Source organism: Sporosarcina sp. P20a, from assembly GCF_002743175.1.
Classification (GTDB): Bacteria; Bacillota; Bacilli; order Bacillales_A; family Planococcaceae; genus Sporosarcina.
The window spans coordinates 1-57671 of the sequence record NZ_PDYT01000009.1 but is presented as its reverse complement, the minus strand read 5'-3'; the positions used below and the strand labels follow the sequence as shown (position 1 = coordinate 57671).

The 57671-nt window shown below is 41.4% G+C and carries 57 protein-coding genes (1 of these 57 running past the window's edge); 26 read left to right on the top strand and 31 right to left on the bottom strand.

The window, feature by feature from the left end; genetic code table 11:
* The 3 genes from selD to CSV72_RS09605 form a co-directional block, all read right to left on the bottom strand.
* On the bottom strand, positions 1 to 283 hold the beginning of the coding sequence (gene selD / locus CSV72_RS09615) for a selenide, water dikinase SelD (RefSeq protein WP_099678158.1). Its footprint begins 764 nt before the window's first position; only the first 283 of its 1047 coding nucleotides appear in the window; its start codon is at positions 281 to 283; the stop codon falls past the left edge of the window.
* A 141-nt stretch (positions 284 to 424) separates the two neighbouring features.
* Complete coding sequence (locus tag CSV72_RS09610) at positions 425 to 1081, bottom strand: GNAT family protein (RefSeq protein ID WP_099678157.1); 657 nt, start codon at positions 1079 to 1081, stop codon at positions 425 to 427.
* Positions 1078 to 2190, bottom strand: coding sequence for a mandelate racemase/muconate lactonizing enzyme family protein (locus tag CSV72_RS09605; RefSeq protein WP_099678156.1), 1113 nt, complete (start codon positions 2188 to 2190; stop codon positions 1078 to 1080). The genes CSV72_RS09610 and CSV72_RS09605 overlap by 4 nt, the downstream gene beginning before the upstream one ends.
* 88 nt (positions 2191 to 2278) lie before the next feature.
* Between CSV72_RS09605 and CSV72_RS09600 the strand changes: the two genes are divergently transcribed.
* Positions 2279 to 3529 (top strand): HTH domain-containing protein, encoded by a 1251-nt coding sequence (locus CSV72_RS09600; protein WP_099678155.1) that lies wholly within the window; start codon positions 2279 to 2281, stop codon positions 3527 to 3529.
* Between the two features lie 41 nt (positions 3530 to 3570).
* Here CSV72_RS09600 and nhaC (CSV72_RS09595) read toward each other — a convergent pair whose 3' ends face one another.
* Positions 3571 to 5016, bottom strand: coding sequence for a Na+/H+ antiporter NhaC (gene nhaC, locus CSV72_RS09595; RefSeq protein WP_255407594.1), 1446 nt, complete (start codon positions 5014 to 5016; stop codon positions 3571 to 3573).
* Positions 5017 to 5303: 287 nt separating this feature from the next.
* Here nhaC (CSV72_RS09595) and CSV72_RS09590 point away from each other — a divergent pair, with 287 nt between their 5' ends.
* Complete coding sequence (locus CSV72_RS09590) at positions 5304 to 6155, top strand: dimethylarginine dimethylaminohydrolase family protein (protein ID WP_369802896.1); 852 nt, start codon at positions 5304 to 5306, stop codon at positions 6153 to 6155.
* Between the two features lie 59 nt (positions 6156 to 6214).
* On the opposite strand, the gene CSV72_RS09585 is transcribed toward CSV72_RS09590, so the two are convergent.
* The 4 genes from CSV72_RS09585 to CSV72_RS09570 all read right to left on the bottom strand — a co-directional run bounded on the left by CSV72_RS09585 (position 6215) and on the right by CSV72_RS09570 (position 8916).
* Positions 6215 to 6790 (bottom strand): hypothetical protein, encoded by a 576-nt coding sequence (locus tag CSV72_RS09585; RefSeq protein WP_143561165.1) that lies wholly within the window; start codon positions 6788 to 6790, stop codon positions 6215 to 6217.
* A gap of 131 nt (positions 6791 to 6921) precedes the next feature.
* Positions 6922 to 7653, bottom strand: coding sequence for a hypothetical protein (locus CSV72_RS09580; RefSeq protein WP_233191215.1), 732 nt, complete (start codon positions 7651 to 7653; stop codon positions 6922 to 6924).
* A complete protein-coding gene (locus CSV72_RS09575; protein WP_199170081.1) occupies positions 7646 to 8554 on the bottom strand; it encodes an ATP-binding cassette domain-containing protein in 909 nt (302 codons plus the stop codon). The genes CSV72_RS09580 and CSV72_RS09575 overlap by 8 nt, the downstream gene beginning before the upstream one ends.
* Entirely contained in the window at positions 8554 to 8916 is a 363-nt protein-coding gene (locus CSV72_RS09570; protein WP_199170085.1) for a GntR family transcriptional regulator, read from the bottom strand. The genes CSV72_RS09575 and CSV72_RS09570 overlap by 1 nt, the downstream gene beginning before the upstream one ends.
* A 174-nt stretch (positions 8917 to 9090) precedes the next feature.
* Between CSV72_RS09570 and CSV72_RS09565 the strand changes: the two genes are divergently transcribed.
* Together CSV72_RS09565 and CSV72_RS09560 are read left to right on the top strand one after the other, a co-directional pair.
* Positions 9091 to 9423: a DUF5658 family protein gene (locus tag CSV72_RS09565; RefSeq protein WP_099678149.1), complete on the top strand. Its 333-nt coding sequence runs from the start codon at positions 9091 to 9093 to the stop codon at positions 9421 to 9423.
* Between the two features lie 119 nt (positions 9424 to 9542).
* On the top strand, positions 9543 to 10163 hold the full coding sequence (locus CSV72_RS09560) for an MOSC domain-containing protein (protein WP_099678197.1): 621 nt from the start codon (positions 9543 to 9545) through the stop codon (positions 10161 to 10163).
* A 49-nt stretch (positions 10164 to 10212) separates the two neighbouring features.
* Here the strand turns inward: CSV72_RS09560 and CSV72_RS09555 are convergent, their stop codons facing one another.
* Complete coding sequence (locus tag CSV72_RS09555) at positions 10213 to 11259, bottom strand: NAD(P)/FAD-dependent oxidoreductase (RefSeq protein ID WP_099678148.1); 1047 nt, start codon at positions 11257 to 11259, stop codon at positions 10213 to 10215.
* A gap of 122 nt (positions 11260 to 11381) precedes the next feature.
* On the opposite strand from CSV72_RS09555, the gene CSV72_RS09550 reads away from it, so the two are divergent.
* From CSV72_RS09550 to CSV72_RS09535, 4 genes are all read left to right on the top strand, one after another.
* The gene (locus tag CSV72_RS09550; protein WP_099678147.1) at positions 11382 to 12176 is read left to right on the top strand and encodes an ABC transporter ATP-binding protein; all 795 of its coding nucleotides are present in this window, start codon (positions 11382 to 11384) and stop codon (positions 12174 to 12176) included.
* A 3-nt stretch (positions 12177 to 12179) separates the two neighbouring features.
* Positions 12180 to 13112: an iron-hydroxamate ABC transporter substrate-binding protein gene (locus CSV72_RS09545; RefSeq protein WP_099678146.1), complete on the top strand. Its 933-nt coding sequence runs from the start codon at positions 12180 to 12182 to the stop codon at positions 13110 to 13112.
* A 71-nt stretch (positions 13113 to 13183) separates the two neighbouring features.
* Positions 13184 to 14191 carry a FecCD family ABC transporter permease gene (locus CSV72_RS09540; RefSeq protein WP_099678145.1) on the top strand — a complete coding sequence of 336 codons (1008 nt, stop codon included), beginning with the start codon at positions 13184 to 13186 and terminating at the stop codon, positions 14189 to 14191.
* A complete protein-coding gene (locus CSV72_RS09535) occupies positions 14188 to 15195 on the top strand; it encodes a FecCD family ABC transporter permease (protein ID WP_099678144.1) in 1008 nt (335 codons plus the stop codon). The genes CSV72_RS09540 and CSV72_RS09535 overlap by 4 nt, the downstream gene beginning before the upstream one ends.
* Positions 15196 to 15247: 52 nt before the next feature.
* Here the strand turns inward: CSV72_RS09535 and CSV72_RS09530 are convergent, their stop codons facing one another.
* Together CSV72_RS09530 and CSV72_RS09525 are read right to left on the bottom strand one after the other, a co-directional pair.
* Positions 15248 to 15898 (bottom strand): 3-oxoacid CoA-transferase subunit B, encoded by a 651-nt coding sequence (locus tag CSV72_RS09530; protein WP_099678143.1) that lies wholly within the window; start codon positions 15896 to 15898, stop codon positions 15248 to 15250.
* A 15-nt stretch (positions 15899 to 15913) separates the two neighbouring features.
* Positions 15914 to 16609 carry a CoA transferase subunit A gene (locus tag CSV72_RS09525; RefSeq protein ID WP_099678142.1) on the bottom strand — a complete coding sequence of 232 codons (696 nt, stop codon included), beginning with the start codon at positions 16607 to 16609 and terminating at the stop codon, positions 15914 to 15916.
* Between the two features lie 115 nt (positions 16610 to 16724).
* On the opposite strand from CSV72_RS09525, the gene CSV72_RS09520 reads away from it, so the two are divergent.
* Positions 16725 to 17591: a LysR family transcriptional regulator gene (locus CSV72_RS09520; protein ID WP_099678196.1), complete on the top strand. Its 867-nt coding sequence runs from the start codon at positions 16725 to 16727 to the stop codon at positions 17589 to 17591.
* 120 nt (positions 17592 to 17711) lie between these two features.
* On the opposite strand, the gene CSV72_RS09515 is transcribed toward CSV72_RS09520, so the two are convergent.
* Both CSV72_RS09515 and CSV72_RS09510 read right to left on the bottom strand, forming a co-directional pair.
* The gene (locus CSV72_RS09515) at positions 17712 to 19268 is read right to left on the bottom strand and encodes an ABC-F family ATP-binding cassette domain-containing protein (RefSeq protein ID WP_099678141.1); all 1557 of its coding nucleotides are present in this window, start codon (positions 19266 to 19268) and stop codon (positions 17712 to 17714) included.
* Between the two features lie 277 nt (positions 19269 to 19545).
* Complete coding sequence (locus CSV72_RS09510; RefSeq protein ID WP_099678140.1) at positions 19546 to 21027, bottom strand: BCCT family transporter; 1482 nt, start codon at positions 21025 to 21027, stop codon at positions 19546 to 19548.
* 599 nt (positions 21028 to 21626) lie between these two features.
* On the opposite strand from CSV72_RS09510, the gene CSV72_RS09505 reads away from it, so the two are divergent.
* Together CSV72_RS09505 and pgeF are read left to right on the top strand one after the other, a co-directional pair.
* Complete coding sequence (locus tag CSV72_RS09505; protein WP_099678139.1) at positions 21627 to 22760, top strand: amidohydrolase; 1134 nt, start codon at positions 21627 to 21629, stop codon at positions 22758 to 22760.
* The gene (pgeF, locus tag CSV72_RS09500) at positions 22757 to 23518 is read left to right on the top strand and encodes a peptidoglycan editing factor PgeF (RefSeq protein ID WP_099678138.1); all 762 of its coding nucleotides are present in this window, start codon (positions 22757 to 22759) and stop codon (positions 23516 to 23518) included. The genes CSV72_RS09505 and pgeF overlap by 4 nt, the downstream gene beginning before the upstream one ends.
* Before the next feature lie 33 nt (positions 23519 to 23551).
* On the opposite strand, the gene CSV72_RS09495 is transcribed toward pgeF, so the two are convergent.
* The 7 genes from CSV72_RS09495 to CSV72_RS09465 all read right to left on the bottom strand — a co-directional run bounded on the left by CSV72_RS09495 (position 23552) and on the right by CSV72_RS09465 (position 29480).
* A complete protein-coding gene (locus CSV72_RS09495; RefSeq protein WP_099678137.1) occupies positions 23552 to 24868 on the bottom strand; it encodes a DUF4179 domain-containing protein in 1317 nt (438 codons plus the stop codon).
* Complete coding sequence (locus tag CSV72_RS09490) at positions 24861 to 25385, bottom strand: RNA polymerase sigma factor (protein WP_233191213.1); 525 nt, start codon at positions 25383 to 25385, stop codon at positions 24861 to 24863. Before CSV72_RS09490 ends, CSV72_RS09495 begins: the two co-directional genes overlap by 8 nt.
* Before the next feature lie 128 nt (positions 25386 to 25513).
* Entirely contained in the window at positions 25514 to 26149 is a 636-nt protein-coding gene (locus CSV72_RS09485) for a class F sortase (RefSeq protein ID WP_099678136.1), read from the bottom strand.
* A 40-nt stretch (positions 26150 to 26189) separates the two neighbouring features.
* Entirely contained in the window at positions 26190 to 27551 is a 1362-nt protein-coding gene (locus CSV72_RS16740; RefSeq protein ID WP_099678135.1) for a copper amine oxidase, read from the bottom strand.
* A gap of 170 nt (positions 27552 to 27721) precedes the next feature.
* Complete coding sequence (locus CSV72_RS09475) at positions 27722 to 28438, bottom strand: anti-sigma factor (protein ID WP_099678134.1); 717 nt, start codon at positions 28436 to 28438, stop codon at positions 27722 to 27724.
* The gene (locus CSV72_RS09470) at positions 28431 to 28994 is read right to left on the bottom strand and encodes an RNA polymerase sigma factor (protein ID WP_099678133.1); all 564 of its coding nucleotides are present in this window, start codon (positions 28992 to 28994) and stop codon (positions 28431 to 28433) included. The genes CSV72_RS09475 and CSV72_RS09470 overlap by 8 nt, the downstream gene beginning before the upstream one ends.
* Before the next feature lie 138 nt (positions 28995 to 29132).
* Positions 29133 to 29480: a DUF378 domain-containing protein gene (locus CSV72_RS09465; protein ID WP_099678132.1), complete on the bottom strand. Its 348-nt coding sequence runs from the start codon at positions 29478 to 29480 to the stop codon at positions 29133 to 29135.
* A 170-nt stretch (positions 29481 to 29650) separates the two neighbouring features.
* Here CSV72_RS09465 and CSV72_RS09460 point away from each other — a divergent pair, with 170 nt between their 5' ends.
* On the top strand, positions 29651 to 30568 hold the full coding sequence (locus CSV72_RS09460; RefSeq protein WP_099678131.1) for a patatin-like phospholipase family protein: 918 nt from the start codon (positions 29651 to 29653) through the stop codon (positions 30566 to 30568).
* 75 nt (positions 30569 to 30643) lie between these two features.
* Complete coding sequence (locus CSV72_RS16735) at positions 30644 to 30799, top strand: hypothetical protein (protein ID WP_158232186.1); 156 nt, start codon at positions 30644 to 30646, stop codon at positions 30797 to 30799.
* A 35-nt stretch (positions 30800 to 30834) separates the two neighbouring features.
* Here CSV72_RS16735 and CSV72_RS09455 read toward each other — a convergent pair whose 3' ends face one another.
* Positions 30835 to 31062 carry a group-specific protein gene (locus CSV72_RS09455; protein WP_099678130.1) on the bottom strand — a complete coding sequence of 76 codons (228 nt, stop codon included), beginning with the start codon at positions 31060 to 31062 and terminating at the stop codon, positions 30835 to 30837.
* A 165-nt stretch (positions 31063 to 31227) separates the two neighbouring features.
* On the opposite strand from CSV72_RS09455, the gene CSV72_RS09450 reads away from it, so the two are divergent.
* The 6 genes from CSV72_RS09450 to CSV72_RS09425 all read left to right on the top strand — a co-directional run bounded on the left by CSV72_RS09450 (position 31228) and on the right by CSV72_RS09425 (position 36510).
* The gene (locus CSV72_RS09450; protein WP_099678129.1) at positions 31228 to 32556 is read left to right on the top strand and encodes a TrkH family potassium uptake protein; all 1329 of its coding nucleotides are present in this window, start codon (positions 31228 to 31230) and stop codon (positions 32554 to 32556) included.
* Positions 32557 to 32680: 124 nt separating this feature from the next.
* On the top strand, positions 32681 to 33052 hold the full coding sequence (locus CSV72_RS09445) for a GntR family transcriptional regulator (RefSeq protein WP_099678128.1): 372 nt from the start codon (positions 32681 to 32683) through the stop codon (positions 33050 to 33052).
* A gap of 6 nt (positions 33053 to 33058) precedes the next feature.
* Complete coding sequence (locus CSV72_RS09440; protein ID WP_099678127.1) at positions 33059 to 33919, top strand: ABC transporter ATP-binding protein; 861 nt, start codon at positions 33059 to 33061, stop codon at positions 33917 to 33919.
* Positions 33916 to 34587 (top strand): ABC-2 transporter permease, encoded by a 672-nt coding sequence (locus CSV72_RS09435; protein ID WP_099678126.1) that lies wholly within the window; start codon positions 33916 to 33918, stop codon positions 34585 to 34587. The genes CSV72_RS09440 and CSV72_RS09435 overlap by 4 nt, the downstream gene beginning before the upstream one ends.
* An 83-nt stretch (positions 34588 to 34670) precedes the next feature.
* Positions 34671 to 35594: an ABC transporter ATP-binding protein gene (locus CSV72_RS09430; protein ID WP_099678125.1), complete on the top strand. Its 924-nt coding sequence runs from the start codon at positions 34671 to 34673 to the stop codon at positions 35592 to 35594.
* A complete protein-coding gene (locus tag CSV72_RS09425; RefSeq protein ID WP_099678124.1) occupies positions 35572 to 36510 on the top strand; it encodes an ABC transporter permease in 939 nt (312 codons plus the stop codon). Before CSV72_RS09430 ends, CSV72_RS09425 begins: the two co-directional genes overlap by 23 nt.
* Before the next feature lie 84 nt (positions 36511 to 36594).
* Here the strand turns inward: CSV72_RS09425 and CSV72_RS09420 are convergent, their stop codons facing one another.
* Positions 36595 to 38049 carry a protein adenylyltransferase SelO gene (locus CSV72_RS09420; RefSeq protein ID WP_099678123.1) on the bottom strand — a complete coding sequence of 485 codons (1455 nt, stop codon included), beginning with the start codon at positions 38047 to 38049 and terminating at the stop codon, positions 36595 to 36597.
* Between the two features lie 251 nt (positions 38050 to 38300).
* Positions 38301 to 39158, bottom strand: a complete 858-nt coding sequence (locus tag CSV72_RS09415) for a YitT family protein (RefSeq protein ID WP_099633692.1) — start codon at positions 39156 to 39158, stop codon at positions 38301 to 38303.
* Between the two features lie 158 nt (positions 39159 to 39316).
* Here CSV72_RS09415 and CSV72_RS09410 point away from each other — a divergent pair, with 158 nt between their 5' ends.
* Positions 39317 to 41086 (top strand): multicopper oxidase family protein, encoded by a 1770-nt coding sequence (locus CSV72_RS09410; protein ID WP_099678122.1) that lies wholly within the window; start codon positions 39317 to 39319, stop codon positions 41084 to 41086.
* Positions 41087 to 41127: 41 nt separating this feature from the next.
* Here CSV72_RS09410 and CSV72_RS09405 read toward each other — a convergent pair whose 3' ends face one another.
* The gene (locus CSV72_RS09405) at positions 41128 to 44031 is read right to left on the bottom strand and encodes a DEAD/DEAH box helicase (protein WP_099678121.1); all 2904 of its coding nucleotides are present in this window, start codon (positions 44029 to 44031) and stop codon (positions 41128 to 41130) included.
* 24 nt (positions 44032 to 44055) lie between these two features.
* Positions 44056 to 44448, bottom strand: a complete 393-nt coding sequence (locus CSV72_RS09400; protein ID WP_099678120.1) for a (deoxy)nucleoside triphosphate pyrophosphohydrolase — start codon at positions 44446 to 44448, stop codon at positions 44056 to 44058.
* 155 nt (positions 44449 to 44603) lie between these two features.
* On the opposite strand from CSV72_RS09400, the gene CSV72_RS09395 reads away from it, so the two are divergent.
* Positions 44604 to 45389: a TspO/MBR family protein gene (locus CSV72_RS09395; RefSeq protein ID WP_099678119.1), complete on the top strand. Its 786-nt coding sequence runs from the start codon at positions 44604 to 44606 to the stop codon at positions 45387 to 45389.
* 545 nt (positions 45390 to 45934) lie between these two features.
* On the top strand, positions 45935 to 46471 hold the full coding sequence (locus tag CSV72_RS09390; protein ID WP_099633703.1) for an ECF transporter S component: 537 nt from the start codon (positions 45935 to 45937) through the stop codon (positions 46469 to 46471).
* Between the two features lie 182 nt (positions 46472 to 46653).
* On the opposite strand, the gene CSV72_RS09385 is transcribed toward CSV72_RS09390, so the two are convergent.
* Genes CSV72_RS09385 through CSV72_RS09360 form a run of 6 tightly spaced genes read right to left on the bottom strand, consistent with a single transcriptional unit; the run spans position 46654 to position 53632 of the window.
* Positions 46654 to 48144 (bottom strand): aldehyde dehydrogenase family protein, encoded by a 1491-nt coding sequence (locus tag CSV72_RS09385; protein ID WP_099678118.1) that lies wholly within the window; start codon positions 48142 to 48144, stop codon positions 46654 to 46656.
* Complete coding sequence (gene dapA, locus CSV72_RS09380) at positions 48125 to 49054, bottom strand: 4-hydroxy-tetrahydrodipicolinate synthase (protein WP_099678194.1); 930 nt, start codon at positions 49052 to 49054, stop codon at positions 48125 to 48127. The genes CSV72_RS09385 and dapA overlap by 20 nt, the downstream gene beginning before the upstream one ends.
* Before the next feature lie 23 nt (positions 49055 to 49077).
* Positions 49078 to 50523: a Na+/H+ antiporter NhaC gene (nhaC, locus tag CSV72_RS09375; RefSeq protein WP_099678117.1), complete on the bottom strand. Its 1446-nt coding sequence runs from the start codon at positions 50521 to 50523 to the stop codon at positions 49078 to 49080.
* A gap of 35 nt (positions 50524 to 50558) precedes the next feature.
* Positions 50559 to 51464, bottom strand: coding sequence for a proline racemase family protein (locus CSV72_RS09370; RefSeq protein WP_099678116.1), 906 nt, complete (start codon positions 51462 to 51464; stop codon positions 50559 to 50561).
* 15 nt (positions 51465 to 51479) lie between these two features.
* Entirely contained in the window at positions 51480 to 52499 is a 1020-nt protein-coding gene (locus tag CSV72_RS09365; RefSeq protein ID WP_099678115.1) for a proline racemase family protein, read from the bottom strand.
* Positions 52496 to 53632 carry an NAD(P)/FAD-dependent oxidoreductase gene (locus tag CSV72_RS09360; protein ID WP_369802898.1) on the bottom strand — a complete coding sequence of 379 codons (1137 nt, stop codon included), beginning with the start codon at positions 53630 to 53632 and terminating at the stop codon, positions 52496 to 52498. Before CSV72_RS09360 ends, CSV72_RS09365 begins: the two co-directional genes overlap by 4 nt.
* 296 nt (positions 53633 to 53928) lie before the next feature.
* Here CSV72_RS09360 and CSV72_RS09355 point away from each other — a divergent pair, with 296 nt between their 5' ends.
* The 4 genes from CSV72_RS09355 (at position 53929) to CSV72_RS09340 (ending at position 57531) form a co-directional block, all read left to right on the top strand.
* Positions 53929 to 55650 (top strand): sigma-54 interaction domain-containing protein, encoded by a 1722-nt coding sequence (locus CSV72_RS09355; protein ID WP_233191211.1) that lies wholly within the window; start codon positions 53929 to 53931, stop codon positions 55648 to 55650.
* A 66-nt stretch (positions 55651 to 55716) separates the two neighbouring features.
* The gene (locus CSV72_RS09350) at positions 55717 to 55986 is read left to right on the top strand and encodes a (2Fe-2S)-binding protein (RefSeq protein ID WP_099678114.1); all 270 of its coding nucleotides are present in this window, start codon (positions 55717 to 55719) and stop codon (positions 55984 to 55986) included.
* Entirely contained in the window at positions 55983 to 56324 is a 342-nt protein-coding gene (locus CSV72_RS09345) for a (2Fe-2S)-binding protein (protein WP_099678113.1), read from the top strand. The genes CSV72_RS09350 and CSV72_RS09345 overlap by 4 nt, the downstream gene beginning before the upstream one ends.
* Positions 56314 to 57531, top strand: coding sequence for an NAD(P)/FAD-dependent oxidoreductase (locus CSV72_RS09340; RefSeq protein ID WP_099678112.1), 1218 nt, complete (start codon positions 56314 to 56316; stop codon positions 57529 to 57531). Before CSV72_RS09345 ends, CSV72_RS09340 begins: the two co-directional genes overlap by 11 nt.
* The last annotated feature ends 140 nt before the right edge of the window (positions 57532 to 57671 follow it).

The following is a 57671-nucleotide window of genomic DNA, read 5'->3' as shown; positions in this document are numbered from 1 at the left end:
TTGCATAGACATCACTGATCGCATTCGCCGCTGCCACTTGTCCAAAATCATATGGATCATTGACAATGGGTGTGAAGAAATCTAGTGTCTGCACGATAGCAGTCGTATCATTTATCTTATATACGCCTGCGTCGTCGCCTGTATCTAATCCGACAAGTAAATTAGGGTCTGCGAGGCCAGGAGGCAATGTTCGTAGAACTTCAGCTAAATCAGCGGGTCCTATTTTACAACCGCAGCCTCCTTTTGATGATAATGAAGTAAGTTTTACAGAAGAATTTCGCATTACGGATATCAACCTTTCAAATTGTAGTCCCTCAATTTTACCATAGAGTTTGCATTCTAGATCTGTTGGGCACTTGAGATTCTTATGGCCAATGAAAAACAGACTACGCTTTAAGGCGTAGTCTTACATGATGCAAATGCATTATTTTACGTACTTTACAAACCAAAGATCGTCTTTTTTCTCGATATATTCCCCGTTCCAACCTTCTTTCAGCAACTTTTTCTGCTGTTCGGTATTCTCCATTAGAACAAATTGCTGTTCTGATGTCGTTCCACGGGAAGGCTCTTGGAGATCCTTGAATAAAATATAGCGCAGTTTATTGCCATATTTCACTTTGAGTTCTTTGATTCGTAAACCTAGTGCAAATTTATCTTTCAAGCTTGGAATATTAAAGGGTGCAACGGTTGTACAAATATAGCGATAGCGATCTCTCTCCACATGTTCCATTAGCCATTTACCAAGTGTCGTTTGGAGTCCATGTCCTCTATAGTCCGGATCCACACCCGAAATCTCTGAGTACAGCACGCTAGATAATTCGTTTAGTGATACTCCAGCGTCAATTCCTAAATGCTCTTCATCTTCACCAGGATCCAACATAGCACGGAACGCGATAAGGTGATTATCGACAAAAGCCCCTGCCATCATGCCATTGCCGCGTAGAATATACACAAATTCTTCTTCCGTTAACGGTTGAAGAAAATCAGGTTCCTCAAGAACAGCAATGATCCGTTGTTGTAAAGCTAGAACTTCCGGCAGCTGATCTTCCGTTAAAAGTGAAAGTGATGCTTGCAACGTCATAATGTCACCTTTTCTTTACGCACCGTCAATTCTTCTAGCGCTTGCTCATCTACGTCAATACCAAGTCCAGGCTTTTCATTGAGTTCAATAAACGGTACATCATAGTGCAGATTGCCGACGTCTTTACTGAATTTCAATGGGCCCGTCAATTCTACACTTGTCATCGCTTTTTGTGAGAATGCTACATGGAAGCCTGCTGCAGATCCAATAGACGACTCCACCATGGATCCAACCTGACATTCGATACCTGCCATCTCCGCCATATGCGCAAGCTTCATCGCAGGATACATGCCTCCGCATTTCATAAGCTTGATGTTTACTTTATCCGCTGCACGCTTTGCGATAATTTCACGCATCTCGCGTACTCCACGCAATCCTTCATCTGCCATTAGAGGCGTCGCGATTTTCGATTTGATTTCTACCATCGCATCGATATCATCCGCTTTAACTGGTTGCTCGAGCCAATCTAGTTCACAACTCTCCAATTTTTTCATTGCCTGCAATGTCGTCGCACTGTTGACCCAACCTTGGTTAACATCCACTCGGATTGCGATATCTTTGCCAACACGCTCGCGCACGGCCTGAATCCGCTTGACGTCTTCGTCTACGTTAGTACCGACTTTCATCTTTAATGAACGATAGCCAGCTGCCACACGATCAGCAGCCTCCTGTGCCATATGTTCAGGTGAAGCGATACTTAGCACATGTGTAATCGGAAATTTCTCATGATAACGTCCACCAAGTAAATTATAAGCAGGAATACCATAGGCTTTCCCTACTGCGTCAAAGCAAGCCATGTCTAGCGCCGCTTTCGCTGTAGGTACACCGTAAATTGCTTGATCCATCACTTCATGAATTTTCCCAAAGCGACTTGGGTTTTCTCCAAGTAAAGCAGGTGCAAGTGTATGATGAAGTACAGCAAATGTACCTTCCCAACTTTCCCCTGTGACATGGTCGTCTGCAACTGCTTCACCGTAACCCACATAACCTGTGTCTGTTGTTAGTTTTACAATAATAGAAGGCATATCATCATAGGATGCATAGCTGATTACAAATGGTTCATAAAGTGGTAATCTAATCGCAAAAATTTCTATTTCAGTTATTTTCATTATTTTTCTTCCTTTCCTATTGGCAGCTTTTCATTGGTATTGTATGATTGTCGTTAAATAGTCGCTAATGAAAAGAGGAGATCCCATTATGAAGGTTACCATTGCATTGGTCGGCTCACAAGAGTTTTGTCGGCAAGCAGAGAATATAGTGTTACCCCACAATATGTGCATTGATTATTATCGATATGACAGCCCGTCCGAAGCCCCTCGTCTACTAGAGGTACTGAAACCCTGTCACGTCATATTATTCTCTGGGTCCTTACCTTACGAAGCGTCCGAGAAAATTCTTCAAACGATCTCGATTCCGGCATTTTATATTCAGCAAAACGAACATACAATAGCGATCACTTTATTATACCTTGCTTCAGAAAAGAATATGGCAATTCATGATATTTCTATAGATATAAAAGAAAGAACACATATCGAACAAATCCTGCAAGATCTTGATCCTCTCTCTTCCGTGCAGAAGCCTGCTATACATGAACTGCAATCCAACAGTGATTTGCAAGCTGTTGTAAACTTTCATTTAGAACATTTCAGAAACGGGAAGTCTAAAATGGCATTGACCAGTGTGCATGCTGTATACGATCAATTACAAGCGGCGGGGATTCCATCATTCCGGATGCTGGATCCTGCAAGCAATATTTTACGCGCGATGGAACACGCCGTTCAACAAGCAGATTTTGCAAGGAGTGAAGCGACTAAAATTGCTGTAGGCGTACTGCAAGTTCATCAACCTGAGGAACTTCCACAGAGAACCATAGAAATACTAGCGAACTACTTGCAGGCTCAATGGAAAGAAAAAGAGGACAACTTCTTTTTCTACACTACTCTAGGCACTATCGAATTTGTTTTAGCCTTAAAGGCCTTCGTCCAGTTCTGTGAATCGCTTCACCCTGTATCCACTTTATCTTTTGGATTAGGACAAACAATGATAGAAGCTACTGACAATGCGATGAGTGCACTGCAACTCGGCAAGCAAGAGATTAACAAAGGAGTCTTTATGCTGGATGAACATAAGAAGCTGCACGGTCCTTTGCCAGCTACAAAACCGTCAATTGCGATGAGGTTGGACGACCCTGATTTGCTTAAGATCAGCGAAAGGACGACATTGAGCCCGGCGGTCATTTCCAAACTTAGGCAGTTTGATCAATTCAGGCAATCTACGCCGTTCACCGCTAATGATTTAGCAGGATATTTAGCCGTTTCCAGAAGAACTGCTGAACGTACAATTAAAAAGCTTATGGATCAACAATATATCGATACGGTTGGCGAAGAAATGACCTACAGCCAAGGCAGACCACGCGCATTATACAAATTGAAGATTGCTATCAACTAAAAAGGCAAAGCCGTTACATATCACGGCTTTGCCTTTTAAATTTATTCGAGTTGTGCCTCGAGGTCCAACTTCGCTTCCTGCTCATTCATTTCCACAATTTCTTCAGACGTCATTTTAACAATAGAAAATCCGGTTAGGGCATAGATAATTGAGATGAGAGGAACAGCGAAATTCAGAATAGCGTATGGGCCGTATTCTACTACACTGACACCGAGCGTACCGAATATAAATACACCACATGTATTCCAAGGAATAAATACCGATGTAAGTGTTCCACCATCTTCTAGTGCACGCGAAAGGTTCTTCGAGCTCAATCCCATATCTTTATAAGTTTTGCTAAACATTCTGGAAGGTACAACAATGGAAACGTATTGTTCAGAACAAGTTGCATTGGTCATGAAACACGCACCAATCGTTGAAATAATTAATGTAGACGTGGACTTTACTACTTTCAGCAATTGCTTCATAATTGCCCGCAACATACCTGAATACTCAAGAATACCACCGAAGGTCATGGCCACAATAGTCATAGAGACGGTATACATCATACTGTCTAGGCCGCCGCCATTAAATAGTTTATCAACTAGCTGGTTACCTGTTTCAATCGCAAAACCACTCTGCAGAGCGCCTAGCGCACCCGCAAATGTCCCCGACTGAAGCGTTACATGAGATAAGAAACCTAGAACAATTCCGATAATCAGTGCCGGCACCGCAGGAATCTTCATTGCGACCATCACGATGACGGCCAAAGGAACAAGCAATAGCCAGGGTGATATAACGAAGCTATCTTGCATGACCTGAGATGTGTTTGCAATTGATGTTAATTCTGCTTCACCTGAACCAAATCTTCTTCCAAGGAATGTAAAAACACTAAGAGCAATTAGTAATCCAGGAATCGTCGTATACAACATATGCTTAATATGATCGAATAAATCTGTTCCAGTAAGTCCCGCAGCTAAATTGGTTGTATCCGATAACGGTGACATCTTATCTCCAAAGTATGCGCCAGAAATGACAGCCCCTGCTACCATACCAGCAGGGATTCCCATACTGAGTCCAATACCCATCCCGGCTACACCAATCGTAGCCATTGTCGACCATGAGCTACCTATTGCCAATGAAACAATTGCACAAATTAGTGTAATGGCTACCAGGAACCAAGAAGGTGTAATGATCTTCAATCCGTAGAAAATCATTGTCGCAACTATTCCCCCACCCATCCACGAGCCAATTACCAAGCCGACAAGCATAATAATAATGACCGCTGGAAGAGCCAAACGAATTCCTTTGTACATCATTTCCTCAATTTCTTTCCAAGAGAATCCATGGCGCCAGGCTACGAGTGAAGCAATGGCAGTTCCTACGATTAGCGGCATGTGCGGTCCCTCTTTAAGCTTTACTACAGTTATAATCATAACTAGAATCATTAATACTAACGGCAGGATCGACCACCAGAACCCTATTTCTCTTTTTTGCCTTTGATCCACTACGCAACCCCCATTCAAATTCAGCCTATTAAAACACGTCGTTATATAGTCGTTTAATCTATTTTAAACGTTTTCTAAATTGTTTGTCAATGAAAATATGAAAGCGTTTACTATGTCTGTTTTTATATTTGGAAGTCAGCCGCTATCAGAAAGCTTTTCTGTAAATACTTACATTTTCTATCACAATGGAAGACAAGATTCTGAAACAGTAGAATCAAATGAGTTTATAAAAGTGTGAAACGGGAATAATACAAAGTACTTTCATGAAATGGGAGGCGTACTATCCATTGATAGCTAACAGCCAAAATACAAATACGATAAAATGTGTAACAGAATATGATACCCTGCGCCGAGTCATACTATGCCAACCGGAATTTATGGCAATTGACGAAGTCATTAATGAAGTGCAAAAAAAGTATGAAGATGAAAACATCGATAGACAACGTGCGATGAGTCAGCACGCAGAATTCGAAAAACTTTTGAAGGAAAACGGAGTGGAAGTGATCACGCTTCCTACTTCCGAAAAATATCCTGAACAAGTTTTCACACGGGATATCGGCTTTACGATTGGCAATGAAATATTTATCGCCGACTTGGCTGCAAATATACGAAAAGGTGAAGAAATTACGCTAAAAGAATGGCTAATTGCGCAAGACATTCCCTATCAGTCCGCCACAGATCGAATGGAAGGCGGCGACATTATTGTCGACCGTGATACTATCTACATCGGCATCAGTAGCCGTACATCCGAGGAAGCAGTTAACAAGCTGGAAGAAAAGCTTCCTGATCATCAACTCAAACGGATTCCATTTGATGGACGGTACTTGCATCTAGACTGCGTTTTCAATATCCTTTCTCCCGAAAAAGCGCTAGTTTTTTCAGCTGCGTTTGATCAGGAAACACTCCATCAACTGGCTGATTCATATCAATTGATTGAAGTGGCGGAAGATGAACAATTTTCTCTAGGGACTAATGTTCTCTCAATTGGTAACAATAAAGTATTCAGTCTTCCACAAAACGAACAAGTGAATGCAAACTTACGCGCAAATGGATTTGAGGTCATAGAAGTCGACTTTTCTGAAATCATTAAATCAGGCGGTTCTTTCAGATGTTGTTCGATGCCTGTAGAACGCGGTTAAAGTGAAAGACCGAAGCCAATCCCACACGTTTTATTGTGGTGATTCCGCTTCGGTCTTTTTTATTCGAGTATATCTATATAGTAATTTTGCTCATGATCCAGCTCGGGTATATCGAGCTCAATTGCTTCAGGAATCAACAAGTGTATCGTCATGACTCCTGATACACTCCCAGAGGAATTCCCGTACGTCTTTTCACCGGTAAACTGATTCAATATGTTTGAATCATGGTAAAACGTATACTCTAGACGGTTTTCTGGTTGCCTTGGAACAGACATGGACTTGCTATTCCAAACAGGCAGGTTGATTTTGAGTTGATCGGATAAATCGTAATACATACTGTCTTCACCATTAAACATCGTCATCAATTCAGGGGAATAGACCGTTTCTTCTATTGTCCGACTAATTTCGGGTGTGCGCTTTATCAGAATATATGCACCTGGGAAAGAAGAGATAGAGAACTTCCCTTCTACTTCATGTGACCGTTTTACCAATACTAGGTTTTCAGGAATTGGTAACTCTTCTACAATTGCATTATATAAATCAAATCCAACTTCATTCGCCACTACTTCAGGGGGATTTACTCCCTCTACTTGCCGCTCCATTGTTTCCGCTACGACAAGTCCAATTATCAACAACACTAGGTATCCAATAATCAGCTTCCAATGAAATGATCTTTTTATCCGTACGCGTCCCATATTCCTTGTTACCAGTATAATCGTCAATACTCCAAGGAGAAGGACTACAGGTACTAGTATAGTAAGAAGCATCAAGGGTTCCTCACCTCCAAGCGATTTGTGACAAAGAAGCTGAAAGCAAACAGAACTGCAATTGTCCCTACTATCTTCAATGTGAATAATAGAATCGACGTTTCCCCATAGAAGAAATACAGCAATCCACTATTCTCATTGTCTGCTACAGCGAATGTGCTTTGTGTGAATGCATACCACATCACTCCAAACAGCGCGATAAACAGTTTGCTCCATTGGATGAGCGATCCGAGCGTGTATCCAACCAGCATAAGCAACAGTGTATAAGCCGTCATAACAAAAATACGCGAAAAGAAATCGAGTGGTGAAGATAGTAATCCCGACGTTTCAATAATCATATTATCTCTAAACATCGCGACAATTTTCATTACCGAACCAAGTAAAACAGTCGTCACGCCACCGAGCAATGCAGCAGTACAGAAGAAGTAGAAATTAGCCAGTTGAAACGTCAGACGATTTGTGACGAACGAAAAGGATTCATTTCGTTGCGCAGCAGACGTCAACAGGAAACCGACTATGAATGCCCAAAACATTGTCAACCCAAGCTGTGCGTCGTTCGATATGGAAGTGAAATTGAAGGAAATAGGCTCTCCCCATTCATTCATGGTGGTAGTTGTAACTGCACCGCTTATAAATACAGTTGCGATAATCTGCAGTACAATTAACATGGTGAAAATAGACACATTGGCGTTCAATTTAAACAAAAACTGTCGTTTTGCGAGTTCACTCACGCTCCATTGCGTCGAAAACATCATCTACCCTTCCTTTCGTCTGACCAGTCATTGCCAGATATGCCTCACTTGCTGAAACGGCTGACACGCGTATTCCTGCTTGCTTTAATTCAGTTAGTTCTGATGTTGTATGATCATTATCGACAATCCATTCTGTTAACGGACCAGCAGAAGACTTATGAATGACGGCATATCGATTGGCGTATTGTTTCAATACATTTTCTTTACCTTGTAACGAAATAAATTTCTCTTGAAGTTCGGTTATTGAACCATGAAATGCAATATCTTTTCCGTCGATCAATAAGATATCCTCCAGCAAGTCCTCCATCTCTTCCATATGGTGACTCGATAAAAGGATAGTTCGTGGATGTGCAAGATAATCTTTCAGCAGCGCCCTGTAAAAATCCCTACGCGCTCCAGCATCCATTCCCGTAATCGGCTCATCAAACATTGTTAGTGGACAACGTGTGGCTATACCGACAACGGCATTGAATGTACTGCGTTTGCCTTTTGACAGGATACGATGGTTCAGCGACAGCGGTAATTTGAAGTACTCGAGCAGACGCATAGCTAGGTCCTGATCCCAATTTTCATAGAAGCGCTCACATTCCTTCAGTAAATCACCCAATGTTAGTGCATCCGGAAAGCCCATCATATCGTCTATGAAAATTATGTTGGCAGAAACTTTAAGACTGTTGAAGGGACGCTCACCAAACACACGAAGCTCTCCACCTGACTCTTTTATGAATCCTGCAACCATCTTCATAAGTGTCGTTTTCCCCACACCATTACGTCCTACCAATCCCGTAATGACATTCTCACGGATTTCTAAATTTAACTGATTCAGTACTGTAATTGAACGATAGCTTTTCGTCACGTTTTTCAAAGTAATTGCTGGCATTATGACCTCTCCTTTCGCTCTGCTCGAATTAATTCAATGAGCTGTTCCTCTTGAAGGCCCAGCAATGCAGCTTCATTAAGTAGCTCCTGCACGAGACGACTTAACCTACCGCCTTTACGTTTCGTCAGTAATTTCTCACGTGCATCGGCAGATACAAACGTGCCAAGGCCTCGCTTCTTGTAAATAAGTTCCGCATCCAGCAAAATCGTCAGCCCTTTCCCCGCAGTCGCAGGATTGATGTTGAAAAGATCTGCCAGTTGATACTGTGAGTACACTTTATCGTCCGCTTGTAACGTACCGTCAATAATTTCCGTCTCTAACCATTCTGCAATTTGAATATAAATTGGCTTTTCTCCATCCATCTCAAGCAAAAACTTCACCACCTCGAGGTAAACTAGTGCATTACTGTTGTAATGTACAATACATGTTTTTATATTATACCGCAAGTGCAGAAAAAATATGTTGTAAAGCGATGAATAAAATGATCACTTACTACTCATCCTAGGTATTTACACTGTATGTAAGGAGCGGATGAAATGAATACAGTAAAGGACTTTCCCATTCAGCAAAATAGATTAATCAATGCGGGCTTTCTATTAGTTTGCTTATGTTTATTAGATGCCGTTTTCACAGATTATGGTTTACGGTTTGGTCTTATAGAAGAAGCCAATCTGCTCGTGTCGTTTTTATATGAACAAAGTATTCCTTTGTTCTATGTAGTGAAACTCGGATTACCTTTGATACTTTTATATATCGTGACGGTTAGTTCTTCGGGGATTTTCGTACGTATCTCTTTGACTACTGCATTATTTGTTTATATCACAGTATTGTTTATGCATATCTTTTGGTTGATCATGGTCGCAATTTAATATGTACTTTAATTATCTCTTCTATATCCCGTGTTTATCGTATACTAAATGTATGATTACATGGAAAGAAGGGGTTATTATTGAACATTGAACCATCACTGCGAACGCTTTCTATTGGAATGCCACGCATATTACAAACTGCTAATGGCAGCGAATTTTCCAGTGCTATTTGTAAACAGACTGCAAAAGAAACATTTCTTTCTGTAGATGGTTTTCAAGGGGACGGAATTGCAGACACGAAGCATCATGGCGGTCCTGATCGAGCGGTTTGTATCTATCCGGGAGAGCACTATGCTTTCTGGGAAAAAGAGTTCTCCTGCACGTTGCCCACTTCCACATTCGGAGAAAATCTGACAGTAGACGGAATGCTCGAGACAGATATATGTATTGGAGATATGTTTACAGTAGGAGAAGCAGTGATCCAAGTCACGCAAGGTCGAGTACCTTGTAGCACTATTAGTAAGCGCACTGGCTTGCCTAGTCTGATGAAAGGAATGGTCAACACCGGATTCACAGGTTATTTATGCCGTGTTATTAAAGAAGGAATTGTTCGTTCAGATTCTCCGATTACTTTGCTGCAACAGGATCCAAAGCAAGTTTCCATTCTATATGCAAATGAAGTGTATTTTCAGCGTCCTAAAGATCTGAAAGGATTGAAACGAATATTGGAAGTCGAAGCACTAGCTGAAGAATGGCGGGATATGCTGAGGAAACGACTAGATAAGCTCGAGAATATCTAAAAAAAGAACTAACCTACGATAATAAAAATCGTCGGTCAGTTCTTTTTGTTCATATGAGCTGTTTCACTAATTCCCGATTTCGTTCCTTGAAGAGTTCATTATGGGAAGATACCATGCCATTTTCATTTGCTTCGGGATCAATATAGATTTTGGCGCAGTTTACTGCATTTGCCGCATCCTGAAATGCACCTGCAATTAAATGGAGCTTGCCTTTGTGGCTCAGTACATCGCCTGCCGCATACATCCCCTCTACGGACGTAGCACTCGTACAAGTACCAGCAATCTGTTTATGTTCCGTTAGTTCAACACCAAGTTGCTGATCGCCAATTAACGAAGTGTCACGCTCGTAACCGTGATTAATGATCACTTCATCCACAGCTATCGTAGTAACCGTTTCTTCTTCATTGTGTCGTAGCTCCACACTCTCAATTGAGCTATGATCCTCAGACGCAATGAATCGGGATATATTCGTATTAAAGTGACAGACTACACCACTCTCCAGGAGTTGTCGCACTTGCGCTTCATGGCCATTCAAATTTTCTTTACGATACGTTAGGTATACTTTCTTAGCAATCGGTTGCAGTTCATTCGCCCAGTCAATCGCTGCGTTGCCACCGCCTGAAATCAGGACAGTCTTCTCTTTGAAGCGCCCTAAAGATTTTACCGTATAGTTCAAATTCGACACTTCAAATCGTTCTGCGCCTTCCACCTCAATCTTCTGTGGATTCAAAATACCTGTACCTGTCGCTATTATCACGGTTTTACTATAATGAACAGTACCCGAGGAGCCATGTAATGCAAAATGCTTGTCTTCTGTCTTTTCGATCTTCACAATTTTTTCATTGAGTACGACTTCTGGGTCAAATGTTAATCCCTGAGCCACAAGCCGTTCAATTACCTGAGCTCCTGGTGCTGGGGTCATGCCGCCAATATCCCAAATCATTTTCTCCGGGTAGACATGGATCTTTCCACCAAGCTGCTGCTGATATTCAATGATTTTTGTCTTCATTTCACGCAATCCACTATAAAAAGCAGCATATAACCCAGCAGGTCCGCCGCCGATAATCGTTACGTCCAGTAGCTCATCTTGTCTCATTCCATCTTCTCCCTTTAAAATAATTATTGACATCGCTTGCATTTCAATTTATAGTTCTCATTGTAACGATATTGATAATCATTATCAATGATTACTTAGTAGGAAAGGTTTGATTTCACAAAATGGTTCGCTTGTATACAGAAAATCTACAAGTTTCATACGATGATCACCTTATTGTTAAAGGGTTATCGGTTCAAATACCTGACAAGAAAGTGACTGCCATTATTGGAGCAAACGGATGTGGCAAATCGACCTTTCTAAAAGCTGTCACACGCTTAATTCCTCATCAATCAGGAGAAGTCATATTAGATGGTGGAAATATCGTTAAACAAAGGACGAAACAGCTCGCGCAAAAGATGGCTATTCTTCCTCAGACACAAGAAGCCGCCAGTGGTTTAACAGTTGGTGAATTGGTATCCTACGGTAGATTCCCTTACCAGAATGCATTGGGACGTTTGACACCGCATGATATGGATGTGATCAACTGGGCGCTCGAAGTCACCAACACGACTGATTTCAAATTTCGTCAAGTCGATGCATTATCCGGCGGTCAACGCCAGCGTGTTTGGATTGCGATGGCACTTGCCCAGGAAACAGATATTATCTTCCTAGATGAGCCGACTACTTATTTGGATATGGCACACCAGTTGGAAGTACTAGAGCTGTTGCAAAGGCTCAACGAAGAACAGCAACGCACTATCGTCATGGTGCTTCATGACCTGAATCAGGCAGCACGTTTTGCCGATTTCATCATTGCGATGAAAGATGGAGAAATTGTACGTGCGGGTATGTCCGGGGAAGTAATACAACCAGACATACTGCGCGAAGTATTTCGAATCGATGCGGAAATTGGAACGGATCCAAGAACGGGCAAACCGTTATGCATCACATATGATCTACTAAAAGGAGACGAATAACTGTTGAAGAAAATTCTATTACCTGCCCTTTTGCTTATCGTACTTGCGTTAGCAGCTTGCGGCAATAAACAGGAAGAACCTGTGAAAGAAGATACACCGGCAAAAGAACAAGGAGCAAGCGGCACGATTACTTATGAATCCGAAGAAGGTCCAGTGGAGGTTCCTGCAGATCCGCAGCGTGTTGTGGTGTTATCAAGTTTTGCTGGTACTGTACATGAATTTGGCGTGAATTTAGTAGGAGCAGAATCTTGGTCAAAAGATAATCCAAGCTTTGATTCATTTCTGAAAGATGTAGAAGAAGTTTCAGACGAAAATATTGAAAAAATCATTGAACTGGAGCCCGATTTAATTATTGGACTGAACACAATTAAGAACATTGATAAATTAAAAGAAATTGCACCTACTGTTACGTATACATACGGAAAAGTGGATTATTTAACACAGCAAATCGAAATTGGTAAGTTACTGAATAAGGAAAAAGAAGCAACAGAATGGGTAGATGCATTTAAGGCACGTGCGAAGCAGGCAGGAGAAGATATTAAAGCTAAAATCGGAGAAGATACGACAGTTTCCGTCATCGAAGAGTTTGACAAACAAATTTACGTCTTCGGCGATAACTGGGGTAGAGGAACTGAAATCCTATACCAGGAAATGAAATTGGCTATGCCTGAAAAGGTAAAGGAAATGACCGAGAAAGACGGATATTACGCTCTATCTGCAGAAGTTTTGCCGGATTTTGCCGGGGATTATGTCATCTTGAGTAAAAGTGATACCGGAGATAATTCATTCCTGGAAACAGAAACATACAAGAATATTCCTGCTGTCAAAAATGATCAAGTTTATCAGGTAAACACAGCAGAGTTCTCATTCAACGATGCCTATACACTTGATAACCAGCTTGATTTCTTCATCAAAAGCTTTTTAGGAACTAAGTAATAAAACAGGATGGGGCTCTTCTTCATTGAAGAACCCCTTTTTTTATGACAAGAAAGGAGCGGATGAATAGAATGGAAAAACCCGTTGGAAAAGCTATACCCTTTAGTCTTAAATTATTTGCTAGCATGATTCTTTTAATCATCAGTTTCCTATTTGCTATGAAGCTTGGTGCCGCTCACACTTCATGGCAAGACGTCTTGCTTTCATTCACGTCAAACCAAAAGGAAAATATTTTGATCCTGAAAGAAATACGCTTTCCGCGTGAAGTTGGTGCCGTGTTTGTGGGTGCCGCTTTGGCCGTTTCAGGGGCTATCATGCAGGGCATGACGCGAAACCCATTGGCTGATCCAGGGTTGCTTGGATTGACTGCCGGGGCGAATGCTGCGTTAGCTATCGCGCTTGCATTCATTCCAACTATTAATTATTTCGGTATCATGACGGCGTGCTTCATTGGATCAGCTGTTGGTGCGCTGATCGTCTTCGGAATTGCTTCCGCTAAGCGAGGCGGCTTTGCACCCATTCGACTGGTATTGGCAGGTGCAGCCGTCTCTACATTTTTATTCGCCATTGCACAGGGTGTTGGTTTGTATTTTAAGATTTCAAAGGACGTGGCAATGTGGACGGCCGGCGGATTAATCGGCACCTCATGGGGACAGTTGCAGACCATTGCGCCAGTCATCATCATAGGTATTGTCGTCGCACTCGTACTTTCACGCCAGTTGACATTATTAAGTTTGAATGAAGAAGTTGCGATTGGACTTGGACAAAATACATTGAAAATAAAAGTCATGTTGTTTATTGTTATTATTTTATTAGCAGGAGCCGCTGTGGCATTAGCGGGTAACCTAGCATTTGTCGGATTAATGATTCCACATATTGTTCGTGCAATCGTGGGAACAGATTACCGATTCATCATCCCCATTTCCGCTATTTTAGGTGCAACTTTTATGTTGTTAGCGGATACGGTTGGACGAATGCTGCAAGCACCATTTGAAACGCCTGTTGCTGCATTGATTGCGATCATTGGCTTACCATTCTTTCTTTTGATCGTACGCAAAGGAGGTCGTGCTTTCTCATGATACATCCACGTATACGAAGAAAACAAAGAATTCTAGGAGTATGTTTAGTTGTTTTAATTCTCTTGTTGGCTATTCTTGCACTTGGTTTAGGATCTGCTTCTATCGAGTGGAGTCGGCTAGTCCCTACTTTCCTAGGCCAAGGCACTTTTAAAGAAGAGTTTGTACTGTTTTCTATCCGCCTTCCAAGAATCATTATTACGTTGCTGGCTGGCGCTGCGCTTGCCTTATCCGGTGCTATTTTACAAGGTATCACGCGTAACGATCTTGCAGATCCAGGTATCATCGGTATTAATTCCGGCGCTGGAGTCGCTATTGCGGTATTTTTCTTGTTTGTACCGATTGAGGCTAGCGCATTTGCTTACTTATTGCCGTTAGTAGGATTTTTGGGAGCCATCATTACCTCCGTTTTAATTTATCTATTTGCTTACAGTAGAAAAAACGGACTGCAGCCTATGCGTCTTGTACTAGTGGGTATTGGATTCTCTATGGCTCTTTCAGGTGTAATGGTCGTATTAATCTCTTCCGCCAAGCAAGAGAAAGTCGATTTTATTTCAAGATGGATCGCCGGGAATATTTGGGGAACTGATTGGCCTTATATTTGGGCACTCGCCCCTTGGTTGCTCATATTAATCCCTTTCGCGTTATTTAAAGCACACCGACTGGACATGCTCGGTTTGAATGAAACAGTGGCGACGGGTATCGGTGTGTCAATCGAACGAGAGCGAGTAATATTATTGCTGATGGCCGTGGCTCTAGCTGCTTCCGCTGTGTCAGTCACAGGTGGCATCGCGTTCATCGGGCTGATGGCACCTCATATCGCTAAGTCCCTAATCGGCCCACGCCATCGAATGAATTTACCTATTGCCATTCTGCTCGGCAGCTTTCTTCTATTACTAGCGGATACAATTGGGCGAAATATTTTGGAACCAAGTGGTATTCCAGCAGGTATTATCGTTTCATTAATAGGCGCACCGTACTTTTGCTATTTACTAATAAAAAAATAAACATGCCAGAACTACCCGCTTTTGGGTGTTCTGCCATGTTTCATATAAAGTATTATTTATTTTTGAAGTCCCGTGAAACCGTGAACGTTGCTTCTGTCTTGTCTTTTACTTCATCTACTGTAATACCAGCAGAAGTTTCAACAAGCACCATACCGTCCTTCGTAAAATCAAATACAGCCAAGTCCGTGATGAGTCGATCTACAACGCCAAGTCCCGTTAACGGCAAGGAGCAGGTTTGCTTAACTTTCGATTCCCCGTGTTTATTGACATGATCCATGATCACTACGACACGTTTTGCACCGACAACTAAGTCCATTGCACCACCCATTCCTTTGACGACTTTTCCTGGAATCATCCAGTTAGCTAAGTCTCCGTTCTCCGAAACTTCCATGCCGCCAAGGATCGCCAAGTCGATATGTCCACCGCGGATCATCGCAAACGATTCCGCGCTATCAAAAAAGGATGAACCGGGGACTGTGGTAATAGTTTCTTTTCCAGCATTAATCAGATCTGCATCCTCTTGCCCCTCTACTGGGTAAGGGCCAATACCAAGCAAGCCGTTCTCCGACTGCAATAACACCGTCATCCCATCTGGAATTTCATTTGCGACAAGTGTTGGCATACCGATACCGAGGTTAACATTCATACCGTCTTGAATTTCTTCTACCGCACGCTTTACAATTGTATTCCGTGTTTCTGTCATGTTCATCTCTCCTTTTTACGCTTTTCTCACTGTTAAGCGCTCAATACGTTTTTCATAATCCGTGCCAAGCAAAACTCGCTGTACATAAATACCCGGTGTATCAATCTCTTCAGGAGCAAGCTCACCCGCTTCGACGATTTCCTCTACTTCCGCAATTGTTATTTTTCCCGCCATCGCAGCAAGTGGATTAAAGTTCATTGCCGTCTTACGGTACACTAAATTTCCCAGGGTATCGGCCTTCCAAGCTTTCACAAGCGCAAAGTCTCCGACGATTCCTTCTTCAAGTAAATACGTCTTCCCTTTAAACTCTTTTGTTTCTTTACCTTCTGCAATGGGTGTACCGACTCCAGTTGCTGTGTAGAATCCAGGAATTCCTGCACCACCCGCTCTAATCCTCTCGGCAAGCGTTCCCTGCGGACTCAGTTCTACTTCTAACTCACCATTTAGGAACTGCTTTTCAAAAGTCTTGTTTTCTCCAACATACGAAGCAATCATCTTTTTAATCTGTTTATTTACTAGCAACTTCCCAAGGCCTGCATCATCTACTCCACAGTTATTGCTAGCTACTGTTAAATCCTTCACTCCTCTATCTTTTAATGCCTCGATAGACTTTTCCGGAATACCGCATAATCCGAAGCCTCCTACAATTAACGTAGCACCGTCTTGAATATCTGAAACCGCTTCCATAAATGAATTCATTACTTTACTCATACCGTAACCTCCTCCAACTCTTTAGTAATAGTGTACAGATTTCTGACTTATATGTAAAATGAATATATTGAATAAAATTTATTCTTAATCCGAATAAATGAAAGGTTGGATTATCATCGAACTCAAAGACTTTCAAGCTTTTATACACGTAGCAGATCATTTAAGCTTTACAAAAGCCGCCGAACAATCGTATATATCACAGCCCTCTTTAAGTAAATCGGTGAAAAGACTTGAAGAAGAACTGAATGTCATACTTTTCAACCGCTCTACACGCAGCCTTCGATTGACGGATGCGGGTGACATTGTATATGAACAGGGACAGCAAATCCTTCAATTACTTGGAGAGCTTCCTGTATTACTTGAAGATCTTGCGGAGGGAGTGTCAGGAGAAATTAAAATTGGTATGCCACCTTTGATTGGGACGCTGTTCTTTCCACAGATCGCTAAAAGTCTTTCAAAGAATTATCCCCATATTAAAATCGAGTTGCACGAAATCGGTGCTAAAGTAGTAGAAGAGCTTGTAGATAAAGGTCAGATTGACGCCGGCATTATTGTGTTGCCAACCGATCGAGACGTATTCCAAGTTCAACCTTTCATTTCAGATAAATTCTATCTGTTCGTCCATTCTGATCATCCATTTGCAAAACGAGATGCTGTTGCATTATCCGAGTTAAAAGACGAACAACTTATCTTGTTCTCTAAAAGCTTTGCCTTACACCGCTATATTATAGGTGCCTGTAAAGAGGTAGGGTTCAATCCAACTATATCGTATGAAAGTTCACAATGGGATTTGATCATTGAACTGGTGGCAGCAAAACTGGGTATTACACTTCTTCCCCAATCCATATCAACGAAATTTACAAATGAAAATATTAAAATGATACCCCTTCAGGAGCCACCTCTACTATGGAAGCTCGGCATTGTCACTAAGAAGAACAGTTACCATTCATTTGCTTTAAAAAAGTTTATGCAGATGTTTTAAGGTCAATTGAATTAATCTCTACAAAACAAGATGGTTTGCGCCAACGATCATAAGTAATGAATAAAAAAACCCAACCGGTATCGGTTGGATTTTTGTTTCACGTGGAACAGTATCGTTTGTTTAGAACATTTTCGTAGTCCATGACTCACCATTCCATATAGTAGATACTACATCTTCATAAAAATCAGGTTCGTGTGATATGAGTAAGATACTTCCTTTATACTCTTTTAATGCACGTTTTAGTTCTTCTTTTGCATCGTAATCCAAGTGGTTGGTCGGTTCATCCAAAACTAATAAATTCGTTTCACTATTTACTAGTTTACAAAGACGCACCTTTGCACGTTCTCCCCCGCTCAGTACTTTCACTTTACTCTCAATATGCTTTGTCGTTAATCCAACGCGTGCTAAAGCCGAACGCACTTCATATTGAGCAAGATGTGGGAACTCACTCCAAATCTCTTCTAGACAGGTATTATCCGTATCGGCTTTCATTTCTTGTTCGAAGTATCCGATCGAGAGATGCTCGCCCTGCTCTACTTTACCTGATAGAGCTTTTATTTCCCCGAGAATACTTTTTAGCAATGTGGTTTTACCAATACCATTAGCGCCTGCCAAAGCAATTTTCTGTCCACGTTCCATAGAAAGATTCAAAGGCTTCGATAGCGGTTCATCGTATCCAATCACTAAATCTGTCGTTTTAAATAAATATTTCCCGGGTGTTCTTGCCGTTTTGAAATCAAAATGCGGTTTAGGTTTTTCAGAATCTAACTCTATAATGTCCATTTTATCCAACTTCTTTTGTCGGGACGTTGCCATTCGACTCGTTGCTGCATTCGCCTTATTACGTGCTACGAAGTCCTTCAAATGGGAAATCTCTTTCTGTTGCTTTTTAAAGGCCGCTTCGACCTGTTGCTGCCTCATTTCACGCACACGCAAAAACTCGTCATAGTCGCCGGGATAACGATTGACCTGTTGATTTTCCATATGATAGATCAAGTTAATGACACTATTCAAGAATGGAATATCATGCGAAATCAAGATGAATGCCCCTGGATATTCTTGCAAATACGTACGCAACCATTCAATATGCTCGACGTCCAAATAGTTCGTCGGCTCATCAAGCAATAAAATATCGGGCTTTTCAAGCAATAATTTAGCCAGTAATACTTTTGTACGCTGGCCCCCACTCAAATCATTTACGTCCGTGTCCAATCCAAATTCATCGAGACCAAGACCGTTTGCGACTTCTTCTACTTTTGCGTCAATCATGTAAAAATCACTCTGCTCTAGAGACTCTTGAATCTTTCCGGTTTCTTCAAGTAAACCTTCCAGTTCATCTGGCCCCACTTCACCCATCTTCGTGAAAAGACTATTCATTTCCGTTTCCATATCGTATAAATATTGAAACGCAGTGCGCAATACATCACGGATGGACATGCCCTGCTTCAAAGCTGCATGCTGATCTAAGTATCCGATACGAACACGCTTTGACCACGTAACAGTACCAGCATCTGGTTCTAGCTTATGCGTAATGATATTCATAAACGTAGATTTCCCTTCCCCGTTTGCACCTACTAATCCTATATGTTCACCTGCTAATAGACGAAATGATACATCTTCAAAAATCACACGGTCACCGAAACCGTGGCTAATATTTTTTACTGTTAATAAACTCATGTTGTACACCTATTCCTTTTCCATTGTATCGATCAAACTTATCTACGTTATTTTAACATTCTACACTTATAATTACTTAAGAAAAGAGAAAACAATATGTATTATAGAGCAACTACACTTAGTTATAGTAACTACAGAATATCAAGTTCATTTCATGATTGTATTATTTTTATAAATGTAAGAACAAAAAACAAATGTAACGATGCCTCTCTGCTTACCTGTTGCCTCAATAAAATCAAAAAGGAACATGCAGTCAAAGCCGCATGTCCCTTCATTTTTATTTCATTTTATATAACTCTTCGTTCATTGACTTGAACAACGCATACATCATCAATAAGATGACGAATGAGAATGGCAAGGCCGCTATTATAATTGTATTCTGCAAGGCAAGAAGTCCACCTGCAGAAAGCAAAATTAATGCGATTGTGGAAACAATGATACCCCAAACCACTTTGACAGAGTTCGGCGGTGTCAACGAACCATATGTTGACTGCATGCCCAACACGTAAGTCGCTGAATCAGCTGATGTGATGAAGAATGACGTCACTAGAAGAATCGCGAACAATGATAGAACTAGTGAAAGTGGCATTGAGTTAAACATCTCGAATGCAACTACTTCAATATTCAATGAAGCCAAATCTGCTACTCCGTTATTCTGCATTTCAATTGCTGTAGTACCGAATGCCGAGAACCATAAGAACCCGAAGAATGAAGGAACAAGCAAGACGCCTGCCATAAATTCGCGGATTGTACGTCCTTTAGATACTCGTGCGATGAACATACTGACGAATGGTGACCAAGAAATCCACCAAGCCCAATAAAATATAGTCCATCCATCTAACCATCCACGATTTTCACCATTGAGTGGAGCTGTTCCCATACTCATATCGATGAGATTTGTGAAATAGCCACCAACTGAATCAGTGAACATATTCAAGATCAATAATGTAGGGCCAAGAATAAGAATTAATCCTAAAAGGGCTACTGCTAATATCAAGTTGATATTGGACAAATAGCGAATCCCTCTACTTAATCCAGACCAGGCCGATCCAATAAATAGTACTGTTACGACCGTTACGATTATAATTTGTGATTGAATACCTATCGTGAAACCAAATAAGTAATCCAAACCTGCGTTAATTTGAACAGCACCTAATCCTAGTGAAGTTGCCACACCGAAAGCAGTTGCGAAAACTGCGAGGACGTCAATTACTGTTCCTAGTGGTCCTTTTACTTTTTCACCGAAAATCGGCTTCAATGTAGCTGAAATCAAGCCTGGCTCGCCTTTTCTAAACTGGAAGTACGCCAATGCCAAGGCGACCATTCCATACAAAGCCCAGATATGAAGACCGTAATGTAGAAATGTTTTCCGCATAGACTCTTTAAAAGCAGCAGGTGTTTGCGGATCCTCTGTTGCTGGTACTGCGAAATGGGATAATGGTTCTGCGGCGCCGTAGAAAACGAGTCCGATTCCCATCCCAGCGGAGAATAACATCGCAATCCACGTAATCGTAGAGAATTGCGGACGATCTGTATCTTTTCCTAAACGGATTTTACCGTATGGACTGAATATCATAAAAATACTGAGCAACAGTAGCGCTGTCATAATTAGCATGTAGTACCAACCGAATGTAGATGCTACAAAAGCTTTACCAGCTGAAGTGATTTCCTCGAAATGTACTGGATTTATTACTCCATATCCTACTGCAATTATTATTAAGACAATGGTAATATAAAAAACCTTTGATATTTTCTTCATAGTTCCCCCTTTAGAGATGAATTACACAAGCAGGTTTACACTATACTGTAAAGAAATCTAGAAATCAAATGAATACAAACAATTTATTTGATTTAATTAGAACACGACATAGCTTAAACCCTACTGTATTAAGTTTTCTTCTACATCTTATACAATCTCATTTTATTTTTATCACTATACTTTACTAGTAGAAAAAACCTGTCGAATTATCAAAAAACTGGATATTATGAGAGAAAAGGTTGGCTGGAATTTTCCTAGCCGACTATACATCACTTATCTACATACATAAACGCAAGTTATCACTTTCCATTGGATGGGGTTCAAAACCTTTTACATAATCGGCAAATCCGATAGGTAATGTCGTGTGCGTTACTAGTATCCACAGCATACCCTCAATAATCTAAGGGGATTTTTTATTGTCATGTGTTTCATAAAGATCCTCCTTCTATTAATAGTTCGACCTATTACTTTACTATTCTCGAGTAACCGTTTAGAAAAGTCAATTAACTTTTTGTCGAATAGTCGCCATCTTTGCTGTTTACTAATCAATATGTTTTACTTTTAACATCATCTACTTCACAAAACGGAGGGAATTCATAATGACTGACCCGCTAAACTATATAGAACTTCATAAAAAGGAGATCCTACAGACCTATCAAGACCTGCATGCTATTGCTGAACCTAGTTGGCAAGAGCAGCAGACTTCACGTTATTTACAGGATCATCTTTCATCTGCCGGATTGAGTATCACTACCTACAATGGGCATCACGGATTCATTGCAGAAATTGCCGGTCATACGAAGGGCGTCATTGCGTTGCGTGCGGACATGGATGCACTAGTACAGGAAGTCGACGGGGAAGTAGTCGCTAACCACTCTTGCGGACATGACGCGCACAGCACAATGGCTTTATATACCGCACTGGCTTTGAAGAACAGCGAAACAAATTTACATCATACAATCCGATTCATTTTCCAACCTGCTGAGGAGTTAGCAGAAGGTGCATTGCAAATGATGGAAGAAGGCGTGCTTGAAGATGTTCGATTTCTAGGTGGCCTGCACGTACGTCCACATACGGAAGTACCGTTCGGTAAGTCTGCCCCTGCGATTTTACATGGATCGTCTGCCACTATTATAGGCACGATTACAGGTACACCTGCGCATGCAGCGAGACCTGAAGAAGGTAATAATCCAATTGAAGCAGCAAGTTTACTAATTCAGTCACTGCGTCAGATCCGCTTACCAGGTAATAATAAATTCTCCATTAAAATTACAGAGCTACATGGTGGTGAAACGAGTAACTCTATCCCTGCCAGTGCTCGATTCACACTAGATGTTCGCGCTGAAACGAATGATACGATGGATGCTTTGCTGGAAAAAGCCCGCCACATTATACAGCACACTGCTGCACTGACAGAGACGAAGATTACCTATGAAGAAGAGGGTTATTCACCTGCCGCTAGGGAAAACGCCACAGCAATCCAACTGGCACAACGGGCGATTGGTTCTGTATTAGGAGAAGAAAATGTAGAGGGACCATGTATTTCTCAAGGGGCAGAAGACTTTCATTTTTACACGTGGAAAACCCCAACTATTCCTGCCACGATGATTGGACTCGGTTGTGATTTGAAACCAGGCTTGCATCATCCGCAAATGTCATTCAATACCGACGCTTTAATTTACGGTGCACAAATTCTGACGCAACTATTGCTAAATGCGGATCAAGAGTTATGAAAACAACTATCTATCAAGATCATAACAATATACTAGCAGGCATGACCATGAAAGATTACAGTGAAGTCGAGTGCAATAATACTGCTTTGCATGCATGCGTTTCGCCAGTTGACGTGATAAACAATCGCCGTCAGTTGGCAGACTTCTTACAATGTGATTTGGAAGATTTCGTTTTTGCTAATCAAACACATAGCGCTAACTTTCATAAAGTGACTACACAAGATCGAGGCAAAGGTGCGTGGCGACAAGATACGGCAATTCCTGACACCGATGCACTGTATACATTTGAACCAAATATCGTGCTGTGCAGTTTAACGGCGGACTGCGTTCCTGTATTATTTCACAGTGAAGATCGTACATTGATTGGAGCTGTTCATTCGGGGTGGCAAGGCACTGTGAACGAAATCACACTCAAGCTGTTTCATCACCTACAGCAATACGAGCACTGTGATCTGAGTCATATTCACGTCCAAATCGGTGCAGCACTCAGTCAAGAAAAATTTGAAGTCGATGAAGATGTCTATAAGAAGTTCCACAATCTCGGCTATGCAGACGAATTCATATTTTATAATGCGGAAACACAAAAATATCATATCGATAACCAGCTGACCGTGAAGAAACAATGCACGCTGGCTGGAGTTCCTGAAGCCAATATTACAATAGACCGTACATGTACATTCCTAAGTAAAGAAGGCTTTTCCTATCGGCAAGATAGACAGGCGGGTCGTCATGTAAGTTTCATTAGAAGAACCGTCTAAAAAACGCAGTGAGGAGTCCCTCACTGCGTTTTTTTATTTCAATTCTATTTTGATATCGCCTTCCAAATAATTCGGATAGGCAAATATTTCGAGCTTCAATGGATTTGTATAATCGGTAGGACTAAAACTAATATCCCAATGTTTTATTGAATCACTACTATACATACCTACTGAGGGGCTGTGCATTTCTATTCCTTTCGCATCAGATATAGCGGATGCAAAATCATATTGGAAGGACGGATGATCTGCTTTTACCATAATGAATTCCGCATGGCTTTTATCCGACTTCACCAACTGTATTTTTTGATCTTCGGGTTGATTAAGCCAATCTCCTGTTTCTGTATTGATTTCTGCTATAGCCTCTTCTGCTTTTAGCGCCTGCACTTTATTGATTCGCAAATAAAGCTTCTCCGGTTTTGAAAAGTAATTGCTTTGAAGGAAAAGTGTGGATTCACCATCCTCCCCTCCAAACGCCGTCGTACCGTTTTGGATAGACCCCCAAACTTCGCCCTTCTCATCCTCCAGCCGCATATCCTCGAATTGTAGAATTTTCATCGGATTGGCAGAGTCAATAGTAATTTTCACACCAACACGCAACGGGGATACAGTTACCTTTTCAATCGTAAATTTCTGTCCTGCAATTTCCACTTCTTTTTCTATAGTATAGACTTCACTTGGTTTTACTTGCTTAGGCACAGTGAAGGGTACGGAAAACACTGTCTCTTCGCCTTTTAGCTTAGTAGCTACCTTCAAATCAAACGACTGATCTTGTGAAGTATACAATTCCCCAAACTGATAATCGATACGGTCCTTGTACGTATACACCTCTTCTTCATCCATCATATTCCCATAAGAAAAGCTGCCTTCTGGCATACCTTCCGCTTTCAAATTGATATAATCGACTCGTAAGCCGGTCAGTGGACGTTCTGAATCAATCGTATAGAATATATTCATTCCAGTTTCATCTAAAATGACGCCATCTATTGTTAACGTTTTATCTTGAATAGTTTGGGTAACCCCGATTTCTTGATAATAGTCGTTCTGGATCGCGGCATTGAGTCCTTTATCCATCGCAATCAATTCCACAAACTTCTCCATACCTGGTATGGAAGCTACCACATTAGCAAAGACGGGTGATACGCGAATGGATGTAATGAAAGTCAGAAGCAATAATGCAATGACTGCCACACTCCCTAAGATTCTCTTACGTCTTTTTCTGATTCGACGTTTTTCCTGCCGCACTCTTTCCACCCCTTGACGGATCGCCTGGTCAGCTTTAGATAAAGGCAAGGGTTGTTGATCCAAACGCTCTTTCAACTGCTTCAACCGCTCTTCTTCTGTCTCATACATGATCACTACCCCCTTTATCTTCAAAGTATGACCTTAATGTGCGCATCGTCTTGTAGAGTCTCGACTTCACAGTGCTTTCCGGTATATTTTCAGATTGTGCAATATCTTTAACTTTCGATTCCTGGAAGTACTTCAAATAGATTAATCGCTGCTCATCGTCAGACAATGTGGCCAGTGCTTCTCTTATTTCAATATATGAAATATCTTCTGATGGTACGGTTTCCAACGCGCTATTATTTGCTGAAAATCGTTTACGCAGTTTCAACTGATCTTGGCAATAATTCATCATAATGCGGATAAGCCAGGTCTTGAGGTAATTCGGTTCTTTTACTGTCCGTACCTTTTTATAGGCCCGATATGTTACTTCCTGCAGTGCTTCGATCGCATCGTCTTCGTTTTGCAGAAAAGCCAAGGCCGTCCGAAGAAGTGATTCCTTATGCAATTGCATAACAGCGAGAAATGCTTCATCATCTCCGGCTATTGCTTTTGCATGCAACTCTTTTTCTTTTATCTCCATTCGACCGTCACCCCACTCTCTGCCCTCTTATACATTAGACTCTACACTAGCTTAAAAGTTTACATCATTTTTTATTTATTTTTATGCACAAAAAAAGATGCCCGCTTTCGCAAGACATCTCACTTCACTTATTCTGCTCCTTCAATTAATTCTGTATAGACGACTAAGCGATCGTCATGCGTTTTAGCCTTTCGATTCCATGATCCGGTACATGTTATTAAATTCAATCCACTGCCATATGTGAAGCCGAAGATGGTATCGACTGGTGCATCGGTACGCGGGTATGCAACTTTTTTCACTACCGCGAATCGTACAATCTCACCGTCTTCGCCATGTACCAATACTTCATCGCCAATCTCCATCTTATCTAGCTCGTAAAATACGGCTGGACCCGTTTTGGAATCTACATGACCTGCAATGACTGCGCTTCCCCTTCCACCAGGCTTTGTCCCCGGTGAAAACCAGCCCGCCTGATTGGGATCTTGTGGAACAGCCATCTGACCGTTATCAAGACGTCCTACTTCCTCAATTGTTGCCTTGACGTCGAGCGAAGGGATTTCAATGACTTGTGGCTCGATTCCAACCCGCTGGTCTTCTAAGGAGAATTCCTCCGGCGACCGCAAAAGGACAATGGGCATGTCCTCTACCTCTACTACTTCTGCAGAGGAAGAAGCCTTTACAATTTTCTCTTGCGGCTGTGAATCGGACTGTGCACAACCAGCCAACATGATGACCCCAATGAGTACTTGTATATAGAATTTCATCGTCTACACGGCTCCCTCCCTAAAAAAGTAGTCTAGTTTTTTATTGTTGCTCTTCTGTTTTTCTACGAATCAAGACCATTGATGTGCCCACAATGAAGATCATGCTTAACGTTACCCACAAAATCGTGTAATCCGTTTGCTGACTCATACCGCCCATTCCTGTTTTCGGCATATCTGCAGGCATTGCAGAAGCAAACTTATCAGGGAACTGATCGACAATCGCACCGGATAATGCCGTTCCTACACCAAACATGTGACTGTAGGCTTCGTGAATATTGTCATATGCTGTTACATAATCCTCATCCACATAACTGTCGAACGCCATAAGTAATTGATCGACGTGCATCTTCAAGCCTTCTTCAAGATCTGCCGCTTTCAATCGACCTTCCGTTGCGGTGTCTAAAAATGCTGCTTGTGTCACACTATAAGCATCCAAATCTGCCATCGCTTTGTCTTGCCCTGCTTTATCCTCTTTCGCCGTTGCTTGTACATAATCTACGAAGTACCCAATATGGCTGCTCCAGATTTCTTTGAACTGTTTTGCTCCTTCTGCCCCGTATACTGATTCAACAGATTTCGTTAAATCTTCCGTATTCGAATTCAAAATAGCTGCAGCTGCATCAAAGTCTTTCGCGCCGTCAATACCCTTTTGCATAGCAAGTATTGCCAAAGCTGCATGTGTAGAAAATTCATTGTTTAGTGATTCGCGTAAATCTGCAGCTTTCGTATCTACGGATTGATTATCAAATTTCTCAGGGAACTGGTCAGTGATAGCCCATGATAAGCCTTTTCCTGTTCCGAACATGTGATGCATGGATTCCTTAAGGCTTTCATATGCCTTATCATAATCTGCTGCTCCGTAGTTATCGAATGCCCAGACCAACTGATCGACGTGCATTTTCAAGCCTTCTTCTAGATCTGATGCCTTTAGACGATTTTCCGTAGCGACAGCCAAGAAGTCTCCCTGAGTTACACGATATCCGTCTAGATCTTTAAGTGCTTTCTTTCTACCTTCTTCATCTTTCTCGGCTGTTGCCGTAACATAGTTGACGAAATAGCCGATATGGCTGCTCCAGATTTCTTTGAATTGCTCACCTGCTTTGTCGCCGTAAACAGAACCTACCGCTTTCGACAATTCATCCGTATTTTCTGCAAGTTGTCCAGCTGCAGCTTCGAAGTCTGCTGCTCCGTCCAAACCTTTTTGCATCGTAACAACCGCCAAGTAGGCATGCTCCGAAAGAATGCTGTCGAGTGTTGCTCGTAAATCTACCGCTTTGTTTGATACGGCTTCTGATGCTTTCCCCCCGTGTTCATGTTCTGCCGCACTTGTCAGAATCGCTCCTGTTGGAAATAGTAATGAAACACTCAATGGAATAGCCGCCCAAGATTTTTTGAATTGCATAGTTAATCGCTCCCTTTTTCGTTTTTGTTATACAGCTAACGTAACGAAAATAAGAATGGATCACTTTTTTCGAAAAGTTTTTAAAAAACTATTAAAAATATAGTATTTCTGCAATAAAAAAGGTCTGAATCCATCACATTGCGTGAGGATCCAGACTCTATTTAGATCGTTTATATTCCACCAGCCAAGATAATCTGACCTTCTGGTGCTGGAAGATTCGGTTCTTTTTCTATTGTGATGGCAACTGTGTCCCAAGTTCCGGAAAGATCCGCGAGTGGATGACTTACAGTTCCTGTACCCGTTTCATTAGGTTGAACGATTCCCGCGGGATACGGTTGGTCCCCTTCTATCACCCAGACCTGATAGAGTTCGTCTGCAGATAGTGTCGGTAAATCAGTGGCGTCAAGTAGCAGTACTTCTTGATCACCATCAGCTATCAACATGGCGACTGCAGATGCACTTGTACCCTCTTCGGGGGCTAGTATACTTTGGCCAATCAATTGGATCTCACTCTGTGCTATGTCAGGTTCCTTTTGCATTTCAGTAAATAGGAAAGCATTTGCAACAAGTGAGGCAAATAACCCTGCAGCTAGTATGGATGTCGCAACACCCAAAGGGCGACGACTTTTTTCCTTTACCGGTATCTGCATGACATTTTCGTTCTTACTTGATTCGTCAGGAAGCGAAGCAAATACCCGCGCTTTTAAATCTGTCGGTACTTCTACTGCCTCTGATTCATACGGTAAATCTTCTGTCAGCATTTCCCACTCCATTAACTCTTCTTGACAAGATGGGCATTCGATCAAATGATCTTCAAATTGTCTCATCTCGACATCAGTTAGGGAACGATTGAAATAGTCAATCAACATATGACATGATTTATTCATTCGAAACCCCTCCTTCCTGACCGATAATTCCTTTTAAATGTTTAAGTGCTAGCCGAATCCTGCCTTTGACTGTTCCGAGTGGTAACTTACAGTGTTCAGCGATTTTGCTTTGGCTGAAGCCTTTGAAGTAGAATAATTCAATAATTTCCTGTTGCTCTGCACGTAACTCTGCTATTGCCGTTCGAATCAATTTACGGCGTTCATTCCACTCCGCTTTTACTTCTGTCGATACGGTTTCTTCCGTTAGCGAATCTTTGTCCAACATCGGTTCGTACGCATGACGTTTAGATTTACGAAGTTCGTCTATCGATTTATTTCTTGTCACGGTCAGTAGCCAAGATGAAAACTTCCCTTTATCCTCAGCATATTGATTCGTTCCATTCCACAATTTTAAAAAGACATCTTGCGTCACTTCTTCCGCTATCGTTCGATTATTGGTCAATCGATAAGAAAACGAAAATACCAATTTTTCATAACGGTCATATAACTGTTCAAATGAATGCCGATTGTGTGCGACTGTTTGATAATAGAGCTGTACGTCATCCGATCCGATCATAAAATTCTCCTTTTTACAGGCTTTTTCTATTTACTTTACCACAGAAGATCGGATGATATGGTTCACTGCTCTTGTAAAACATCTTTACTATAGAAAAAGAGGGCGCCCCCGTCGTTAGATACGAGAACGCCCCACTTATTATTCTTTTGGATCTTTAGGTGAACGATCCACTTTTTTACGCTTCTCCATCATATCCAGTTCTTCCCCAAATTCGGTGTTGTAATTCACATTCCGAATTCGATCGAACTGCTTATGGGGCTCTACTTTCTCATCCACGTCATCAACGATCTCTTCATTCGATCTAACTAAAAGTCCAATCGCTGCCAATCCGCTCAGTCCGACAATGGCATAGACTATTTTCGCAAGAATCGTGTCTTGTCCACCAAATACGCTGGCAACCAAATCAAAGTTGAAAAAACCAATCAATCCCCAGTTTAGAGCACCAATAATGACTAACGTCAGTGCAATCCGCATAAATACGCTCATGTTGCACACCTCCTCCAACAATCTATAATCGAATCCTGTACATGTCTGTATAGATTCCTTATTATAGTTCACTGAAAGAGATTTTTCATACATTTTCATATGAATAATGTTCTATTTCCGTTGCTTAGACCTTACATTAATAGACCAATAAAAATGAAAGCAGGGATACAGTGCGGATAAATGGCGTGTTTTCAGGCGGCGGATTGAAAGGTTTTGCGCTAGTTGGAGCGGTGCAAGAGTTGGAAAAACAAGGTTATCGCTTTGAAAACGTAGCTGGCACAAGTGCAGGAGCTATTGTAGCAAGCTTTTTGGCGGCCGGCTATACAGCCGATGAAATTGAAGTTATGTTGGCTGAAGAGGATTTCCAAGCGCTGCTGGATCCGAGGAAGACTCTATTGCCATTTCCCTTTATGAAATGGGTCTCGCTTTATTGGAGAATGGGTTTGTATCAAGGTAAGGCGTTGGAGGATTGGTTTTTTGAAAAGCTTGCGCGTAAAGGTTGTTATGCGTTTGGTGATCTTCCGAAAGGATCTTTAAAATTGGTTGCATCAGACTTAACGAATGGCAAGATGATGGTATTACCTGATGATTTAGAGAAATACGGATATGATGCTGACCGATTTTCTATTGCGAAAGCATTGCGTATGAGTTGTGGTATTCCCTACTTTTTTGAACCTGTACGTCTGGATGCACCAAAAGGAACAATTGTCGTAGATGGTGGCGTATTGAGTAATTTCCCGATGTGGATTTTCGATGAAGTTACATCGGCGCGTAAACGACCTGTTATCGGGATCAAATTAAGTCGCAATCACGATGAAGTACCCGGCCGTACCATTCGAAATGCCTTGCAATTATTCGAAGCGTTATTTTCAACCATGAAAAATGCGCACGATGAAAAATACATTTCAAAACAACATGTGCAAAACGTAATCTTCATTCCTGTAGAAAACTATAGTGCGACACAATTTGATTTAAGTGAGGAACAAATGGATGACTTGCTGTTTATCGGACGTAGTCGTACCAAGGAATTCTTGCTAACTTGGTCACCAACGAAGCCTCAGTTAGTCAGCAACCAAAATGTAATATAATTGAAATATTTGATTTCAATGCAGTTTAAAACGCCATCTTAGGGGGTAAATTGACTTATAAGGAGGGTTGCAATCATGACCAACCAAAGTGAAAGTTCTATTTTCATCCGAGAGCTCGAACTACTCAGTGACGAGTACCATTCTGCGCCCGCCGATATCAAAACGTATATCCTACAAGATATTCAGTTACTTGAATCTGCGATTTCTCTTTTACAAAGTGACGTTCAGTAATGACTTATCATATAAGAGTAGACATACCATCTAGCTCATAAAAATAACTGTAGCAGTTCACTATCACGCTCTGCCCGTTCTTCTTCTGTTGCCAAGTCATATTTTTTCAACAAATGAAATACCACGTTCAATGTCTCTTGACTCAATGGTTTGCTTAAAAACAACTCACAACTTTTCACTAATTCTTCTGGCATGAAGGATTGCTGCTCTGCTAACTTTTCTATGACGTCTTGTTGCGTATGATCAATTGCACAATTGCTCATCTGGATTCACTCCCTTATTGACACTGTATCATAATTATCAAAAAGTTTAAAACGAAGACTTGTTGCTAATTTCGTAAGAGCTACGAGTCTTTTTGTTATTTATTTTTAAATTGAGACATACTAGCAGTTGTTATTTCATTTGATCTACCTGGAGATGAAAAGATCATGACAGCTATTAAAATACGTAAGAAAGCCATTTCTCCTCCTGCTCTTATTGCTTCCTCTTTCCTTTTCACTATAATAATGGGAACCTTACTATTAAAATTACCGATGGCTACATATAAACCAATTAGCTGGATTGATGCCCTTTTCACTGCCACTTCCGCTACAACTGTAACTGGACTAAGCGTCTTTGATATCACCGCTACACTAACCATTTTCGGAGAAGTCGTGCTGCTCATACTGATTCAAATAGGCGGAGTTGGATTAATGGCATTTGCAGTTGCCATACTCATTATTTTAGGTAGAAAAGTCGGCATGACCAACCGTATATTCATCCAGCAAACATTCAACTACCAATCCATCGGTGGAACGGTTCGCTTTGTAGGTGAAATTTTAACGTTCGTGTTCGCGATAGAAAGTATTGCCTTTATCACTTTATGCACTGTATGGGTACCTGAGTTTGGTTGGAAGCAAGGAATGTATTACAGTGTATTCCATGTAGTCTCTGCTTTTAATAACGCAGGGTTTTCATTATTTCCTGACAATTTGAGTTCTTTCGCAGGTAATCCTATAATCACAATGATCCTGTCTGGGTTATTTATTATTGGTGGAATCGGCTTTATTGTTGTGAAGGACATCCTTCAAAAGAGATCGATTCAACAATGGACACTGCACACGAAAATGATGATATTCGGTACGCTGACAGTGAACATTATTGCTACGCTCTTTTTATTTATCTTAGAGTTTCATAACGAAAAAACAATCGGTAGTTTCAGCTTTCTTGACAAGCTTTGGACTTCATACTTCCAAGCCGTGACACCACGTACTGCTGGATTCAATATGGTCGTCATGGGAGATATGGAAGAGTCTTCTCTCTTACTAACACTTCTTCTCATGTTTATTGGTGGTGGTAGCGCATCTACAGCTTCCGGCATAAAGTTAACGACCTTTATGGTTATTTTACTGGCGACGATTTCTTACTTTAGAGGAATAAAAGAACCGCATATTTTCCAGCGTACTATCAAGTCGGAAATCATATTTCGTTCTATGGCTATAGGAGCGGTTAGCTCTGTCATTATCTTTGTCGCTTTATTTTTGCTGACTGTTACTGAAAAGATGCCATTCCTACCTTTATTATTTGAGACAGTCTCTGCTTTCGCAACTGTAGGACTTTCATTAGGAATTACAGGAGACATTAGCCCTGTCGGTGAAGTAATTCTTTGTTTCGTTATGTTTCTAGGCCGCATAGGACCGTTAACTTTATTTTTCTTGCTCATTCACACCAAAAAAGAATCCTATCATTATTCATATGATCAAGTGCAAACAGGTTAATTAACAGTAACTGCTCCTATTAAAAAAACTCCAGAGATTGACTCTGGAGTTTTTTTATTGTTGACGCAATCATCATATCTGTATATACTGTGCATATACAGTATAAATGAAAAGGGGTGATGTATTGAATATTGTCATTTCCAATTCGGTGAACCAACCGATCTATCTGCAAATCAAGAATCAGTTGAAAGAGCAGATTTTATTAGGGGCACTGAAAGAGAAAGAAGCACTCCCTTCCATACGCAAATTAGCGAAGGATCTACAGATCAGTGTCATCACAACGAAAAAAGCTTATGAAGAACTAGAACGGGATGGACTTATTGAGACTTTTCCAGGCAAAGGATCATTTGTTGCTGCGCAGAATCACGAGCTATTGAAAGAAGAACAGTTAAAGAAAATTGAAGAACAGCTGATGAATGTTATTAAGGACGGGCGAGCTTTTGACGTAAAGCTTGAAGAGATTATTCATATGCTGACATTACTATATGAGGAGTGAAGAGTAATGGAGAATATAGTGGAAGTACGAGATCTAACGAAACAGTTTGAGGGCTTTGCACTGAACAATCTCAACTTCGATATTAAAAAAGGGTTCATCACTGGATTCATCGGGGCTAATGGTGCTGGGAAAACTACAACGATTCGCTGTTTGATGGATTTAATTCGGGCTGACCAAGGAGAAATACATGTGTTTGGCGAGTCGCATAAAAACCATACGGTAGAAATTAAGGAGCGCATCGGTTTCGTGTATGATGCAGATTTCTATTATGAAGACCTGACTATCGAGAAAAACAAACGGATTCTTGCCCCCTTCTATTCTAAATGGGACGATGAATTATTCTATTTCTACCTAAGAAAGTTTCAGTTGAATACAGCACAACGAATAAAGCATTTATCGAAAGGTATGCGCATGAAGTTTTCACTTGCAATGGCTCTTTCCCACCACCCAGATTTTATCGTTATGGATGAGCCAACAGCTGGTCTGGATCCAGTTGTTCGACGAGAATTGCTTGAAATGATGCAAGACCTCATACAAGATGAGGAAAAGGCGATTTTCTTTTCGACGCACATCACGACTGATTTGGAGAAAATAGCAGATTTCATTGTTTTTATTCATCAGGGAGAGATTATCTTTCAAGGTGAGAAGGACGTATTCACCGAACGTTATATATTAGTCAAAGGTACAACAGATCAGCGTACTCTGCTTGATGGACTCACTGTGATTGGTCTACGTACTACAGATGTCGGCTTTGAATGTTTGGTAGATACTGCCGAGACTCCTTTAGACCACTTGTCAAAATTGTTTATTGAAAAGCCGACACTCGAAGACATTATGTATTACACCGGAAGGAGAGGGTTCGAATGAATGCTTTGATTCGAAAAGATGTATACACACAAAAGATGAGTGCTTACCTCATTACAGCACTTTGGTTCATCATCTTTACAAACTTTTTCACAGAAGGTCAACCTGTACGTCATGTCTTACTTCTAATCTTCGCCGCTTATTACATGGCCATTTCAACGAGTAACAAGGCATTTGAGAAAGAGTCGGTCTTAATAAACAGCCTACCGGTTACAAGAAGACAATTCGTACTGGCAAAATACATGTCTGGTTTCATCTGGTTCGGTCTGTCAGCGGCTGCTATCTTAGTTTATATCTTCTTGTTCGATACATTTGCTCCATTTCCAACTCGGATGATGACCATCCCAGAATTACTCATCGCGCTTGGATGCTTTTACCTCATCATTTCCCTCTTTTATCCGCTGCAATTCAAGGCGGGCTATATACTGGCGACTTCTTTAACAATTGCCTTGCCATTTCTAAGCTTAATGGTGTTTAGAATCATATTGAATATTATGGAAAACCCTAGAATGGTGGCTGAACAAAAATTCTTTCTGCAAACTGCAGATCTTATTACCACGAATCAATGGACAATTGCACTCTTCGTTCTACTAATCAGCGCCTTACTGACATGGTTATCCATTCTGTTATCGATCCGAATTGTGCACAAAACAGATTTTGATCATGCGTAAATTTTTACAGCAACTAACTTTTGCAAATAAAATTCGTTATTATTATAGAAAGAATATTATTAAATAATGAAAAGAGAGGATGTATGAATATTAAACCTATAGTCGAGTTACAAAATCTAACGAAAGTCATCGGTAACAAGAAAATTATTGATGATCTAAGTTTATCATTATACCCCGGGCAAATTACTGGATTCCTCGGACCTAACGGAGCGGGTAAAACTACGACCATTCGTATGATGGTCGGCTTGATGAAGCGAACAAGCGGCGAGATTCTGATTGATGGGAGACCACTTTCGGAAAACTTTGAAGAGGGTCTTTCAAAAGTCGGTGTCATTGTTGAAAATCCTGAAATGTATAAGTTCTTGTCAGGCTATAAAAATCTGTTGCATTTCGCACGTATGCAGAAAAATATTAGTAAAGAACGAATCAATGAAGTCGTTAGACAAGTAGGATTAGAACAGCGTATCCATGAAAAGGTCTCCACTTACTCGCTAGGTATGCGACAACGTCTTGGCTTGGCCCAAGCTTTATTGCATCGTCCAAAATTCCTCATCTTAGATGAACCGACAAACGGACTGGATCCTGCAGGTATTCGAGAATTTCGGCAGCATTTACGGGCTATAGCTGAAACGGAAGGTGTTTCTGTCTTCGTTTCGAGCCATATGCTCTCGGAAATCGAATTAATGTGCGACCGAATTGCTGTCATTCAAAATGGTCGGCTCGTTGATATACGAGATATGTCAGAAACGGCGCAACCTCATTACTATTTCGAACTGTCACCTGCTGAAAAAGCACACGACCTGTTGTTGTCTGGAGGTTTCGCACCAGAACTATTATTGGTTGGATTGGTACTGCAGGTCGAAAAAGTTCAGATTCCATCCATCATAAAGCTACTGACAGCCAATGATATCGAAGTGTTCGCTGTGCAACCGCACCGTAAAACATTAGAGGATCAGTTCCTAGAAATGACGGGAGGCGGACAGATTGCTGAATCTTATACAAAATGAATGGATGAAACTATGGTCTAAAAAAGGTACGTGGATTATGACGATTTTGCTAATCGCAGCCGTCATTGGTGTTATGGGAATAACCAAATGGGTAAATAACCAGAACACTACACTGCCAACCGATTGGAAGTCTAATGCACAAGAACAAATGAACTATATAAATGAAACTACTCAGTCGGATTTACCAGAGATGGAACGCAAGCAAAACGAAGAGACACTTAAGATTTTGGAATACCGTTTAGCAAATGATATCCCGCCCCTTGCCGTAGACGGTAGAGAATCCCTGATTATTAATCCTGTAGGGGTTGGTAGTCTTGTCGTACTTCTTACAGTTATTGTCGCAGCGGGTATCGTAGCTTCTGAATTCTCTCAGGGCACAATTAAAATGTTGTTAACACGACCAGTAAGTCGTTGGAAAATCATGACGTCAAAATACATCACGGTTCTTTTGTTTGGCGTCTTCCTAATGTTTATTGGATTTGCGGTAACTATTTTGAGTGCGTACATCCTGTTCCCTTCAGGAGTAGGTCAGGAACTGAAATGGGACGGCAATGTGATTGTGCCCGTCTCCGTATGGGGACACGGTTTGTATTTGCTTGTTCTATCTTTCGCTAACGTTATCATCACCGCTACATTTGCATTCATGATTGGTAGCGTCTTCCGCTCAAACGGCATGGCGATCGGCCTTTCATTATTCATATTCTTTACAGGTAACACCATTGTTCTATTGCTTTCACAGTATGAAATTGTGAAGTATCTTGTATTCACACATATGAATCTGACAATGTACGAAACAAATTCCGTATTCGTGGATGGTATCACTATGCCATTCTCGCTTGTAATTTTAGCGGCATATTTAGTCTTTTTCTTAGTAATTAGTTACACTGTGTTTACGAAACGGGATATTACTGCATAATATTTTCGTTTTGGATCTTGAACTTACTCCATACAAAAAAGACGCCCCATTGAAGTGTAATCACTTTCAATGGGGCATCTCTTTTTATGTTCCGCAATATGTTTGAAAAGTAGTTCCGTCTTCAGGCGGATTCACGTATTCTCGTTGCTCAGTCGTATATGCATAAGGGTTTTCTAAAACTGTAAGCAACTTCATAAACGGCTGCATATCTCCAGCTTCAGCTGCCTGTAACGCCTCTTCCACCCGGTGGTTTCTCGGAATGACCGATGGATTATTCCGCTTCATCAACGATTTTACTGTTTGCGTATCTTCCGATTGACGTTGTAGTCTATTAAACCAACGCTCTTTCCACTCAATAAAGTCGGGCTCATGGAACCACTCTTCTTGCTGTCCAAGTGTCAATGAACGGAAAGTATTTGTATAGTCAGCCTGCTGACCTTTCATGACAGTCAGCAAGTCATTTACTAGTGTTTCATCAGCGGCTTCTTCATTGAACAAACCTAATTTGGACCTCATACCTGCCATCCATTCCGCACCGTAAATCCTAGCAAAATTGGAAAGCCTGTCCTCCGCCAGTTTCACCGCTTCCGCTTGTTCTTCGTGAAGCAACGGCAAAAGTGTCTCGGCAAAACGAGTCAGATTCCATTCCGCTATACCTGGTTGATTGCGGTAAGAATAGCGTCCTTGTACGTCTATTGAGCTAAAGACGGTTTGCGGGTCATAGCTGTCCATAAATGCACACGGTCCATAGTCAATAGTCTCGCCGCTAATTGTCATATTGTCCGTATTCATCACCCCATGAATGAATCCGGTAAGCTGCCAGTTCGCGATCAAAGATGCCTGACGCTGTATGACTTGTTCTAGTAGTGCTACATAAGGGTGAGGCTCCGATTTCACTTCAGGGAAATGACGTTTGATTGTGTAATCTGCAAGCGCACGTAAATCTTCGACAACTTGTCTAGCCGCCGCATATTGGAATGTCCCGACACGTAAGTGACTCGAAGCAATCCTTGTCAACACGGCTCCTGTCAAAGCTGTTTCACGTAAAACAGGTTCTCCTGTTACCGTAACGGCTAAACTACGTGTTGTTGGGATATTCAGTCCATGCATCGCTTCGCTAATCAAATACTCACGTAACATGGGCCCGAGAGCCGCACGTCCGTCTCCGCCGCGAGAATAGGGTGTCCTTCCTGATCCCTTCAATTGAATATCCACTCTTTGCCCTTCTGGTGTTAGATGCTCTCCCAACAGCATGGCACGTCCATCACCTAGCATGGTGAAATTACCGAATTGATGGCCCGCATAGGCTTGAGCAATAGGGTCAATTCCTTCAAGTTTTTCGTTTCCGGCAAAAACTTCAATTGCTTCTTCAGAATGTATTTTTTTTTTATCAAGACCGAGCGATACTGCTAGTTCATCATTAGTCACAACCAGTTGGGGTGAGCTGACGGTGTTTGGTTCCACTACGGTGTAAAACGTTTCGGGTAGTTCACGGTAACTGCATTCAACTTTCCAACCGATGTTTTGATTATGTTTCATATGTTTTTCTTCCTTTCCATATGATGCCCTAGTAAGAATTACTTATATATCGATCCTTGTTTCCTTAACTCACTATTCTATTTCAAGATGCATGTATTGTATCATTTCGGTTAGCGGCCAGCCAAAGCATTCGAATTACTGAAGTCTCTTCAAGCATCGATCAGCACACCTATATTGGGCTCATGAACCAACACCAGTATTAGCATAAAAAAGCTATCCGAGACATCATTTCGTGTCCAGGATAACTTTTTTTAATATACTTTTGCGAGTGAAAATCCTCTACCGAGAATTTCTGAAGCATTCAGGAAGACGACAAATGCCTGAGGTTCTTCCTCTCTCAGGATCTTCTTCAAATATATTGCTTCCGCTTGCTCTACTACACATAAGATCATAGTCTTCTCTTGATTGGAAAAGCCACCTACCGAACGTACTTTAGTCAATCCACGGTCGATTTCTTCTTTAATAATCGTCTGTATACGCTCTTCATTATCCGTAATGATCAATACTAATTTAGATTGTGATGTTTGTAATTGCACAAAGTCAATGACTTTACTCGTCACAAATATTGCCATCATCGCAAATAATGCCAATTCCAAATTAAATACGATGGCAGAAGCAATCACAACTAGTCCATCTACGAGTAATTGCGCATAACCACTAGACAAACCTGTATATTTCTTAACGATTTGCGCTACCGTCGCAAGTCCCCCAGTCGATCCATTTCCTCTATAGACTATCCCAAGCCCTACGCCTAACATAATCCCTCCATATATGGCAGACAATAAAGGATTATCAATTGTGGACGGGATGTCAGCAGTCACCCAAATGGTTAGCGGTACAAAAAATGTTCCGACTAATGTTTTCAGACTAAAATCCTTGCCAAGAAGAAATAAGCCTATAAAAAATATCGGGATATTAATAAGCCACTGCACAAAGGCAGGTTCAAATCCATACATCTCGTATAAAATAGTACTCACGCCAGATACGCCTCCAGCTGCGAGTCTTGCTGGTAAGAAAAATATATTAAAAGCTAAACCGACTAAGATGGATCCAATCACAATCCACACGTATTCTATCAGCAGCTTTTTCCTTGGTGAACGGGTCTTCATTCATAAAACCTCCCTATCTTGATGAGCTAAAAGCACTTTTGCTATTTTACATCATATGTTGAGCTATGAATAGTCTATCATTAGTTTATAGGCATAAGTGGTCTTCCTCTTGCATCTACTAGTTTTGATAGTAATTTCACTTGGAAGGAAGCGATGTATTGAAATTAACACCGTTTATTGATCCACTACCTATTCCTCAATATCTTACTCCACTCGAAAAGCATAAGTGCTTCTCGTACTATGAAATTGGCATGAAAGAGTTCTTTCACGAGTTTCATTCAGAGTTGGCGCCTACAAAGATTTGGGGATATGAGGGGCAATTCCCTGGTCCACTAGTCAATGTAAACAGCGGTGAGTGCGCGCATGTCAAGTGGAAGAATGAACTCCCCGATCAACACTTCCTACCAATCGATAGAACACTGCACGGTTCAAGCGAACATATGCCAGATGTTCGCACAGTCGTCCATTTGCACGGGGCGGAAGTCGAGCCTGAAAGCGATGGCCATCCTGAAGCTTGGTTTACAAATAACTATCGTACCGTCGGCGCGGTATTTGACTCGCCTGTCTATAAATATAATAATAATCAGCGGGCCGCTACACTTTGGTACCATGATCACGCAGTCGGCATTACCCGTTTAAATGTCTATGCGGGTCTCGTTGGCATGTATATTATTCGCGATGAAGAAGAACGCAAACTGAATCTTCCTTCCGGAGCGTATGAAATTCCATTAATTATTGCTGATCGCGGCTTTAACGAAGATGGCTCCCTATTTTATTCAGATACTACAAACGTGAGACCAGGACCTGTACAGCCCGGATTGACATTCCCTCATCCTTCCGTCACACCTGGCGAAGCGTTTGAAAACATCACAGTCAACGGTAAGGTCTGGCCATATTTAGAAGTAGAGCCAAGAAAATACCGATTCCGCATATTGAACGCATCCAATGAACGCTTTTACAAAATGAATTTATCAAACGGTCAGAAGATCATACAAATCGGTTCAGATGGTGGATTATTGGAAACACCTGTCTATATGGATGAGTTAACGATTGCACCCGCTGAACGTATGGACGTAATTATCGATTTCTCCAAACTGGCACCCGATGATACGATCGTATTAGAAAATACTGCAGCGACACCGTTTGATTTCGCACCGCCAGTAGGTGCTCTGCCTGACCCAGAAACCGATGGACAAATTATGCAGTTCAGAGTGGTTGAATTAGCGGCACCAGATACGAGCAATCTCCCGGCAATACTCAGCCACATACCCAAACTTCGCGAATGCGACGCTGCTCGAACACGTGATATTACACTGGATGCAGATATCGACGAATATGGTCGTTTAAAGTTCTTGTTTAATAATAAAGGTTTCATGGAACGAATCGATTTCAAGCCTAAACTGAATGATACAGAGATCTGGCGCATCATCAACACGGCCGGCGCAACGCATCCTATACACATCCATTTGATCCAATTCCAGATCCTCGACCGCGTCCCATTTGACGCCCAAGGTTTCACGGCGAATGGTTTACTCAACTTCACTGGACCTCCAGTACAACCTGACGTAAATGAACGTGGTTGGAAAGACGTCGTGCAGTCTCCACCTGGGTTTGTGACACGGGTCATTATGCGCTTTGCGCCATTCACCGGTCGCTACATGCTTCATTGTCATATTTTAGAGCACGAAGATCATGACATGATGCGACAATTCGAAGTAGTGGAGCGCAAATGTGACTGCAAAACTAACTGTATATGCAAGGAGCATAAACCAAAACGTAAATGTGAGTGCAAGAAGAAGTGTACATGTAAAAAATCTTGTACTTGTAAGAAAAGGAAATCGAATCACCCATCGAAAAAAGAACACCATCATAAAAAATGTCCTACATGCCCTCCTTGTTCCGAGACGTATCGATGCGAATGTGAATGATGAAAAAGAACCCCGTGAGAGATGTAATCTCACGGGGTTTTTCAGGCTTCTATCAAATAATCATAGAGTGTATTTTCTACTGGGTGTTCCATTACCATGTTCATATGGACTACCGGCAAACGCTTTCCTTTACCATCTATCATATGGTCTTCCACAACACTTTGCTGATCTGGTAGGCCTTTCCCCAAGTAATAGAAGTCTGTTCCCTCATCGTCATCTTTCTTTACGAATAAATGAATGTCGATATCTTTTTCTTTCGCCTGAATAATCGTTTGCACTTCATTCGATCGGAGCGTTCGGTTACTGCGTGTATACCATTTGAATAACTCAGGATTGATGAATTCATCACCGTAATCCACGCTCGCTTCCACTTCTCCATGCTTATGATACGTAACGAATATAGGACAAGTACCGTGCTTTGTTTTATACCCATACATCGTCGAGCTCTCGTCCGCCTGCCAATTCAATAATTTACATACATCTTTACGTGAATATTTGGCATGCAGCGTTAATTTATTTGCACAATCGTATACTTTAGATTTCTCCTTTGCACTACGCAACACATCCGCAATTAGAAATACTGCATACGAATCACCTTTCATACTCTGCTGGATCTTTTCGTTAAATGTGAAGACTTGGTTATGATCCATCGTAATAATCGCTTGATTGCCGTATTTCCTTTGGGCATTTTGTGTGAAAAATGATAAATTAAAAATTCGCGTGACGGATTCAATCGTATCCTCATCAACTTGACAGCCTGTAGTTTCTAGCTCGTAGATGAATTCATCTACACGAACACTTCCTTTAGAAAGTAACATCTCCGCCAGTACTACTTCATGAATCCGTTTGCCATTGATCAATTCTATAGAGAACATCGTTAATACTTGATTCTCATATGCAGTAATCGTTTGAATAGGATCTTCTTTAGATGCAACCTTCAGTAGAAAATCAAAGTAACTAGTGTGTTTATTAATGATAACGACTGGATCAATAGAATGCTGCTCGATAAAATCGTATAGATAAGGCACTCTGCCAATTTTATTCCTCAAATCTTGATACGCTTCTTTCAAGATTTTCAAAGACGTTAAATTACTGCTGTTGATTGCGTTGAAAATACGCTTCTGTGCAACTTCTTCGAAATTAATTGTCGAGACACCTTTAATATAACTAGTATCTTTCATATTCCGTCGAACAGTGTCTTTATTCATCGAGCGATCCCCAGACAATGCAATGGGAATCAAATAGTTATTCGCATAGTTTCCGATAAAATCAATGACCGTAACGAATGGCTTGTTGTGATCCTTGCGCAGTCCACGTCCTAGTTGTTGAATGAAAATGATACTGGACTGTGTTTGTCTAAGCATGACCACCTGATTGATACTCGGGATATCGATACCTTCATTGAAAATATCCACGGTCAGTATATAATCGAGTTCTCCTTTTTCTAGCTGATCCACTCTGTGCATGCGCTCATCATACGAATTATCACCAGTTAATGCTGCTGTTCTATAGCCACGCAAATTGAGTTCTTTTGATAATTCACGCGCCTCTTCTTTTCGACTGCAAAACATCAAGCCTTTCACCTGGTCACCGGCGTGACTGTAATAGGCAATTTTTTCAATGACATGCTCAATGCGTTCATCCGTAACCAATTTAGAAAGAACGGTATGGTCACCAATAAACTCACCATCTATTTCAAAATCCGTCACGCCAAAATAATGGAACGGACACAGCATATCTTCTTCTAGGGCTTCTTGAAGACGGATTTCATAGGCAATATTATAATCGAAAAGCTCGTATATGTTGAAATCGTCTGTTCGTTCAGGTGTCGCGGTCATCCCCATTAGAAACTTTGGTGTGAAATAGTCGATCACACGCAAATAGCTCGCCGCACCCGCTTTATGTACTTCATCAATTAAAATATAATCAAAGTCTTGCGGATCAAAGTCCCGAAGGTTTTCAGGCTTTGACAATGTCTGGATACTTGCAAACACATACTTCTTATCCGACTGCCGGTTGGCTCCGATATACACCCCAAAGTCCTCGTCGATTCCCCCGAGCACCCGCTTGAAGTCTTGCATAGCTTTCTTCAAGATTTGCTCCCTATGCACAATGAATAGCATACGTTTTGGTGCAAATTTACGTACATCAAACGCGGATAGATACGTCTTGCCTGTACCTGTTGCCGAAATGACCAACCCTTTGTCCTGACCGGTCGCACGCACTGCTTCAATACTCGCAAGAGCCGCCTGTTGCATTTTATTCGGTGTAATATCTAGCGCTTGCTCAATTGCATTCGTTTGATAGGCGGATGGATGCTCAAATACTTGAGCGGCACTTGCCCGATCTGCATGTTCCTGATAAACCTTTTCGTAGTGTTCTATCCACTCTCCAGTTAATACATTGGCATCTGACCATACATCTTCAAACTGATCTTTAAAATGATAAACAATTTCCCCATCACGATGAGATGTCAACTTCACATTCCACTCATAATTCACTTGGAGCGCATGTGCCGTTAAGTTTGAGCTCCCTACGATTAATGAATACTGATCACCTTGCTGAAAAATATACCCCTTTGAATGAAAGCCTTCCTTTTCAGTAAGACGTACTTCTACGTTCGGAATGTTCAGAAGCTCACGAAATACTTTTGGCTGATTGAAGTATAAGTAAGTAGACGTAATGATTCGGCCGTTTACACCTCGTTTATGCAAATCATAAAACAAGGATTTTAGTGTAGCCAGTCCGCTTTCCGTAATAAATGCCACTGAAAATAAGAATTGTTCGCAGTGTCGAAGTTCATCCTGAATCGAGGATAGTACCGTCGTATTCTTTGTTGAACTATTCACCAATAGCTCCGGTTTGTAACTGCCACTCTGATTATGTTCTTTATTCACAAACCCCATGTGTAAAGATGCTTCAAGTTGTCGAATAAAATCTCCCATCCCACTGACACCTCTCTCTTGACGCTATTGATTTCCCAACTTTTCAATTGCCGGTATATCCGCAGGTGCCCATTCGAGCGTATGTAACTGATCTTTTGCAATCCAACGTAATTCCGCGTGCTCTGCCGCCACAGGCTGTCCTTCTACAATCTTCGCCATGAACGTTTCCAACCGGACAATTACTTTTTCGTACTCATATGTAGTATCTTCTACTGCTTCCCCTACAGTTATGGTGCAACCCAACTCTTCTTGAATCTCACGTCGCAGTGCTTGTTGATGTGTTTCTCCAGTTTCTATTTTGCCTCCTGGGAACTCCCAATAATTAGGGAGTGTCATCATAGGACTACGAAGTGCAGCTAACACTTCACCTTTCTCGTTTTCAATCACTGCTCCCACTACATGTACTTTTTTCTTCATGTGTTCCGACCTCCATTTTATTGCCAGTCCATTTGGGATCCATTATACCATCAACCTCTATAAAGTGTAGAAGGCTTCCTATGTTTCACCCTGCATTAAATCAGGAATACTTAACTATGGACTACACTATAATGAAACAAAGTGGGGGTGAGTAAATGAAACAAAAGAAAACTTCTGTACTGTTACGCATCGCTATTGTAATCACCTACTCCATCATGATCACAGCTAACGCATTGGCCAATATCATTCCGCTAAATGGACAAACGACTGGCGAGCTATCAGACAAATACGGAAATTTATTTACGCCGGCCGGATTTACGTTTTCTATTTGGAGTCTGATCTACTTACTGTTATTATTTCATGTCATCTATCAACTGGGGCTTTTTCAAAAGAAGAAAAATCCACAACTTCTTAGTCAAGTAGGCATATGGTTCTGTATCTCCTCTGTTTTGAATGCAACGTGGATTTTCTTATGGCATTATGAATACTTGTTACTTTCCGTTATCGTCATGTTACTCATGTTGCTGACATTAATAGGAATCAATACCATCACATTTAATGCTTCGCTGACTAGAAGAGAAGCGTTCTTCATAAAGCTTCCATTCAGCATCTATTTCGGATGGATTACAATCGCTACCATCGCAAACATTACTGCTTTTCTCGTTTCTATTGAGTGGGACAGATTGGGTTTATCTGACGTTACATGGACAATTATCATTTTATTCTTCGGAGCTGCTATCGGGATTCTAACTACAATCCGACGTCAGGATATAACCTACGCACTTGTATTGATTTGGGCATATTACGGAATCTATTCCAAGCACACTTCAGAAAGTGGATTTAATGGAGAGTATCCTTCTATTATCTTATCTACCTTAATCTGTTTGGCGCTCATAACTTTGACCATTGTGATCGTTGCAGTAAAAAAACTACGCAAATAAAAAAGCGCAAAGGAGTGGCTAATCGCCTCTTCCTTTGCGTCAAATATTCATGTCATCAGGTCGTGTTATCATACAATACCTAATACTTACATACTACTACAAAAACCTATCGTGATGAATATAATAGTCTTTCCAATCCGAGATAATTAGATCATTGCGTACGTCAACCGAGATATTTTGCTAAGGAACAACTGGTTCGAGTAGCGATTTCAAACGTATTTCCATACATAATCCACTTTTATAAACCTCGACTAAATCCCCTGCATGTCGGAGTCAATTGGCGTTGACTAACCTTGTCCTACCTACACCCATTCCGTGTACTTTTATCATTTCCTTCACTTACTCACTTCTATCGCTACATTACATATAGTTCGTAATAATATATCCCATAAAAACTTACACAACTAATGTAGCGAGTGTTTTTAAAACTATGTAAAAGTCTCCTGTTCTGACCCCTTAAATTTATTATAAATTGACTCTTTCTTAAGTATCAGATTGCCTTTATTCTAAATTTACTACTTTTATACGTGAGGAAGATTCAGACTATGCAAAAAACACAGAGCTATCCAGCACAACGAACGAAGACCTTTGATTTAATCCTGACATCTATGCTTGCATCACTCGTGTTCGTCGCTACTCTTTTACTTAATATTAAGCTCCCTTTAGGAAACGGTGGATTAATTCATCTCGGTACTGCCATGTTGTTCATTGTCTCCATTTTATTTGGACCGAAGAAAGGCATGATTGCAGGAGCCGTTGGAATGGGCTTGTTCGACCTCGTCAGCGGATGGGCTTTATGGGCACCTATCACGATCTTGACACGCGGACTGCAAGGTTATATCGTGGGTAAAGTCGCTTGGTCAAATGGCCGTAAAGGGACAAGTTTTAAATTCAATCTACTCGCAATGTTACTATCCATTCCATTCACGATTGCCGGTTATTATATCGGAGAAAGTATTCTATATAACAGTTTGATCATCCCGCTAGCTTCCATCCCAGGTGATCTAGTCCAATGTGCAGTAGGAATCGCTATTGCTATACCGGTTTGTGCGATGTTGAAGAAGGTTTCTATGTTTAAATAAACAATACAATTGCAATCCCTTGTATCCCAAGCGCTGCTATCAATTCTTAATTCCCCAAGTTCACTTTATTAGATGTTTCTTATTGTATATACTGCCAAAATGTACAATGATGAAAACCCGAGTTTGGGATAAAAGAAAGAACCTGTCCGAGAGATTTTGATCTCCCGGACAGGTTCTTTATATTACTGCTTCATATTAACGAATACACTCTTCACTTCCGTGTAGTTCGCTAAGCCATATTCTCCGCCCATTTCGCGGCCAATACCCGATTGTTTATAACCACCGAATGGCATAGTCTCCCACTCAAGGCCGAAGTCATTAATCCAGACAGTTCCAGACTGTAACTTGCTTGCGATATAATGTGCTTTTTTGACGTTCTCTGTCCAAACACTTGCCGCCAAGCCATATTCACTATCATTGGCACGCTGGATTGCTTCTTCTACTGTATCAAAGACGAATAATGATAAAACAGGACCAAAGATCTCTTCACGAGCGATTGTCATATCATCTTCCACATCTGCGAACACTGTTGGTTGTACGAAGAAACCTTTTTCATGTGCTTTTTCGCCTCCAGCTACTAGACGTGCACCTTCTTCTTTACCTTTTTGGATATAGTCCAATACAGTTTTTTGTTGCTTAGCAGATACGAGCGGGCCCATTTCCGTAGATGGATCCATCCCCGGTCCGACTTTCAGCGCTTTCGCTTTATTAGCTAACGCTTCAACAAATTGATCGTACAGGCTTCGATGGATATACGCACGGGTACACGCACTACAGTTTTGTCCATGGTTATACATAGTTCCTGCAAATACACCTTCGATAGCTTCTTCCACATCCGCATCTTCCAACACGATAGATGGTGATTTACCACCAAGCTCAAGTGTAATACCTTTCATCTGATCCGCAGCCGATTTCATTACTTGTTTCCCTACTGCAGTAGATCCTGTAAACGCTACCTTGTCCACCTTTTCATGTGTGATTAGGGCATTACCTGCTACACTTCCGGCACCTGGCAAGACGTTCACAACACCGTCAGGGAATCCGGCTTCTTTAAACAAGCGAGCTGCATAAAGCAATGATAGTGGTGTTTCACTTGCTGGTTTGATGACTACTGTACAACCTACTGCGAGTGCAGATCCAAGCTTCCATGCAGCCATCGCTAGAGGGAAGTTCCAAGGGATTACTTGCCCTACCACGCCAACCGGCTCATGCACGATATAGTTCAGGTAATCAGGGGATATTTGAACAGTTTGTCCAGTGATCTTCGTTGCCCAGCCTGCATAGTACCGGAAATGTTGTACAGTTCCGTCTACATCATCAGCCAATGCTACTTCATATGGCTTCCCGTTATCTAATGCTTCAAGCTGTGCCAGTTCTTCACGATTCTCGTCAAGTAAATCCGCAAACTTATAGATCAAGTGTGAACGTGTTGCCGCGTCCATCTTTGTCCATTCACCTTCATCGAATGCTTTACGAGCAGCTTCCACCGCAACATCGACATCTTCCGGCTGTGCTTCGCTTACTTTTGCGATGACTTCTTCTGTTGCAGGATCAACTACGTTAAACATTTTCCCGCTCTTCGCTTCTACATACTTTCCATTGATATAGAGACCTTTTGTATTTTGTAAAAATTCCTGTACTTTAGGTTTTAGTTCATAATTTAATTTCAACATCCGTTGCTACCTCCAATTCCTTTTTCAGTACGCCAAGTCCATCCATTAAGTCTTTTAGCTTTTGATCTTCTTCTTCGTTCAATGGTAGACGTGGCAGACGACAAGGTCCTCCTGCACAGCCTTTAAGCTCCATTGCACGTTTTGCGATCTGTACATATTTACCCGAACCTTCAAGGAACTCACATAGAGGCAATAATTCATCATATAACTTCCATGCTTCATCCATGTTTCCGTCCTGTAATGCATTATACAATTTCATGACATGGCCCGGTACGATGTTTCCTGAAACAGAAATCCAACCCGTAGCGCCAACTAAAAATGACTCAATCGCTAAATCTTCTGAACCACAGAATACTTTCAGGAACCCTTCACCTTGACGTGCAATATCACGTGCTTTACCGATTCCACCGCTAGACTCCTTAATATGTGTAATATTTTCCACGTCGCGTCCCACGCGTAGAATTGTTTCTGTGCTAATGTCTACGCCTGAAGTAAACGGATTATTGTAAATCATAACCGGTATTTTAACGGATTCAGCTACCGCTTTGAAGTGTTCATAGATTTCATCTTCTTTTGGATGGGCGTAATAAGAGTTAATCAATAGCGCTGTGTGTGCACCCGCTTTTTCTGCCTGTTGAGTGTATTCAATTGCATCCGCTGTTGTTTCCGCCGCTGTGCCAACGATCAATGGAACGCGACCATTGATTTGTTCTACCGCCACTTCTACTGCTTTGAAACGCTCTTCTTTTGTTAAACTTACGAATTCGCCTGTACTTCCGTTAATCGCAATTCCATTAACATTTTCTGCAATGAAATGCTCTATATTGTTACGGAATCCGTCCCAATCAATCTCTTCCTGATTTAACATCGGTGTTACCAATACTGGAAAGATACCTTTTACTTCTGTCATTTTAAATTCCTCCAATTAGTGTTTTAGTTAGTTACATTTCCTATTTCACTTATACTACTTACGCTACTTGCTTCACCTTCAAGCTTTTGCGTGTGCTCGCCAGGCTGGGTCCGCCAAATAAATTTGCCTGTAAACCCGTAAATAAGCGAGATGATGATGACTAAAAAATTAAACCATAAGAATGGTAGATAACTCATTGTGGATACTCCGAGTGCTGCGGCCATAAATACGCCGCCATCCGACCAAGGAACCATAGCCGTAGTGACTGTTCCACCGGCTTCGGAGTTTCTTGATAGCACCCTGCGGTCGATATTCAATTTATCATAATTGTCGCCAGTAATTTTAGTGGCCGTAATCAATGAAACATAAGCTCCACCGAATGCGTTACCGAGAAGTCCAGCTAACATCGTGGTTACCGTTGCTTTACCCGGATTGTTTGCCCATTTGCCAAGGTAATTCCCCACTGCACGCAATACACCAATTCGCTCCATTAATCCACCTACACCTAGAGCAAAAATAATTAATGCGATTACGTCCAACATAAACACAATTCCGCCACGGTTTAATAAATTGTCAATAAACGGAACGCCCGATTCAATCGTGTTGCCTGCATACATAATATTGAATGCTTCAAGGAACGTCGCACCTTGGAACAAAAACGCCCATATTGTTCCTAAAAATGCACCAAATAAAATAACTGGAATTGAGGGCATTTTGAATACCAATAATAAAATTACTACTGCTGCCGGGATCAACATAAACCAGCTAATATTGAAGTATTCTTCCAATGAATCCATTGTGTTCAATGCTGCTGATAAATCTCCGCTCCCTTTGTAGAATAATCCTACAACCAAGAACAAGATAGCTGAAATAATCCAGGCAGGTAGTGCGACCGTAAACATCGACTTAATATGATCGATGAGATCAACTTTTGACAATGACGCTGTCATAACCGTTGTATCAGAAAGCGGTGACATTTTATCCCCTACATAACAACCTGAGATAACTGCACCTGCAACAAGCGGTAATGGGAATCCGAAACTTGCACCAATTGCCATCATCGCAATTCCGGCAGTTCCTGCCGATCCAAATGAAGTTCCTGTAGCAATCGATGTTACCGTACAAATAATGAAAGCAGCCAATAAGAAAATGCTTGGATTAATAATTGATAATCCGTAATAGATAATCGAAGGGACAACCCCCCCCGCAATCCAAGTACCAATTAATGCACCCACTGATGTTAATACGATGACCGCTTCTAGACCATCATTCACACCACTCAATAAACCATCCTGCATTTGCTTATAGCTATAGCCAATCTTTAATCCTAATCCTATAATTAGGAACCAAGTCGTCAAGAGCGCCAGATGAATGGATATGCCGAATACGACAATAAATGTCACCATAATTGCTCCAAATCCGATTAGCACAAACAATACTTCGGCCAAACTGGGTAATCTCTTCTCCATATTAAAACCCCCTGTGGTTTTACTAGACGTGGCTTTTAAGCTAAGATAAATCCTTTCGGTAACGGATCTTCAGGATCAAGAATGAATTCATGCGAACCCGTTATGTAAGGCACGCTCCCCACCGTGAATAATCCCCTGTCGCCTGGCACTGATTGAATTTCAATCTTGCTTTCGAAAATACTCTGGTTGCTCAACGAACCTATAGCGTGCTGCTCATTCACTGCCAAAGCGATGGTACTTTCGATACCTGGCGATCGTAATATATAGCCGTCCTGTTCAAAAGTAACCGAACGATACTCGTGAGCTGTAAGTTGTTCCTTCAAGATAATGCCATCGAAAGCCTTCTGTTGTGACTTCAACTCTTTTACTTGTACTGCTCCCCACTCCAATATCTCTGATAACTGTCCCAATTGAAGCGATTTAATAGAAGGTGGTAATGAATATATATAGAACATATGCCCACTCGTGAGCTTCACACAAGAAGCTTCTGAATCATTCTCCACCATCTTTCCTTCTGCTACTTCCATACGTACAGCAGTTACTTCCTGTTGCTCTACAACCGCTTTCACATTCCATACACCGTGAACCGTTTCCACTGTATACTGACCGTCTTCCTTCTCTTGCAAATGCCCTATTTCTAGCAGTGCTGCTGTGGTAGCAAGAAGTGCTTCGTATTTAAAATCAATCGCCTCTTGATGATGAAGAAACAATAACTGATAATCTGCTACAGCTGAAGCACCTACGATACAACCATTCATTCCACGGTGTCCGCGAGGTTCATTCAACAATAAATTCTTTTCCGATTCAAAGTGGCTTTCTAATTTCTTTTGATTGCTCAGCGCATCCAGGCTTTCAAAGTTAAAAGGTGAATGCACAATTATACGGTAAGCTTCTCCAAACACTTGTGTGTCCATCGTACGGAACATTTTTTGTAGATTCATTCAGCTATCCCACCTTCAATGGTCCATTGGCGGAATGAGAAGGTACCCTTCCCGCAAAGGATCTTTTTCGTTGTAGTAAAAGCGGTGCATTCCCATAATCCATGCAGAGCCAGTAACCTCAGGAATGACTCCGGCAACACCGCCAACCGTTATTTCTTCTAGAATACGTGCAGTAAATAATGTTCCGACGATACTTTCATAAACAAAATGTTCATCTATCTTCAACTCATTTTTACTATGCAATGTCGCAAGTTTTGCAGAAGTTCCTGTACCGCATGGTGAACGGTCGATGCCGCCTGGAGGTACAATTACCGTGTTTTTCAGATCTGCTTCCGGATGAGTGGGATTAGTATAGAACTCGATATGGGTTAACCCATTAATGAAAGGAAACTCAGGATGAACAATTTCCTGTGTTGCATTGATTGCATTACGTATCTTAATTCCTTTACTAATGAGCGATGCTCCATTTTCTTTCGTCAGCTGAAGGTCTAGCGTCCGGGCATCAATAATGCCATAAAAGTTACCACCGTAAGCGATTTCACAAACAATATGACCCACATCCTCTACTTCCAACTCTACAGTTTTCAATAAGAAGGAAGGTACATTGACGAATGTAACCTCCTTCGCCACGCCTTTTTCTACTTTCACGGTAACATCCACTAAACCCGCAGGTGTATCCACTTTGATCATCGTATAGGGCTCTTTCACTTCTATCATGCCAGTTTCAATCAGCGCGGTGCAGAAACCGATAGTGTCATGACCACACATCGGCAAATACCCACCCGTTTCAATATAAATGACACCCACATCTGCTTCCGGATGACAGGGATCTGTCATAATTGCTCCTGACATGACACCGTGTCCGCGCGGTTCATTCATCAGGAACTTACGTATCCAGTCATACTCCTTCTGCATGTAAAGCATTTTTTCAGACATCGTCTGACCTTGTAAAGGAGGCATACCGCTAATCAGCGTACGGGTTGGGTTTCCTCCGGTATGTGTATCTATCGTCGTAAACATCCGTTGGTACTTCATAAATGTACAACCTCCTGTCGAAAACGACCGAGACTTAACGGTTCAATAGGTATGCAAGTTTCCTTATCGCCTAGCATTTCTTCTATTAACTTTCCAGTAACCGCTGCTAGGCTTATTCCATCACCTTCATGACCTGCTGCAATATAATAACCAGGGATCTCATCTACTCTTGAAATGATCGGTAAATGGTCTTCTGTCCAAGGTCGTAAACCTGCATACGTCCGAATGACGGTCATGTCGGCCATCTGAGGATAGAAGCGCAATGCACGCTTGGCGATTTGTCGAATAACTTTATAATCTACTTTTGTATTAAAGCCGACAAATTCACGACTGCTGCCAATTAAAAAGTTCTGTGCTTCCGTAGGTTCAAAGACAAGTGCCACACCGTACTTTTCCGTAAGCGGATCTACTGAACGTTCGCCACCAAACTTCGAAATTAAGTATCCGAACTCCATGACTTTCCGTAATCCGACAGGTTGTTGTCTGGATGCGACAATTAATTGCCCTTTTCTTGGTACAATCGGTATATTCAAATCTAACATCTGTCCAATCAATGGTGCCCAGACACCCGCCGCATTAACTACACGCTTAGCGGTAAACTGCCCTTTTGTCGTCTCAATTAAAAACTCACCTGAAACATTCCGTGACATACTCGTTACTTCCGTATTTTTATGAATAATTGCCCCTTGCTTTTCGGCACTGTGGAACATGGAGAATGTCATCATATATGGATTAACGGTAGAATCCGTCTTGCATTCCAATCCACCGTACAAGTCATCTGCAAAGTATTTCGATTCATTTCGTAAGTCTTGGCGGTCGAGCATCTTGAAACTTAAACCCGCTTCCACTTGCTTTGATACCCATTGATTTGCTGCTTCCATCTCTGCATCATTCTCACAAACTAAAATACTTCCTGGATTGCGGTATTCAAATGAAAGCTCCAAATCTTTATCTAATTGATGAACCAGTTCCTGGCTTTTCAAAGACATTTGACTATCGAAACCGGGATCTTTATCAATCGCCAGTATATTTCCATCACATTTTGAGGAAGTGCCACTCGCCAGTTCACTCTTTTCAAGCACTGTAATTTCCAAGCCTGCTTTAGAACCGTAGTATGCAATGGCGGCTCCCATAATCCCCCCGCCAATTACAACGATATCGCTATGTTGTATTCCTATCACAAGACTCCTCCTCTCGATTATTTATTCACTTTTATATAATGCAAGAACCATGCCAACTTTATAATTTGACATTTATGTGACAGTTAATTATCCATATAAACCTTAGAATATGGTAGCGCTTTCTATCTCCGTAATATCCTATAATTATTTACTTTTAAGGAGTAGTTCACTGTAACTATTGAATTTTCAGATAAAATGTGTAAAGTATTGTATACACTGTATAAAATACTGACATTGGAGTGACCAAAATGTTGAAATATATTCACAACTTCATTACAGATATTATGGAAAAAGACTTTCTTATTATTAACGGAAAAACAAACGAAGAAATGATTAAAGAACTTATGAAACGCACTCCATCTACACAGCTGTTTATTCAACAAGCACAGGACTACCTCCATGTACGCATGCAAAAAAACGAAATTTGTTACGAAAACTCCCCCATTCTTTCTCTAGATATACCAATCAGTGACGTATCCAAGAAGTTTTCCCATGTCGAATTCTTATTATGTCGTAACACGTATGGTGAAATTACAGGTTATATCAAAGCTGAACATTTTATTGATAAGTTAATAGAACAACATGAAAAGACTCTGTCGTATTTACAGACTGTCCTTCATACAATCGACGAATCATGCACTGTGATTGATCAAGATGCCAATGTATTGTACTGGACCAAAGGAGCCGAGTCTTTATTCTCTCTTAAAGAAAAAGATATAATAGGTAAACCCATTACAGATTTCTTTGATACGAAGCATTTAGAAATACTACATACATTGCAAACTGGTTCCTCAGTGCGTCACTCGCAGCATCATGCACGTAGGGATCTCGTTGTGCTGATCAACTCAAACCCTATTTATCACAGGGATCGTATAATTGGCGCCGTCGTGTCAGAAACCGATATAACAAGCCAAATCCGAATGAATGATGAGCTGTACGCGACTTCCGAAAAACTGTTCTTGCTCGAAGAAGAGGTACGGAAAAGTGCAGCCAGCCACAGTCCTTTTGATTATATAAAAGGAAATAGCGATAGGTTGCAACAGACAATTGAAGTTACTAAAAAGGCGGCTACTACAGACGCCAGTATTTTACTGTATGGAGAAAGCGGTGTAGGGAAGGAGCTATTTGCGAAGGCTATCCATAATCTAAGAGAGTCGCAGAACGCACCATTCGTCGCCATAAACTGTGGGGCAATACCTGAGAGTCTATTTGAAAGTGAAATATTCGGCTATGAAAAGGGGGCATTTTCAGGCGCTGACCAGCGAGGGAAAAAGGGAAAGATTGAATTAGCCAGAGGAGGTACCCTTCTATTAGATGAAGTAGGAGAAATGCCGCTTGATATGCAGGTGAAATTCCTACGGGTCCTTCAAGAGCGTAGATACTATTCAGTAGGTGGTACGAAGGAGATTGAAGCTGACTTCCGCATTGTCGCCGCAACGAACCGTGACTTACGGGAGCTCGTAAGCGAAGGTGCTTTCAGAGAAGACTTATATTACCGCCTGAATGTTGTCAATGTTAAAATTCCTGCACTACGCGAACGAGCAGAAGATATCATTGAGCTGACACATTACTTCCTTTATGAATTCTCTGTTAAGTACAATCGGCAAATTAATAGTGTTTCGCAAGTAGTTATGCAAGCACTCCTACAACATAACTGGCCAGGGAATATTCGGGAACTCCGTAACGCTATTGAACGCCTAGTCGTATTCTCTGATAATGGCCTCGTTAATGTTCAAGATCTCCCCTCTGAAGTCATTGAAAATACCAATTCACTGCCCGTGGCCAATATAGCAAAACCTGTTCAGACAGAAATTGCACCACTAACGGAGCAGATAAAGAATTTTGAACGCAAGTTGATTGTGCAGGAGTTAGAAAAGACAAGTGGAAATAAACTACAGTGTGCAAAAAATCTGGAGATTACCCGTGCTACTCTGTACAATAAAATGCACAAATTAGACATACCTTTCTAAAGAATTTTCCATTGGCATGATTCTTGCATATTAGTTAAGCAGTAAACTAGCAAGGAGTGAACATACATGTCCGAAAAAGATATAATTATTTGCAGATGCGAAGAAGTAACTTACTCCAATTTAAAAGAAACAGCGAAAAAATTTCAATGCACACCGAGAGAACTTAAATTACGTACGCGTGCAGGTATGGGCTATTGCGGAGGAAGAACATGCCGCAATGCCGTAGACAGCATAGCGCTTGAAAGTACAGAACGGAATGAATCCCAAATTACATTAAAGTATCAACCGCCAATCAGACCCGTAAGTTTCGGCAAGTTAGGGGAGGTTATTGAATGAGTCAGCGAATCACAAACCACCCGGTACTCGGAACACTGGACGAATCACAAACTATCACATTTACATTCAACGATGTAGAATACAATGCACTTCAAAACGAGTCAATTGCCGCTGCTCTACTGGCTAACGGAATTAGAACGTTACGCCACCATGAAGAAAGCGGTTCCCCTAGAGGGATTTATTGTAATATTGGTCACTGCTTTGAATGCCGAGTAACCGTAGACGGTGTACAAGGGGAACGAGCTTGCCTGACACCTCTCACACAAGGAATGAAAGTCGTCAGCGGCGGTAAACTACAGACTGACGTACGTGATTGGAGGGCCAATCATGGAAAATAAAACAATCATCATCGGTGCAGGTCCGGCCGGTTTGACAGCAGCCATCACAATTGCTTCACGCGGTCACAGTGTAGTGGTTATCGATGAATATATGAAACCGGGCGGACGATTACTCGGTCAACTATACGAAGAACCTAACGGCAACTGGTGGAATGGTATTGTAGAATCCGATAAATTGCATCAACAAGCGAAGAAACTGGGTGTCGATATCAAGCTTCACACGCCCGTTTCCAACATCGAAGTTCAAGACGGAATTTGGAGTGTCCATACGGATGTAGAAATTCATGAAACTACTCATTTACTACTAGCGACAGGCGCTGCAGAAAATCCTCTTCCGATTAAGGGATGGACCCTTCCAGGCGTCATGTCAGTCGGAGCTGCACAAGTCATGACCAATGTTCATCGTGTTAAGCCAGGAGAGCGCGGAGTCATTATCGGAGTGAACGTCTTATCATCGGCAATTGCAATGGAACTGAAAATGGCGGATATTGATATCGCTTGTATCACATTACCTGTTTCCAATACCGTCAATGAAAAGTTCGGACAGCCATTAGAAGTGATGAACTCACTTCTGCATGTTTCGCATATGGCACCCTCTGCATTTATTAAAATGGGAAGTAAATTGATGAAAAATGACTTTTTCAAACAACTCGGAATTACATTCTTCCCTAAAAATGGTGTAAAAATGTGGGATATACCGATAATGTTACGAAAAGCAGTCACAGAAATAATTGGTGACGGACAAGTCGAAGGCGTGAAGATCTCTACAATTAATCCAGCCGGTGAAGTAATTCCTGGTACCGAAGAGATTATTGGAGCAGATTTCGTGTGCATCGCCGGCGGACTCTATCCATTAGCGGAATTGGCAGCTGTCGCTGGATGTCCTTTCTATCATATAGAAGAGCTAGGCGGTTATGTCCCATTGCATAACGAACGCATGGAATCCACCCTTCCTGGACTTTATGTAGCGGGAAACATCACGGGTATTGAAGGAGCTAAAGTTGCCATGTGCCAGGGACAAACTGCAGGTCTCTCTATTGCAAACAACTTAGAGAACGGCATACTAGAAAAGGACTTGGTTTCCTCTATACAGCATACTGAGCATACAAGAGAGAATGCTTATATTCAATTTCATCCTGAAATCGCACATGGTAAGGATAAGCTTAAGTTGTATTGGGATGAGTACAATGCGGCGGTGACAAAATAATTTTTTAAATCGAGTAGAGTGAACGAATCAAAAGATTGACTCGTTCCACCCTCTCACACCACCGTACGTACGGATCCGTATACGGCGGTTCAATAATTTGAGTGTATAAGTTGGTACTTCGCGGCTATATTCATATATCC

Coding starts and splice junctions, on each gene's coding strand:
- CSV72_RS09465 (WP_099678132.1), bottom strand. CDS start 29,480: ATGAGCGTATTTATGCGGATTGCACTGACGTTAGTCATTATTGGTGCT.
- CSV72_RS09525 (WP_099678142.1), bottom strand. CDS start 16,609: ATGAGTAAAGTAATGAATTCATTTATGGAAGCGGTTTCAGATATTCAA.
- CSV72_RS09390 (WP_099633703.1), top strand. CDS start 45,935: ATGCAAAAAACACAGAGCTATCCAGCACAACGAACGAAGACCTTTGAT.
- CSV72_RS09565 (WP_099678149.1), top strand. CDS start 9,091: ATGAATACAGTAAAGGACTTTCCCATTCAGCAAAATAGATTAATCAAT.
- CSV72_RS09515 (WP_099678141.1), bottom strand. CDS start 19,268: ATGAGTTTATTAACAGTAAAAAATATTAGCCACGGTTTCGGTGACCGT.
- CSV72_RS09535 (WP_099678144.1), top strand. CDS start 14,188: ATGATACATCCACGTATACGAAGAAAACAAAGAATTCTAGGAGTATGT.
- CSV72_RS09355 (WP_233191211.1), top strand. CDS start 53,929: ATGTTGAAATATATTCACAACTTCATTACAGATATTATGGAAAAAGAC.
- CSV72_RS09495 (WP_099678137.1), bottom strand. CDS start 24,868: ATGTATGAGACAGAAGAAGAGCGGTTGAAGCAGTTGAAAGAGCGTTTG.
- CSV72_RS09600 (WP_099678155.1), top strand. CDS start 2,279: ATGAAGGTTACCATTGCATTGGTCGGCTCACAAGAGTTTTGTCGGCAA.
- CSV72_RS09510 (WP_099678140.1), bottom strand. CDS start 21,027: ATGAAGAAAATATCAAAGGTTTTTTATATTACCATTGTCTTAATAATA.
- CSV72_RS09610 (WP_099678157.1), bottom strand. CDS start 1,081: ATGACGTTGCAAGCATCACTTTCACTTTTAACGGAAGATCAGCTGCCG.
- CSV72_RS09400 (WP_099678120.1), bottom strand. CDS start 44,448: ATGAAGAAAAAAGTACATGTAGTGGGAGCAGTGATTGAAAACGAGAAA.
- CSV72_RS09350 (WP_099678114.1), top strand. CDS start 55,717: ATGTCCGAAAAAGATATAATTATTTGCAGATGCGAAGAAGTAACTTAC.
- CSV72_RS09405 (WP_099678121.1), bottom strand. CDS start 44,031: ATGGGAGATTTTATTCGACAACTTGAAGCATCTTTACACATGGGGTTT.
- CSV72_RS16735 (WP_158232186.1), top strand. CDS start 30,644: ATGACCAACCAAAGTGAAAGTTCTATTTTCATCCGAGAGCTCGAACTA.
- CSV72_RS09540 (WP_099678145.1), top strand. CDS start 13,184: ATGGAAAAACCCGTTGGAAAAGCTATACCCTTTAGTCTTAAATTATTT.
- CSV72_RS09395 (WP_099678119.1), top strand. CDS start 44,604: ATGAAACAAAAGAAAACTTCTGTACTGTTACGCATCGCTATTGTAATC.
- CSV72_RS09490 (WP_233191213.1), bottom strand. CDS start 25,385: ATGGAGATAAAAGAAAAAGAGTTGCATGCAAAAGCAATAGCCGGAGAT.
- CSV72_RS09415 (WP_099633692.1), bottom strand. CDS start 39,158: ATGAAGACCCGTTCACCAAGGAAAAAGCTGCTGATAGAATACGTGTGG.
- CSV72_RS09605 (WP_099678156.1), bottom strand. CDS start 2,190: ATGAAAATAACTGAAATAGAAATTTTTGCGATTAGATTACCACTTTAT.
- CSV72_RS09430 (WP_099678125.1), top strand. CDS start 34,671: ATGAATATTAAACCTATAGTCGAGTTACAAAATCTAACGAAAGTCATC.
- CSV72_RS09475 (WP_099678134.1), bottom strand. CDS start 28,438: ATGAATAAATCATGTCATATGTTGATTGACTATTTCAATCGTTCCCTA.
- CSV72_RS09470 (WP_099678133.1), bottom strand. CDS start 28,994: ATGATCGGATCGGATGACGTACAGCTCTATTATCAAACAGTCGCACAC.
- CSV72_RS09550 (WP_099678147.1), top strand. CDS start 11,382: ATGGTTCGCTTGTATACAGAAAATCTACAAGTTTCATACGATGATCAC.
- CSV72_RS09505 (WP_099678139.1), top strand. CDS start 21,627: ATGACTGACCCGCTAAACTATATAGAACTTCATAAAAAGGAGATCCTA.
- CSV72_RS16740 (WP_099678135.1), bottom strand. CDS start 27,551: ATGCAATTCAAAAAATCTTGGGCGGCTATTCCATTGAGTGTTTCATTA.
- CSV72_RS09555 (WP_099678148.1), bottom strand. CDS start 11,259: ATGAGACAAGATGAGCTACTGGACGTAACGATTATCGGCGGCGGACCT.
- CSV72_RS09365 (WP_099678115.1), bottom strand. CDS start 52,499: ATGAAGTACCAACGGATGTTTACGACGATAGATACACATACCGGAGGA.
- CSV72_RS09575 (WP_199170081.1), bottom strand. CDS start 8,554: ATGCCAGCAATTACTTTGAAAAACGTGACGAAAAGCTATCGTTCAATT.
- CSV72_RS09385 (WP_099678118.1), bottom strand. CDS start 48,144: ATGTTGAAATTAAATTATGAACTAAAACCTAAAGTACAGGAATTTTTA.
- nhaC (WP_099678117.1), bottom strand. CDS start 50,523: ATGGAGAAGAGATTACCCAGTTTGGCCGAAGTATTGTTTGTGCTAATC.
- CSV72_RS09450 (WP_099678129.1), top strand. CDS start 31,228: ATGACAGCTATTAAAATACGTAAGAAAGCCATTTCTCCTCCTGCTCTT.
- CSV72_RS09570 (WP_199170085.1), bottom strand. CDS start 8,916: ATGGATGGAGAAAAGCCAATTTATATTCAAATTGCAGAATGGTTAGAG.
- CSV72_RS09440 (WP_099678127.1), top strand. CDS start 33,059: ATGGAGAATATAGTGGAAGTACGAGATCTAACGAAACAGTTTGAGGGC.
- CSV72_RS09370 (WP_099678116.1), bottom strand. CDS start 51,464: ATGAATCTACAAAAAATGTTCCGTACGATGGACACACAAGTGTTTGGA.
- CSV72_RS09530 (WP_099678143.1), bottom strand. CDS start 15,898: ATGACAGAAACACGGAATACAATTGTAAAGCGTGCGGTAGAAGAAATT.
- CSV72_RS09345 (WP_099678113.1), top strand. CDS start 55,983: ATGAGTCAGCGAATCACAAACCACCCGGTACTCGGAACACTGGACGAA.
- CSV72_RS09420 (WP_099678123.1), bottom strand. CDS start 38,049: ATGAAACATAATCAAAACATCGGTTGGAAAGTTGAATGCAGTTACCGT.
- pgeF (WP_099678138.1), top strand. CDS start 22,757: ATGAAAACAACTATCTATCAAGATCATAACAATATACTAGCAGGCATG.
- CSV72_RS09435 (WP_099678126.1), top strand. CDS start 33,916: ATGAATGCTTTGATTCGAAAAGATGTATACACACAAAAGATGAGTGCT.
- CSV72_RS09485 (WP_099678136.1), bottom strand. CDS start 26,149: ATGAAATTCTATATACAAGTACTCATTGGGGTCATCATGTTGGCTGGT.
- CSV72_RS09560 (WP_099678197.1), top strand. CDS start 9,543: ATGCCACGCATATTACAAACTGCTAATGGCAGCGAATTTTCCAGTGCT.
- dapA (WP_099678194.1), bottom strand. CDS start 49,054: ATGACAGAAGTAAAAGGTATCTTTCCAGTATTGGTAACACCGATGTTA.
- CSV72_RS09340 (WP_099678112.1), top strand. CDS start 56,314: ATGGAAAATAAAACAATCATCATCGGTGCAGGTCCGGCCGGTTTGACA.
- CSV72_RS09360 (WP_369802898.1), bottom strand. CDS start 53,632: ATGGGAGCCGCCATTGCATACTACGGTTCTAAAGCAGGCTTGGAAATT.
- CSV72_RS09455 (WP_099678130.1), bottom strand. CDS start 31,062: ATGAGCAATTGTGCAATTGATCATACGCAACAAGACGTCATAGAAAAG.